At 62.5% G+C, this 52,525-nt stretch carries 47 protein-coding genes and 1 pseudogene (1 of these 48 only partly in view); 14 read left to right on the top strand and 34 right to left on the bottom strand.

Annotated elements, in window-relative coordinates:
• Positions 1-88 precede the first annotated feature (88 nt).
• Positions 89-979 (bottom strand): GIY-YIG nuclease family protein, encoded by an 891-nt coding sequence (locus tag U5O12_RS19115; protein ID WP_322580167.1) that lies wholly within the window; start codon positions 977-979, stop codon positions 89-91.
• Positions 980-1,193: 214 nt separating this feature from the next.
• On the opposite strand from U5O12_RS19115, the gene U5O12_RS19110 reads away from it, so the two are divergent.
• Positions 1,194-2,320 (top strand): IS3 family transposase gene (locus tag U5O12_RS19110; protein WP_322580166.1). Its coding sequence is split into 2 segments (ribosomal slippage): positions 1,194-1,407 and positions 1,407-2,320, totalling 1,128 coding nucleotides; the frame shifts between segments, so codons are not numbered across the junction.
• Between the two features lie 91 nt (positions 2,321-2,411).
• A complete protein-coding gene (cysK, locus tag U5O12_RS19105) occupies positions 2,412-3,329 on the top strand; it encodes a cysteine synthase A (RefSeq protein ID WP_322580165.1) in 918 nt (305 codons plus the stop codon).
• A gap of 20 nt (positions 3,330-3,349) precedes the next feature.
• Here cysK and eutC read toward each other — a convergent pair whose 3' ends face one another.
• The 3 genes from eutC to eat are packed head-to-tail and all read right to left on the bottom strand — an operon-like array spanning position 3,350 to position 7,017.
• Positions 3,350-4,183: an ethanolamine ammonia-lyase subunit EutC gene (eutC, locus tag U5O12_RS19100; RefSeq protein WP_322580164.1), complete on the bottom strand. Its 834-nt coding sequence runs from the start codon at positions 4,181-4,183 to the stop codon at positions 3,350-3,352.
• Between the two features lie 5 nt (positions 4,184-4,188).
• Entirely contained in the window at positions 4,189-5,589 is a 1,401-nt protein-coding gene (locus U5O12_RS19095; RefSeq protein ID WP_322580163.1) for an ethanolamine ammonia-lyase subunit EutB, read from the bottom strand.
• 30 nt (positions 5,590-5,619) lie between these two features.
• Entirely contained in the window at positions 5,620-7,017 is a 1,398-nt protein-coding gene (gene eat / locus U5O12_RS19090; RefSeq protein ID WP_322580162.1) for an ethanolamine permease, read from the bottom strand.
• Between the two features lie 167 nt (positions 7,018-7,184).
• Here eat and U5O12_RS19085 point away from each other — a divergent pair, with 167 nt between their 5' ends.
• Positions 7,185-8,123, top strand: a complete 939-nt coding sequence (locus U5O12_RS19085) for a helix-turn-helix domain-containing protein (RefSeq protein WP_322580161.1) — start codon at positions 7,185-7,187, stop codon at positions 8,121-8,123.
• Between the two features lie 85 nt (positions 8,124-8,208).
• Complete coding sequence (locus U5O12_RS19080; protein ID WP_322580160.1) at positions 8,209-10,017, top strand: NAD(P)/FAD-dependent oxidoreductase; 1,809 nt, start codon at positions 8,209-8,211, stop codon at positions 10,015-10,017.
• Here U5O12_RS19080 and U5O12_RS19075 read toward each other — a convergent pair.
• Both U5O12_RS19075 and htpX read right to left on the bottom strand, forming a co-directional pair.
• The gene (locus U5O12_RS19075; protein ID WP_322580176.1) at positions 10,001-10,630 is read right to left on the bottom strand and encodes a LysE family transporter; all 630 of its coding nucleotides are present in this window, start codon (positions 10,628-10,630) and stop codon (positions 10,001-10,003) included. The genes U5O12_RS19080 and U5O12_RS19075 overlap by 17 nt on opposite strands.
• Positions 10,631-10,741: 111 nt before the next feature.
• A complete protein-coding gene (gene htpX / locus U5O12_RS19070) occupies positions 10,742-11,617 on the bottom strand; it encodes a protease HtpX (protein ID WP_322580159.1) in 876 nt (291 codons plus the stop codon).
• Positions 11,618-11,824: 207 nt separating this feature from the next.
• Here htpX and U5O12_RS19065 point away from each other — a divergent pair, with 207 nt between their 5' ends.
• Positions 11,825-12,835 carry a Bug family tripartite tricarboxylate transporter substrate binding protein gene (locus U5O12_RS19065; protein WP_322580158.1) on the top strand — a complete coding sequence of 337 codons (1,011 nt, stop codon included), beginning with the start codon at positions 11,825-11,827 and terminating at the stop codon, positions 12,833-12,835.
• A gap of 183 nt (positions 12,836-13,018) precedes the next feature.
• Here U5O12_RS19065 and U5O12_RS19060 read toward each other — a convergent pair whose 3' ends face one another.
• The 4 genes from U5O12_RS19060 to U5O12_RS19045 form a co-directional block, all read right to left on the bottom strand.
• Positions 13,019-13,654, bottom strand: coding sequence for a DUF3025 domain-containing protein (locus U5O12_RS19060; protein WP_322580157.1), 636 nt, complete (start codon positions 13,652-13,654; stop codon positions 13,019-13,021).
• A gap of 193 nt (positions 13,655-13,847) precedes the next feature.
• Positions 13,848-14,888 (bottom strand): dihydroorotase, encoded by a 1,041-nt coding sequence (gene pyrC, locus U5O12_RS19055; protein ID WP_322580156.1) that lies wholly within the window; start codon positions 14,886-14,888, stop codon positions 13,848-13,850.
• Positions 14,889-14,928: 40 nt separating this feature from the next.
• Positions 14,929-15,807, bottom strand: a complete 879-nt coding sequence (locus U5O12_RS19050) for an amino acid ABC transporter substrate-binding protein (protein WP_322580175.1) — start codon at positions 15,805-15,807, stop codon at positions 14,929-14,931.
• 120 nt (positions 15,808-15,927) lie between these two features.
• Positions 15,928-16,902, bottom strand: coding sequence for a LysR substrate-binding domain-containing protein (locus U5O12_RS19045; RefSeq protein WP_322580155.1), 975 nt, complete (start codon positions 16,900-16,902; stop codon positions 15,928-15,930).
• 162 nt (positions 16,903-17,064) lie between these two features.
• Between U5O12_RS19045 and U5O12_RS19040 the strand changes: the two genes are divergently transcribed.
• Positions 17,065-18,810 carry a diguanylate cyclase gene (locus tag U5O12_RS19040; RefSeq protein ID WP_322580154.1) on the top strand — a complete coding sequence of 582 codons (1,746 nt, stop codon included), beginning with the start codon at positions 17,065-17,067 and terminating at the stop codon, positions 18,808-18,810.
• A 22-nt stretch (positions 18,811-18,832) separates the two neighbouring features.
• Here U5O12_RS19040 and U5O12_RS19035 read toward each other — a convergent pair whose 3' ends face one another.
• From U5O12_RS19035 to U5O12_RS19025, 3 genes are all read right to left on the bottom strand, one after another.
• A complete protein-coding gene (locus U5O12_RS19035) occupies positions 18,833-19,378 on the bottom strand; it encodes a hemerythrin domain-containing protein (protein ID WP_322580153.1) in 546 nt (181 codons plus the stop codon).
• Position 19,379: 1 nt separating this feature from the next.
• Complete coding sequence (locus U5O12_RS19030; protein WP_322580152.1) at positions 19,380-19,991, bottom strand: hypothetical protein; 612 nt, start codon at positions 19,989-19,991, stop codon at positions 19,380-19,382.
• A gap of 150 nt (positions 19,992-20,141) precedes the next feature.
• A complete protein-coding gene (locus U5O12_RS19025; RefSeq protein WP_322580151.1) occupies positions 20,142-22,022 on the bottom strand; it encodes an ABC transporter ATP-binding protein/permease in 1,881 nt (626 codons plus the stop codon).
• Positions 22,023-22,063: 41 nt separating this feature from the next.
• Between U5O12_RS19025 and U5O12_RS19020 the strand changes: the two genes are divergently transcribed.
• From U5O12_RS19020 to U5O12_RS18990, 7 genes and pseudogenes are all read left to right on the top strand, one after another.
• Positions 22,064-22,480, top strand: a complete 417-nt coding sequence (locus tag U5O12_RS19020) for an acyl-CoA thioesterase (RefSeq protein WP_322580150.1) — start codon at positions 22,064-22,066, stop codon at positions 22,478-22,480.
• 187 nt (positions 22,481-22,667) lie between these two features.
• Positions 22,668-23,564: a branched-chain amino acid ABC transporter permease gene (locus tag U5O12_RS19015; protein ID WP_322580149.1), complete on the top strand. Its 897-nt coding sequence runs from the start codon at positions 22,668-22,670 to the stop codon at positions 23,562-23,564.
• 121 nt (positions 23,565-23,685) lie between these two features.
• Positions 23,686-24,762, top strand: coding sequence for a branched-chain amino acid ABC transporter permease (locus tag U5O12_RS19010; protein ID WP_322580148.1), 1,077 nt, complete (start codon positions 23,686-23,688; stop codon positions 24,760-24,762).
• Between the two features lie 82 nt (positions 24,763-24,844).
• Positions 24,845-25,672: an ABC transporter ATP-binding protein gene (locus U5O12_RS19005; protein WP_322580147.1), complete on the top strand. Its 828-nt coding sequence runs from the start codon at positions 24,845-24,847 to the stop codon at positions 25,670-25,672.
• Positions 25,669-26,467, top strand: a pseudogene (locus U5O12_RS19000) (ABC transporter ATP-binding protein). The gene U5O12_RS19005 and the pseudogene U5O12_RS19000 overlap by 4 nt, the downstream one beginning before the upstream one ends.
• Positions 26,468-26,597: 130 nt before the next feature.
• Positions 26,598-28,454, top strand: a complete 1,857-nt coding sequence (locus tag U5O12_RS18995) for a long-chain fatty acid--CoA ligase (protein ID WP_322580146.1) — start codon at positions 26,598-26,600, stop codon at positions 28,452-28,454.
• Between the two features lie 49 nt (positions 28,455-28,503).
• Entirely contained in the window at positions 28,504-29,679 is a 1,176-nt protein-coding gene (locus U5O12_RS18990) for an ABC transporter substrate-binding protein (protein WP_322580145.1), read from the top strand.
• A 44-nt stretch (positions 29,680-29,723) separates the two neighbouring features.
• Here the strand turns inward: U5O12_RS18990 and U5O12_RS18985 are convergent, their stop codons facing one another.
• The 13 genes from U5O12_RS18985 to U5O12_RS18925 form a co-directional block, all read right to left on the bottom strand.
• Positions 29,724-30,677: an NAD-dependent epimerase/dehydratase family protein gene (locus U5O12_RS18985; RefSeq protein ID WP_322580144.1), complete on the bottom strand. Its 954-nt coding sequence runs from the start codon at positions 30,675-30,677 to the stop codon at positions 29,724-29,726.
• Entirely contained in the window at positions 30,674-31,660 is a 987-nt protein-coding gene (locus U5O12_RS18980; RefSeq protein ID WP_322580143.1) for a fumarylacetoacetate hydrolase family protein, read from the bottom strand. The genes U5O12_RS18985 and U5O12_RS18980 overlap by 4 nt, the downstream gene beginning before the upstream one ends.
• 73 nt (positions 31,661-31,733) lie before the next feature.
• Positions 31,734-32,312 carry a cupin domain-containing protein gene (locus U5O12_RS18975; protein WP_322580142.1) on the bottom strand — a complete coding sequence of 193 codons (579 nt, stop codon included), beginning with the start codon at positions 32,310-32,312 and terminating at the stop codon, positions 31,734-31,736.
• Between the two features lie 11 nt (positions 32,313-32,323).
• On the bottom strand, positions 32,324-33,127 hold the full coding sequence (locus tag U5O12_RS18970; protein WP_322580141.1) for a cyclase family protein: 804 nt from the start codon (positions 33,125-33,127) through the stop codon (positions 32,324-32,326).
• On the bottom strand, positions 33,124-34,284 hold the full coding sequence (locus U5O12_RS18965) for an MFS transporter (RefSeq protein WP_322580140.1): 1,161 nt from the start codon (positions 34,282-34,284) through the stop codon (positions 33,124-33,126). The genes U5O12_RS18970 and U5O12_RS18965 overlap by 4 nt, the downstream gene beginning before the upstream one ends.
• A gap of 17 nt (positions 34,285-34,301) precedes the next feature.
• Positions 34,302-35,432, bottom strand: a complete 1,131-nt coding sequence (locus U5O12_RS18960; RefSeq protein WP_322580139.1) for an FAD-dependent oxidoreductase — start codon at positions 35,430-35,432, stop codon at positions 34,302-34,304.
• Positions 35,429-35,779 carry a Rieske (2Fe-2S) protein gene (locus U5O12_RS18955; protein WP_322580138.1) on the bottom strand — a complete coding sequence of 117 codons (351 nt, stop codon included), beginning with the start codon at positions 35,777-35,779 and terminating at the stop codon, positions 35,429-35,431. The genes U5O12_RS18960 and U5O12_RS18955 overlap by 4 nt, the downstream gene beginning before the upstream one ends.
• A gap of 7 nt (positions 35,780-35,786) precedes the next feature.
• Complete coding sequence (locus tag U5O12_RS18950) at positions 35,787-36,734, bottom strand: VOC family protein (protein WP_322580137.1); 948 nt, start codon at positions 36,732-36,734, stop codon at positions 35,787-35,789.
• A 30-nt stretch (positions 36,735-36,764) separates the two neighbouring features.
• Positions 36,765-37,922: an alpha/beta hydrolase family protein gene (locus tag U5O12_RS18945; protein ID WP_322580136.1), complete on the bottom strand. Its 1,158-nt coding sequence runs from the start codon at positions 37,920-37,922 to the stop codon at positions 36,765-36,767.
• A gap of 56 nt (positions 37,923-37,978) precedes the next feature.
• Positions 37,979-40,420, bottom strand: a complete 2,442-nt coding sequence (locus U5O12_RS18940; protein ID WP_416221527.1) for an efflux RND transporter permease subunit — start codon at positions 40,418-40,420, stop codon at positions 37,979-37,981.
• Positions 40,417-41,475, bottom strand: coding sequence for a WD40/YVTN/BNR-like repeat-containing protein (locus tag U5O12_RS18935; protein ID WP_322580135.1), 1,059 nt, complete (start codon positions 41,473-41,475; stop codon positions 40,417-40,419). Before U5O12_RS18935 ends, U5O12_RS18940 begins: the two co-directional genes overlap by 4 nt.
• A gap of 11 nt (positions 41,476-41,486) precedes the next feature.
• Positions 41,487-42,836 carry a DUF1329 domain-containing protein gene (locus tag U5O12_RS18930; RefSeq protein ID WP_322580134.1) on the bottom strand — a complete coding sequence of 450 codons (1,350 nt, stop codon included), beginning with the start codon at positions 42,834-42,836 and terminating at the stop codon, positions 41,487-41,489.
• 14 nt (positions 42,837-42,850) lie between these two features.
• Positions 42,851-44,494: a DUF1302 domain-containing protein gene (locus U5O12_RS18925; RefSeq protein ID WP_322580133.1), complete on the bottom strand. Its 1,644-nt coding sequence runs from the start codon at positions 44,492-44,494 to the stop codon at positions 42,851-42,853.
• 162 nt (positions 44,495-44,656) lie between these two features.
• On the opposite strand from U5O12_RS18925, the gene U5O12_RS18920 reads away from it, so the two are divergent.
• The gene (locus tag U5O12_RS18920) at positions 44,657-45,568 is read left to right on the top strand and encodes a LysR family transcriptional regulator (RefSeq protein WP_322580132.1); all 912 of its coding nucleotides are present in this window, start codon (positions 44,657-44,659) and stop codon (positions 45,566-45,568) included.
• 15 nt (positions 45,569-45,583) lie between these two features.
• On the opposite strand, the gene fliD is transcribed toward U5O12_RS18920, so the two are convergent.
• The 8 genes from fliD to U5O12_RS18880 form a co-directional block, all read right to left on the bottom strand.
• Positions 45,584-46,267, bottom strand: coding sequence for a flagellar filament capping protein FliD (fliD, locus tag U5O12_RS18915; protein ID WP_322580131.1), 684 nt, complete (start codon positions 46,265-46,267; stop codon positions 45,584-45,586).
• A gap of 154 nt (positions 46,268-46,421) precedes the next feature.
• On the bottom strand, positions 46,422-46,922 hold the full coding sequence (locus U5O12_RS18910) for a thioesterase family protein (RefSeq protein ID WP_322580130.1): 501 nt from the start codon (positions 46,920-46,922) through the stop codon (positions 46,422-46,424).
• 9 nt (positions 46,923-46,931) lie between these two features.
• A complete protein-coding gene (locus U5O12_RS18905) occupies positions 46,932-48,122 on the bottom strand; it encodes an acyl-CoA dehydrogenase family protein (RefSeq protein ID WP_416221526.1) in 1,191 nt (396 codons plus the stop codon).
• Positions 48,119-49,003 (bottom strand): SDR family oxidoreductase, encoded by an 885-nt coding sequence (locus U5O12_RS18900; protein WP_322580128.1) that lies wholly within the window; start codon positions 49,001-49,003, stop codon positions 48,119-48,121. Before U5O12_RS18900 ends, U5O12_RS18905 begins: the two co-directional genes overlap by 4 nt.
• Positions 49,003-49,686 (bottom strand): TetR/AcrR family transcriptional regulator, encoded by a 684-nt coding sequence (locus tag U5O12_RS18895; RefSeq protein WP_322580127.1) that lies wholly within the window; start codon positions 49,684-49,686, stop codon positions 49,003-49,005. The genes U5O12_RS18900 and U5O12_RS18895 overlap by 1 nt, the downstream gene beginning before the upstream one ends.
• A gap of 72 nt (positions 49,687-49,758) precedes the next feature.
• A complete protein-coding gene (locus U5O12_RS18890; RefSeq protein WP_322580126.1) occupies positions 49,759-50,913 on the bottom strand; it encodes an MBL fold metallo-hydrolase in 1,155 nt (384 codons plus the stop codon).
• Positions 50,914-50,930: 17 nt separating this feature from the next.
• Positions 50,931-51,695, bottom strand: a complete 765-nt coding sequence (locus U5O12_RS18885; RefSeq protein WP_322580125.1) for an enoyl-CoA hydratase — start codon at positions 51,693-51,695, stop codon at positions 50,931-50,933.
• A 33-nt stretch (positions 51,696-51,728) separates the two neighbouring features.
• Positions 51,729-52,525: the 3' portion of a thioesterase family protein gene (locus U5O12_RS18880; RefSeq protein WP_322580124.1), read on the bottom strand. It continues 10 nt past the right edge of the window; 797 of the gene's 807 nt are visible here — the last part of the coding sequence; its start codon lies off the right edge, out of view; it ends in the stop codon at positions 51,729-51,731.

Here is a 52,525-nt window from a genome sequence, read left to right as displayed (position 1 = left end):
TAATCACCAGAACAAAGCAAGTTAGTAATGAATTTAGCCTCTAGCCCTTGCAGAATATGCGCAAACAGCTATCAAAACAGAAGCAAAACTACTGCTCTGCTTCCAGCTCCTGGATCTCTTTCAGAGTGCGCCCTTGCGCGTCACGCCATTTGGTCCGGCCATTGCTGCTCATGCCAAGTACAAACGTGGCGGCAATGCTGGGCGATGAGAAAACGTAGTCCTGCACAAAGCGGTAGGTCGCACCGTGTATTTCGACCACTCCGCGGGCTATCAAGTCCTCTCGTTGCACAAGGCGGGCGGGCTTATTGGTCTCCAGTGAGGGCACCACATCCACCACGGCCTGCGAACCCTTACACACCACAAAGCCCTGGGTGGACTCATATCCAGACGCCTCGATACCCTTGCCTTTGCAATAGAGCAAGGTGGGGGAGACAGATGCCGTGCCAGTAGGCAGACTAGAAGTTGATACAGCTGGCGCCTGCTCAAACGCATGCACCCCCAGCACCGGCAGCATGCCCAGCATGTGGCCCAAAAAGACTTCCATGTCGGCCCGGTCGGCCTCGCTCAGGCTGGGCTCGGCGGGCTGGTTGGCGTTGTCCAGCGGCATGCGCTTGGCGGCGCGGGCCAGGGCGATGAGGCGCGACTCCAGAAACTGCACATGCGCCTTGTTGAGCTGCCCGGCCGTGGTGGTAGTGAAGCCGATGGCGCGAGTCCAGAAATCCTTTTGCGCATAGTGGCTCTCCAGCCGGGGGCGTATGGGGTCGCCCTCGCCCACGTAGAGCATGTCGCCCTCACCGTCCGGGCGCGGCCCCAGCAGCAGGTACACGCCGGTCTGCGCCAATTCGGGTCGGGTCTTGACCTGCGGCAGCAGCGCACGCGGAAACACCAACGCCTTGCCGATCCAGTTGGACTTTTCAACGATGCGCAGACCGTCGGGGTCGCCATCGGCTACGAAGATGCGGAGGGAGAAAGGGGTCATTTGGCGGCCTGCGGAAACAACTGGTTGATCAAATCCGTCACTATTTCGAATGTTCCGAGCACCGTGGAATGCAACATGGAGCTTCCATGTGCGTAGGTATGTCCTGGTCTAATGAATTCGCACACACAGATAGGTGTAAATCACCTGGGTAATAACCGTGACGAAATCCAAACGAAGAGTCTTCGACGCGAGCTTCAAACTGCAAGTCGTTGAAATGATCCGATCCCAAGGCCTGAGCATTGGCCAGGTCTGCCGGGATATGAAACTGGGCGAGACTGCAGTAAGGCGCTGGCTGGCCCAAGTCGATGCCGAACAGCTCGGCCAGCCGGGCATCGGCAAGCCCCTGACAGCTGAGCAACAGCGCATCCGCCAACTCGAAGCCGAGAACAGGCAACTGCGAGGCGACGTTGACATCCTAAAAAAAGCGTCGGCCTTCTTTGCCCGGGAGCTGCGATGAGCTTTGCGCTTGTCGAGCAACTGCAACAGAAGGCCGTGCCGGTCAATCAGCTATGCCGCGTGTTGGAGGTAAGTCGTTCGGGCTTCTACGCGGCACGCAGGCGTGCACAAGCTCAGCCCGTGGTGTGCGAAGCCAGCGTGCAACTGAAGGCTTCGTTTGCGGCGAGCGCAGGGGCTTATGGAAGCCGCCGCTTGCGTACGGCCATGGCTGCGCGAGGCACGGTGATAGGCCGCTACCGTGTTCGGCGTCTGATGCGCGCCCACGGCCTGCGATCAACGTGGAAGCGTAAATTCGTGCACACCACCGACAGTCGGCATGCACTGCCGATCTCACCCAATGTGTTGAACCGCCAGTTCAGCCCGACGCGCCCCAACCAGGCTTGGGTAGCAGACATCACCTACATCCGAACCCGCAGTGGTTGGCTGTATCTGGCCGTGGTGCTGGACTTGTTTGCGCGCAAGGTGGTGGGCTGGGCTATGGCGCCGGACATGCAGGCCGGGCTGGTATGCAAGGCACTCCAATTGGCGCTCGTGCAACGCAAACCGGCACCCGGTCTGATCGTGCACTCGGACCGTGGGAGCCAGTACGCCAGTGCTATGCACCAAGAGCTCCTGCGCAAGCATGGTCTGGTCGGCAGTATGAGCCGCAAGGGCAACTGCTGGGACAACGCGGTGATGGAGCGCTTCTTCCTGAGTTTGAAGATGGAGCGTGTTTGGCAGAAGGATTACGCCAATCACGCAGAGGCCATGAATGACATCGCAGATTACATCGTCAACTTCTACAACAGCCAGCGACTGCACTCTAAACTGGGCAACTTGCCACCCAATGCGTTCGAGCAACAATCGGCAATTCAACTACCTATCGGGGTGTGCGAAAAAACTTGACCAGGACATATGGATATGCCCAAAGTGTCGCAAGGAATTCAGACATTGGGGCCAAAATGAGGGACTGATTCCCCCTACTCGGAGACACCCCATGGCATTCGACAACGTTCTGCAAACCATCGGCAACACCCCCGTCATTCGCATCAACAAGCTGTTTGGCAGCACCCACCAGGTGTTCGTGAAGAGCGAGCGCAGCAACCCTGGCGGCTCCATCAAGGACCGCATTGCGCTGGCCATGGTGGAAGCCGCAGAGAAAAGCGGCGCCCTGAAGCCCGGCGCCACCATCATCGAACCCACCTCGGGTAATACCGGCGTGGGCTTGGCCCTGGTGGCCGCCGTCAAGGGCTACAAGCTGATTCTGGTCATGCCCGACAGCATGTCCATCGAGCGCCGCCGCCTGATGCTGGCCTATGGCGCCACGTTCGACCTGACCCCACGCGAAAAAGGCATGAAAGGCGCCATCGCGCGCGCGCAGGAGCTGGCCGAGCAAACGCCAGGGGCGTGGATTCCCCAACAGTTTGAAAACCCCGCCAACATTGACGTGCACGTGCGCACCACGGCACAGGAAATCCTGAAAGACTTCCCGAACGGCGTCGACGTCCTCGTCACTGGCGTCGGCACGGGCGGCCACATCAGCGGTGTGGCGCAGGTGCTCAAAGCGCAGTGGCCGCAGCTGAAGGTTTTTGCGGTGGAACCCACCGCCTCCCCCGTCATCAGCGGCGGCGCCCCAGCGCCCCACCCCATTCAGGGCATTGGTGCAGGCTTCATCCCCAAAAACCTGAAGACCGAGCTGCTGGACGGCGTGATCCAGGTGGATGCGGAGCCAGCCCGCGAGTACGGCCGCCGCAGCGCACGCGAGGAGGGGCTGTTGGTGGGCATTTCCAGCGGCGCCACCTTGGCCGCCATCGCCCAAAAACTGCCCGAAATTCCTGCCGGCAGCACGGTGCTGGGCTTCAACTATGACACCGGCGAGCGCTACCTGTCGGTGGACGGCTACCTGCCCACCTGAGCCCACGCGGCCGCGGCAGCTTATTTCAGCAGAAAGTTGCCGCGCTCCGCATGCAGGACGGTAGCCGCAGGTGCGGTTTCGTCCTTCAAGTCAACCCCGGAGAGCTGCCGCTGGCGCGCTTGGGTCAGCAGGTAGTGCAGCTTGAAGGCGGCATCCGCATACGCCAAGCCTGCAGGGCGCACGTTGGAGATGCAGTTGCGGCTGGCATCACTCAGTCCCACGCGGGGCATCCAAGTCAGGTACAGGCCCATGCTATCGGGTGAGCTAAGGCCCGGGCGCTCCCCAATCAAGACCACCACCGCTTTGGCGCCCAGCGCCTGTCCAATGTCATCGCCAATCGCCACGCGTGCCTGCTGGGCAATGCACAGCGGTGCCACGCGCCAGCCCTCACCCGCCATGCGCTGGTGCAAGGCATATAAAAACGGTGCGGCATTCTGTTCGATGGCCAATGCGGACAAACCGTCCGCCACCACCAACGCCAGGTCATAGGGGCGGTCTTGCACGACGTCGTCCGCGAACGCAGGCCGGTAGAGCTGCGATAGCACCTCCAGCGACGCCACATCCAGCCGCCTGCCCAAATCGGGGCGCTGCAGGTACTGGCTGCGGTCGGCGGCGGCGCTGTGCAGCAGCAGGCAAGGCGGCGGCGCATCGGGCCAGGCGGCGGCCAATCCATCGGCCAAGCGGGCAACGTCCAAGCCGCGGTGTACCGCATCGCGGGCCTGGGCATGGGCCAACTGGAAGGCCAACTGGGGCGCCGTGGGCAGGCTCACACCAGAGCGTCCCAGCGCAATGCGCGCATCGGTGAACCGGCGCAGACCAGCCCAAGGATTGACGGTAATGGGGGTGTCGTCCATAGGCATCAGGCCAGCTGCAACAGCGCCTTTTGAAAGACAGGAGGCACGTCGGCATGCAGGGCGAAATCGGCACCCGCCTCACTGAAAATCTGCATGCGCTGCAACCACGCCTCGAACTCGGGCGCGGGCCGCAGGCCCAGCACGCGCCGGGCGTACAAGGCGTCATGGAACGACGTGGTCTGGTAGTTCAGCATGATGTCGTCCGAGCCCGGAATACCCATCACAAAACTGCAGCCGGCCGCGCCCAGCAAGGTCAACAGCACATCCATGTCGTTCTGGTCAGCCTCGGCATGGTTGGTGTAGCAGACGTCGCAACCCATGGGCAGGCCCAGCAGCTTGGCACAGAAGTGGTCTTCCAGCCCGGCGCGAATGATTTGTTTACCGTCGAACAGGTATTCGGGGCCGATGAACCCCACCACCGTGTTGACCAGCAGCGGCTTGAACGCACGCGCCACCGCATAGGCGCGCGTTTCACAGGTTTGCTGGTCCATGCCGTGGTGCGCATTGGCGGACAAAGCGCTGCCCTGCCCGGTCTCAAAGTACATCACGTTGTCGCCCACCGTGCCGCGGTTCAGCGACAAGGCGGCACTGCGCGCCTCGGCCAAGAGCGCCAAGTTCAGGCCAAAGCTGCGGTTGGTCGCCTCGGTGCCGCCGATGGATTGGAATACCAGGTCCACCGGAGCGCCGCGTTCGATCGCCTGTACCGTATTGGTTACATGCGTGAGCACACAGGACTGGGTGGGAATGGCGTAGTGGCGAATGATGTCGTCCATCATGTGCACCAGCTTGACCACCTGGGCCACGTTATCGGTGGCAGGGTTGATGCCAATCACCGCATCGCCACTGCCGTAAAGCAGACCGTCCAGCAGGCTCGCAGCGATGCCGGTGGTGTCGTCGGTCGGGTGGTTGGGCTGCAGGCGCGTGGCCATGCGACCCGCCAGGCCTATGGTGCTGCGGAAAGCGGTGACCACGCGGCACTTCTTGGCCACCAGAATCAGGTCCTGGTTGCGCATGATTTTGCTCACAGCTGCCGCCATTTCCGGCGTGATGCCTGGGGCCACCGCCGCCAGCGTCTCACTGTCTACCGCGTCGCTCAACAGCCAGTTGCGGAAGTCGCCCACAGTCAAGTGGCGAATGGGGGCAAATGCGGCAGCGTCGTGGCTGTCGAGGATGAGGCGGGTAACCTCGTCCTCCTCGTAGGGCACCAGCGCTTCGTTCAGAAAGGTGCGCAGCGGCAGCTCGGCTAGCACCATCTGCGCCACCACCCGCTCCTCCGCACTGTGCGCCGCCACGCCGGCCAGCACATCGCCCGAGCGCAGCGGCGTGGCCTTGGCCATGAGGTCTTTGAGGTCCCGGAAGCCGTAGGTCCGGCTGCCTACGGTGTGGCGATAGATGGCGTTTGGCACAGAATAGGCAGGCGGTTGGATGGTGGCCGTTTATTTGGCGATGGGGGCGCTGGCGCCCAAGGGCAGCGCGTCGGCGCGCTGTTGGCCGGTCATCTTAAAGTAGCCGTAGCCCAGCACCAGGAAGCCCACGAACAAGCCAAAAATCAGCGGGTTGTAATAAATCATGGTGCCCATGCAGACCAATGCACCAAACAAGGCAAACGCCGGAAAGAAAGGGTACAGCGGCGCACGGAAGGGGCGCACCATGGCAGGCTCGGTGCGACGCAGCTTGAACAGGCTCAGCATGCTCAGGATGTACATCAAGATGGCACCAAACACCGACATGGTGACGATGTTGGCAGTGAGCGACTGGCCGCCGATGGTGATGAAGGCATCGCTATAAATTGCGGCAATGCCAACCACACCACCGGCCAGGATGGCGCGGTGCGGGGTCTTGAAGCGGGGGTGCACCTTGGCAAAGTAAGACGGCAAAAAGGCCTCCCGCGACAGGGCGTAGATCTGGCGCGAGTAGCCCAGGATGATGCCGTGGAACGATGCCACCAGACCAAACAGGCCCAGCCACACCAGCATATGCAACCAGCCACTGTTTTCGCCCACGATGAGCTTCATGGCCTGGGGCAGTGGGTCGTTGATGTTGGAGAGCTTGGTCCAGTCGCCGGAGCCACCGGCAAACACCATCACGCCAATGGCCAGAAACACCAGCGTCAGGATGCCCGTGATGTAGGCAATCGGGATGGAGCGCTTCGGGTCTTTGGCTTCTTCGGCCGCCATGGCCACGCCTTCAATCGCCAAGAAGAACCAGATGGCAAACGGGATGGCCGCAAACATGCCGGGGATCGCGGCCCAGCTGAAGTCATCACTGCCAGACCAGCCGCCCTTGGTGAAGTTGGCCATGGAGAAGCCAGGCGACACCACGCCCATGAACACCAGCAGCTCAAAAATCGCAATCACGGTGATACACAACTCAAACGTGGCGGCAATCTGCACGCCCACGATGTTGAGTGTCATGAACACCAGGTAGGCGCCCAAGGCAGCCATCTTTGGGTCCAGGGACGGGAACTGCACGTTCAGGTAGGCGCCAATGGCCAGCGCAATGGCCGGCGGCGCAAAGACGAACTCCACCAACGTGGCCGCCCCGGCCAGATACCCCCCCGTGGGGCCAAACGCGCGCTTGCTGTACGCAAACGGGCCACCAGCATGCGGGATAGCGGTGGTCAGCTCGGTGAAGCTGAAGATGAAGGTGGTGTACATGGCCGCAATGAACAGCGCCGTTACCGTGAAGCCCAGGGTGCCAGCCGAGGCCCAGCCGAAGCTCCAGCCGAAATACTCGCCCGAGATCACCAGCCCCACGGCAATGCCCCAGAGCTGAAGGGTGCTAAGCACCGGTTTGAGCGTGTGTGCGCCCGTGGATGGTTGTGCAGATGACATGGATTTCCTCCGACAGGGATTGAGACAGGGCGCCCATGCATTGCGGCACGGGCTTTGCTTGCAGCGACTGTAGGCAGCCCCGCGCCAAGCCGGTATCGAAAATCGGCAAACCTGCAGTGCGCACCCGCGCGGTGCGCCGGCCTGGGCTTGCACCGTTGGAGGACCCCATGCACCACATACAAGCGCCCGCACTCCGCATCGTGGAGGCCATGGATGCGGATGAACACGCCAGCAACCTCACCAACTGGGAGCAGTGTTACGACCAGACTACCGCCGGCGTGTTCCACGGCCTGCTGGAAGAGCTGCAACTCCCCGCCATGCAGGTGTTCCGGGAAAGCACCAGCCAGGGCATGCGCCAGTCGTGCTGCGTATGGCCAGACGCACTCTGGTTTGGCTTGCCGTACTCGGCGCAGGCGACCCGCATCAACGGCCGCACGGTGGCACCCAACGGGGTGCTGGTACGTCCGGGCAACTGCGAGTTCGAACTCATCACCCCGGCGGACTACACCATTTTTGGCATTGTGGTGCGCCAGGACACCCTGCACGACGCGGCGCAGCGCTTGGGCTACGCGATTGACTGGGAACGCTTGCGCGGGGCCGAACTGGTGCATGCCTCCCCGGCAGCACGCCAGCAGTGTCTGCACACCCTGGGTGCCTTGTTGCAGCACCCCCATCACCCGGGCGACGCCGATGCCACCCAACACGCGGCGCTGGCAGCCCTGCTGCCCCTGATCGACACGGGGGTGGTGGAGCGTGAGGTGCGCGACAGCTTTGCCCGGCGCCAGCGCATCGTGGCCAAGGCGCGCGACTACCTGCTGGCCCACCACGACCAGGCCATCACCGTGCCTGACCTGTGCCAGCAGCTGTTTGTGAGTCGCCGCACCCTGCAATACTGCTTTGAAGATGTGCTGGGCATGGCCCCCCTGCAGTACCTGCGCATCCTGCGCCTCAATGGCGCGCGGCGCGATTTGCGGAACAAGGCCGCCAGCACCGTCAGTGATGTGGCTGCGGACTGGAGCTTCTGGCACTTCAGCCAGTTCTCCAGCGACTACCGCAAACTGTTTGGTCACAGCCCTTCGGCAGACTGCTCCAGCGGACCGCACTGACGCAGTCGCCTGCGCCTCTGAGGGGGCCCACACAACGGGTGGCGCGTAAAATCTGGGCCTTGCTTGATAACCACGAGCCCGCACCATGATCCGCCTGACCGAACTCAAACTTCCCCTGTCCGCCTTGCCCGTGGAAGAGCGCCGCGCCGCCGACGCCCCCACCGAGACCGAGGCCGACCGCGCGCCCGTGGCGCACCCGATCGATGCGCTCAAGCGCCTCTGCGCCCAGGCGCTGGGCATCGACATGGCGACCATCGCCGATCTGCGTGTCTTCAAGCGCAGCTTTGATGCGCGCAAGGCCGATTTGCTGGCGGTCTACATCGTGGACCTCACACTGACGGACCCGGCGCTGGAAGCGCCATTACTCGCCAAATTCCCGAACCACCCACACATCCTGCCCACACCGGACATGGTCTACCGCCTGGTCGCGCAAGCCCCGGCCGATCTGGCCGAGCGCCCCGTGGTGGTGGGCTTTGGGCCGTGCGGCATGTTTGCCGCACTGGTGCTGGCGCAAATGGGCTTCAAACCCATTGTGCTGGAGCGCGGCAAACCGGTGCGCGAGCGCACCAAGGACACCTGGGGCCTGTGGCGCAAGAAGAACCTGAACCCCGAGAGCAATGTGCAGTTTGGCGAGGGCGGCGCCGGCACGTTTTCAGATGGCAAGCTCTACAGCCAGATCAAGGACCCGCGCTTTCTGGGCCGCAAGGTCATGCACGAGTTTGTGCAGCACGGTGCGCCAGCCGAGATCCTGTACGAAGCGCACCCACACATCGGCACCTTCAAGCTGGTGAAGGTGGTGGAAGGCATCCGCGAGCAGATCATCGCGCTGGGTGGCGAGATTCGGTTTGAGCAGCGCGTGACGGATGTGCTATTAAATCAGGAGCTATCCGCGCAATATCTACGAGGGCTGGAGGTCGAAAACCTTCAGAATGGCGAGCGTTATGTGCTGCCCGCCCGCCATGTCGTGATGGCGCTGGGCCACAGTTCCCGCGACACCTTTGCCATGCTCTATGAGCGCGGTGTGGCCATGCAGAGCAAGCCGTTCTCGGTGGGCTTTCGCATCGAACACCCGCAAAGCGTGATCGACCGCGCACGCTGGGGCCGCCACGCAGGCCACCCACTCTTGGGCGCGGCGGACTACAAGCTGGTGCACCATGCGGCGAACGGGCGCGCGGTCTACAGCTTCTGCATGTGCCCCGGCGGCACCGTGGTGGCCGCTACCAGCGAGCCCGGCCGTGTGGTCACCAACGGCATGAGCCAGTACTCGCGCAACGAGCGCAATGCCAACGCTGGCATGGTGGTGGGCATCGACCCACCCGACTACCCGGACGACGAAGCCGCATTCGTACACGCCTTTGGCGACGAGAAAGGCCGGCGCTACGCGGCCGAGGCCGCGGCCATGAAAGCCCAAGACCCCAAGGCCGCACACCCCCTGTCCGGCATTGCGTTCCAGCGCCAGCTGGAGAGTGGCGCCTATACCCTGGGCGGCGGTACTTACGAAGCGCCCGGCCAACTGGTAGGCGACTTCATCGCCGCCAAGCACTCCACCGAGTTTGGTAGCGTGACCCCGTCGTACAAGCCGGGCGTGAAGCTGGGTGACCTGGCGCCCAGCCTGCCCGGCTACGCCATTGCCGCGCTACGCGAGGCGCTGCCGGCGTTTGGCAAAAAAATCAAAGGCTTTGACATGGCCGATGCGGTGCTGACCGGGGTGGAAACCCGCACCTCCAGCCCCATCAAGATGCCGCGCGGCGAGGACCTGCAAAGCACCAACGTGCGCGGCCTGTACCCGGCCGGCGAAGGCGCCAGCTACGCCGGCGGCATTTTGTCTGCGGGGGTGGACGGCATCAAAGTGGCCGAGGCGCTGGCGCTGGACCTGCTCACGCCGCGCGCTTGAAAAACGCCAGCAGCGTGCCTGCGGCCACAAACAAGCCACCAAATACCCGGTTCAGGGCCCGCAGGTGAGATTCCGATTTGAGGGCACGCAGCACCTTGGCTGCCAGCGCGGTGTAGCCACCCATCACCACCAGATCGGTAAAGCCCAATGTGGCCGCAATCACCAGGTACTGCGGTGCCAGCGGCTGGGCCAGGTTCAGAAACTGCGGCACCACAGCCAGCAGAAACACGGTGCCCTTGGGGTTCAGCGCATTGATAACCCAGGCCCGGAACACCATGCTGCGCACGCTGGCTTGGCCGGCCTCTTCGGTCTTGGCCGCCAGCGGCACGGCGGGCGCCCGCCACTGCTGGATGCCCAACCACACCAGATAGGCCACACCGGCCCACTTGATGACCAGAAAGGCGGTGGCGCTGGTAGCCACCACCGCGCCCAGCCCCACGCCGACCACCACGATCTGCGTCCAGATGCCCAGCACTAAGCCCAGCGTGGTGATGTAGCCGCGCCGAAAGCCGTGGTTGAGCCCCGCGCTCATGGCGGCCACCGCCCCCGCACCGGGCGAAATACTGATCGCCCAGGAGGCGGCAAAAAAGGCAAGCCAAGTCGAGAGGTCCATCTGCACATCCGTTCCATCCATCGGGCCTGCTTTGTAACACGCCCCAAAAAACAAAACCCCTTTGCACACGGGGCGCAAAGGGGTCGCAGTACGCGGCGTGCGCCGCACCCATCAATTGCCAGAGGCTTGCAGGGCAGCGATGCGCTCTTCAATCGGCGGGTGGGTCGAGAACAGCTGGCCAATGCCACCGGCAATACCCATGGCGGCCACGCTCTTGGGCAGCTCGCCGGGTGTCATGCCACCCAGGCGGGCCAGCGCATTCATCATCGGCTGCTTGCGGCCCATCAGTTGGGCAGCACCTGCGTCCGCACGGAATTCACGCTGGCGGCTGAACCAGGCCACGATGATGGCGGCCACAAAGCCCAGCACGATGTCGAGCACGATGGTGGTGACGTAGTAGCCGATGCCGGGGCCGCTGCTTTGCTCATCGTTCTTGCGCAAGAAGCTGTCCACGGCGTACCCCACCACGCGGCTGATGAACACCACAAAGGTGTTCATCACACCCTGGATCAGCGTCATGGTCACCATGTCGCCGTTGGCAATGTGGGCCACCTCGTGGCCAATCACGGCCTCAATCTCATCCCGCGTCATGCCCTGCAGCAAGCCGGTGCTCACCGCCACCAGAGCCGAGTTCTTGAACGCGCCAGTGGCAAAGGCGTTGGGTGCGCCCTCGAAGATACCCACTTCGGGCATGCCAATGCCGGCCTTGTCGGCGAACTTGCGCACCGTGTCCACAATCCAGGCTTCATCCATGTTCTGGGGCTGGTCGATCACACGCACGCCCGAGGTCCACTTGGCCATGGGCTTGCTGATCAGCAGCGAGATGATGGCGCCACCAAAACCCATGATGAGTGCAAAGCCCAGCAGCGCGCCCAGATTCAGGCCGTTGGCGGTCAAAAAGCGGTTGACGCCCAACAAATTGGCCACCACACCCAACACCAGCACCACGGCCAGGTTGGTCATTACAAACAAGACAATACGTTTCATGGTTCTTCTTTCGGAAAGCGACGGGGCTCCCGTCGTTGACACGGATGGTAGGGGCGCTCGCGCTGATTTCAAGCTTTGGCGCGGCCTTGGGCCCACGAAGTTTATGGACTTTTGCCTCCCAAACCGCGAACTTGGAGCCTGGCGTCATCAAACACCCCTAATATCCCCTCCTTTGATTCCCCCTGCGCGCGCTTGCGCATCCAAGACATGCACCACATCCAACGCCGTCGCCTCATCACTGGCCTGTCTATCGCCCTTTCCGGCGTCGCACTGCCCAGCTGGAGCCAATCCGCCAAACCCGCTGCGGTTGCCAAACCCAAGGCAGGCAACAAGCTGGCAGCCAAGCTGCGTATCGTGATTCCCGCCAACCCGGGCGGTGGCTGGGACCAAACCGGCCGCGCCTTGGGCACCGCCATGATCTCGGCCGGCGTCGTGGATGAGGTGGAGTTTGAGAACAAAGGCGGCAAAGGCGGCACGCTGGGCCTGGCCCACTATGCCGAGAAATACAACGCCGATGCCAACACCCTGATCGTGGGTGGCACCGTGATGGTGGGCGCGGTGGCCCTGCAGCGGCCGGCGGTGGACTTGAGCGCCATCCAGCCGGTGGCCCGCCTGACCAGCGACTACCTGGTGATGGTGGTGGCAGCCAACTCGCCCATCCAGAGCGTGGCCGACCTCAGCGCGAGCATGAAGGCCAACCTCAAAGGCGTCGCCATTGCGGGAGGCTCTGCAGGCGGGGTAGACCACATTTTTGCTGGTGTGTTTGCGCGTGCTGCGGGAGCGAACCCGGAAGACCTGAACTACCAGCCCTTCGCCAGCGGCGTGGACGTGGTATCCGCCCTGCTGGCTGGCAAGGCAGCGGTGGGGATCTCTGGCTACAGCGAATTCAGCGCACAACTGGCGGGTGGCCAGCTGCGTGCGATTGGTGTGTCTTCCCGCAAACCTTCGTTTGGCATCCCCGCCATCCGCGAACAGGGCGTGCAAGCCGAAATGTCCAACTGGCGCGCCGTCTTCACGGGCAAAGGCGTTTCCGCAGGCCGGCAGGCAGAGATGGTGGAAGCCGTACGCCTGGCCACGCAACACGACGCCTGGAAAGCCACCCTCAAACAAAACCATTGGGATGCGTCCTGGATGTCCGGCAAGGACCTTGTCAACCTGATCGACCTGGACCTGACTACCGCCCGCGTCATGGTGCATTTGCTCAAGCTCAAGGCCTAACAGCTTAGCCCCCGCGCTCCGCCGCTGTCGCGGGTCGCTGCCCCCCAAGGGGGTGCATTGGCCTTGGGGCGGCCCAGCGGCCAATGGTAGCCCCCACGCTCCGCCGCTGTCGCGGGTCGCTGCCCCCCGCAAGGGGGCGAATTTGCCTTGGGGCGGCCCGGCGGCAAATTGCGGCCCCCACGCTCAGGCTGCGGGCGGGCGCGGTGCGCGGAAGACGCTGGGGTCAGCGTAAAACTCCGGAACCTCGTTGTCAGGCCACCAGCCCGGCACACCCAACACCGGCAGGTGCGCGAACGGCTTGCTAGCCAAGAGTGGAGCCGATAGGGTCTGGGCCAGCCAGATATCCAGATCCGCTATGGATTTAATAGCTGCTTGTGCAATCAGTACGTGGGCTGTGATTGGTTTTCGTGGATAAACCAGCTTCTCCAACAGGGCGTGGCCAAACAGCACCAGAGAGGCCTGACCCCAGAGCGGGCGCAAGCGGCCAAACACGGCGTCCCAGTCCTTGGCTTGCAGGGCCTGCCACAGCGGCTCGGGCGCCACCAGCAAGGCGGCGTTTTCGTCAAACACCGTGAGCGCATCACGCGCCGGACCGCGCACCGGCTGGATGCCGGATTGCGCAATTTGCTCGGCCTGCAACTGGTTGAGCCTTTTTTTGGCTTGTGGAAAGTGCAACCAACACAGCCCATTGAAAAAGTCGTGCAGGCCGTCGCGCGTGGGAACGCGGGCGGTGTCAAAGATGTACTGCTCGTACGCCATGCCCACGGGCAGTTCGGCTTGCGGCACAAACTGCACCGGGGCACGCTGGGCCGCATTCAAGGCATCGGCAACGCTCAGGCCTGTGTTGACCTGCGCCGCCAGTCCCTCGCCCGCGGCACGCCAGGGTGCCAGCCAAGGGGCATCCCAGTTGATGGCGGCATACCGGGCCCCCCTACCGCCCCCCCAGCCCCCGGGCCCCCCCCGCCGCCCCGGCCCCCAGCCCCCCCCCCCCCCCCCCCCCCCCCCCCCCTCTTCAAACCATGCGCCACTGCAGTGCTTCGCCCGCGGCCAGGGGTTTGAGGGAAGTTTCGCCGAAGGCAAAACTCTCGGGAGGCGTCCAGCTTTCGCGCTTCAGGGTGATGGTGCCGGTATTACGCGACAGGCCGTAGAAGTCGGCACCAAAGAAGGACGCAAAGCCCTCCAGCTTGTCCAATTCGCCCGCGGTGTCAAAGGCCTGGGCGTAGAGCTCCATGGCCGCGTGGGCGGTGTAGCAGCCCGCGCAGCCGGTGGCATGCTCCTTCAGGTGCGTGGGGTGCGGCGCGCTGTCGGTTCCCAAAAAGAATTTGGCGCTGCCGCCAGTGGCGGCCTGTACCAGCGCCAGGCGGTGTGTTTCACGCTTGAGCACGGGCAGGCAGTAGTAGTGCGGGCGAATGCCACCGGTGAAGATGGCGTTGCGGTTGTAGAGCAGATGGTGGGCGGTGATGCTGGCCGCCGTAAACCGGTCACTGTCCGCCACGTACTGCGCAGCCTCTTTCGTGGTGATGTGCTCGAACACGATCTTGAGTTCAGGAAAGTCTTTGCGCAGCGGAATCAGCTGCGTGTCGATGAACACGGCTTCGCGGTCGAACAGGTCGATATCGCTGCTGGTCACCTCGCCGTGCACCAGCAGCAGCAAACCGGCCTTTTGCATGGCCTCCAGCGTCTTGTAGGTCTTGCGCAGGTCCGTCACACCGGCATCGCTGTTGGTGGTGGCACCTGCGGGGTAGAGCTTGGCCGCCACCACGCCAGCGTCCTTGGCCCGCGCGATTTCTTCGGCGGGCAGGTTGTCGGTGAGGTAGAGCGTCATCAGCGGCTCGAACTGCACGCCTGCGGGCACCGCGGCCTGGATGCGCGCCTTGTAGGCCAGGGCCTGCTCCGCCGTGGTGACCGGTGGCTTGAGGTTGGGCATGATGATGGCGCGCCCAAACTGGGCAGCCGTGTGCGGCACCACGGTGTGCAAGGCAGCGCCGTCGCGCACGTGCAGGTGCCAGTCGTCGGGGCGGGTGATGGTGAGGGAATTGGAGGTTGCGGTCATGGGCACTATTGTCCCAAATCGCGCCGATGCCCTCTGCCCCTCAGAAGGGCACAAAGTCGCTGGGGTACTTCCAGAAGTCCTTGAGCAGATAGCTCACAGGCAGATTCAGCGGTTTGTCGTTGGGCGGAATCGCCTTGAGGAACCACTTGTCGTAAATGGGCTGGATCTCTTTGCTCACGATCAGGCGGCGCATTTCCTCGTCGATGAGTTTTTTGAACTCCGGGTCGTTCTTGGGCAGCATGATGGCCAGCGGTTCGGTGGTCAGGAATTTGCCCACCACCTTCAGGGCCTCTGGCTTGGGGCGGTTGGCGGCCAGGCCATAAAGCAGCACGTCGTCCATCACAAAGGCGTCGGCTTCGCCACTCTCCACCATCTCTACCGCCTTGGCGTGGTCAGGTGCTTCAAGGATGGTGATGTGCAGCAAGCGCTCGCGGTTGGCTTGCTCGGCCGCCTTCAATGGTGTGGTGCCTTTGGTAGACACCAACTTTTTGCCATACAGGTCTTCAATTCGCTCAACCTTGCTCTCCGTGCGCACCAGCATGCGCGCGCCGGTAATGAAGTGGGGAATGGTGAAAGCCACCTTCTGGCGGCGTTCAGCGTTGTTGGTGGTGGAGCCACACTCCAGATCGGCCTTGCCAGTTTCCACCATGGCAATGCGGTTGGCTGGCGTCACCTGCAAAAATTCGACCGGCATGTTTTTGACACCGGTTTTCTTGCGCACGGCCTCGGCCAGCTTGAGGCACAGGTCCACGGCGTAACCCACCGCTTCTTTTTTGCCGTCCAGGTAAGAGAACGGAATCGAGGATTCGCGGTGGGCCACCACCAGCGGCCCACCAGCGGCCACGCGCTCCAACACGCCGGCGTGCACGCGACCGGTGGCCAGCATCGCCAAGCCCATTGCGCCCCACAGGCACCACATACTTTTTTGCATACAAACTCCAACGACCAAGGTTGACCGAAGCTGGCCACTCTAGCCAGCGCCTAGTCCCGCCGCCAATGCCGATTGTTTGGCGCGGCATGCAAAAACGGAATGCAACTTCTATGCCGCAGTGCCCTGGGTCAGCAGGTAGTCCCAAAGCGCTTGGGCCGAGCCCTTGGGTGTGCGGGTCTGCGCCCGTTGGGCCGCATTCAGGCCACGGGCGGCCTCGCGGCTGGAGAGGCGCTCGCGGTAAGCACGCACTTCCATGGTGATTTGCAGGCCTTTCATGGGCGCAGGCAGGGCGCTCACCAATTTTTTGGCACGCAGATCTTTTTTGACTGCGCTGTAGGGCAAAAAGGCCACGCCATGTCCCTCCAAGGCCATGGCCTTCAGACCTTCGGCCATGTCTGTCTCATACACCCGGTCGAAATGGATGGCAACGTCGGCCTGCTTGAGGATCAACTCCACCATCTGCCCCAGATAGGCGCCAGGCGCATAACCCAAGTACGGCAAAGGCTGCCCCACTTTGCCAGGCAGTGCAAACATGGGGTTTCCCTCTGCGTCGGGTTTGGAGTAAGGCGCCACCACCTCCTCCCCCAGGCTCACCATTTCGTAACGGTCGGCGTCCAGCTGGTAGGGCTGCGAAGGGTGGTGGTAGGCAATCAGCAGGTCGCAACTCCCCTCGACCAGTCGCATGACGGCATCGTGCACATTGAGCGCAATCAAGCGGCTTTTGAGCGGACCAAACTTCTCACGCAGTTCAGATACCCACGCGGGGAAAAACGTGAAGGCCAGCGTATGCGGCACGGCAAACTCCACCACGTCTTGCGCGGCGGTGGTATGCCCACGCAGCATGGCGCGTGTACTTTGCAGGGCTTGCAGCACCTCCAGCGACTGGTCGTAAAGGGTTTCACCCGCCGGTGTCAGACGCGTGGGGTAACTGCTGCGGTCCACCAGATCGGTGCCGGCCCAGGCCTCCAGCGACTGGATGCGCCGCGAAAACGCGGGCTGGGTGACGTGGCGCAACTGCGCGGAGCGGCTGAAACTGCGGGTCTCAGCCAAAGACACAAAGTCTTCAAGCCATTTGGTTTCCATGGGGCGCGATTATGCGCGGAACGCATAGATCACGTTACCTGCTGCGCAATTTCCCCACAAACCATCGCCGTACCCATGACACCGCGTGTCTCTAGAATGCCAGCACAGGCAGAAAATCGAACCTCAAAAACACATCGTTGGATGAAAACTGGAATGCATTCGATGGTTCGCTGGATCTTGGGACAGGTGCTGCGGGCCTGCGTCCTGCTGGGTGGGATAGCTGGCGCATCGGCACAAACAGCGGTCGTGCACCTGGACGACAAACTCGGTTCCGCCCCGGTCTGGCACGCGCTGCGTGTACTGGCGGACCCTGGACAAACACTGGGCTTGCAGGAGGTCATGATCCGCAACGACCAGTTTGAAGCCCCCACCACCGCGTATGGCACGTTGGGCATGGCCCATCACCATGTCTGGCTGCACATCCCCTTGAACGTGGCCCCTTCCGGGGATGGTCTGTGGGTCTTGGACATCGACTACCCGGTGCTCAACCACATTGAGATGTACCTGACCCAGGGCACGCAGGTGGTCAAGCGCATGCAGCAGGGCAACCTGGAACCCTATGAGAACCGGGTGATCCAGGGGCGCGCGCACAGTTTTGGGTTGCAGCTCAAGCCGGGCGACTCCTACGACCTGTACCTGCGCATCACCAACACGGGCACCATGATCCTGCCCATCACCCTGAGCAAGCCCAACACGTTTTATGCGCGGGCGCTGCAAGAGCAGATGCTGCAGGGGCTACTGACCGGACTGGCCCTGTGCCTGCTGGTCTACAGCCTGACCCAGTGGCTGACCCTGCGCGAGCCCCTGTACGCCAAGTACGCGCTGCTGATAACGGGCAGCCTGCTGTTCTCCTTGTTGCACTTTGGCATTGGCTCCCAGTACCTGTGGGGCGGCAACAACTGGGCCGAGATCCATATGGGGGGGCTGTCCGCACTGATTGCCGCCACCGGCTCCTTTCTGTTCAACGAGCAGGCCTTGGCCGGCCCGGACCTGAAGCCTTGGCAGCGCCGACTGATGAAAGTGGGTGCGGGCGTTACAGCGATTTCCGCCGTGCTGTACGCGTTCAACGTCATCGATGTATTTGTCGTGACCGCGATTGTCAGCACCATTGGGCTGGCGCCGCCGCTGCTGGCCGGGCCAGGCGCCATGGCCCGGGCACGTCGGGGCGACAGCGTGGGCATCTACTTTCTGGTGGCATGGGCCACCTATTTCATCAGCACCTTCATCCTGATCCAGGTGATCAAAGGCCGTGTAGACGCCAATTTCTGGACGATGCACGCCTTCCAGATCGGCGCCACGATTGACATGCTGATCTTCATGCGCGTGCTGGGGCTGCGCACCAAAGCACTGCACATCGCGGTGCAGCATGCCACGCTGGAGCGGGACAGGCTGCAGTCTTTGGTCCACACGGACCCGCTCACCGGGCTTCCCAATCGGCGCGGCCTGCATGCGGCCGTGGAGTCGGCCATCCAGTTGGCACGGGCCGAAGACATGGTCGCCGTGTACGTGCTCGACCTCGATGGGTTCAAGCAAATCAACGACCAGTACGGCCACGACGTGGGGGACGAGCTCCTCATTGCAGTGGCCCAGCGCCTGCAATCCAACGTGCGTAGCAGCGACGTCATTTCCCGCTTGGGCGGCGATGAATTTGTGGTGATGTCCTGCGGGCTGCACAGCGACCAGCAAGCAAGGGACATTGGCGAGAAACTGCTCAAGGCCTTCGATTCGCCTTTTGAACTCGCGGGGCAGCGCTGCCACATCGGCCTGACTGCCGGCTACGCCCTCGCCCCCCACGACGGGCACAACGCCATTGCCTTGATCAAATGCGCCGACGCCGCCATGTACGAAGGCAAAAACGCTGGCAAACACTGCGTGCGCCGGGGCAGCATGTCTGCAAGCCCCGCCTGAGCCCCCACGTCGACCGCAAACTTCAGGCAGGCAGGGGCCGAACCCCACGGCGTTGCATCATGTCCCGGGCCATGGCGCTCAATGCAGCAGCAGACAACACCGCCTGTGCAGCCGGATAGGCCAGCGCCTCCTCATGCACGATATGTTGCCCGTATAGCGCTGCAAAGCGTTCCAGTGACTGGGTCCGCGCATCCGCCAGCGTTGCCAATCCTTGCTGGGCCACTGCCTGCAACACGGCACGCGCATCCACCCACGCCGTCTCCATGTCGCGGTGGTCTTGCATGAGCTGGCGCACCAGGCTGCGCATCGCCGTGTCGGCCCCCAGCAGCAAAGGAGGGAACACGTGCAGTTCCTCGTCCTGGTGGTGCAAAGGAGCCGCCACATCAAAGTAGCGCAGCACATCGCACGCGGCCTGGCGCGCGTTGTCGTCGAAGCCCACCGCCTGCAGATGCTGCTGCAAGCGCGCCATCAGCGCCAGGCTGCGCGGCACCCGCTCATGGCAGGCCTGCAGCATCTCAAACGGGGCCTCAAAGCCTGCTTGGGGAGCGGGATGGGCCAGCAGCACCATGTCAGGCTTCGCGGCCGTGTACCAGAGCCTCGTAGCGCGCGCGGGTGGCGGGTGCCACCGACTCCAACACCTGCGCATACGGGGTCTTGTGCCGCGCCAACAAACGCGCTGACGCCACCGCCTTGGAGCGGCAATACCAGTGACAGCTGTGTTGCATCAAAAACAGTTCGGCCGACAAGGTGAAGGCCTTGGCCTTCTGGCTGCGTTGGACGTGGTTGTCCACCGCCTCACCGATGGCCTGGGCATGGATGGCAAAGGCCCGGCGAAGGTCAAAAGTGGCGGCGGGAAACAGGGTGGGGGCAAACGGCACGGCGACGGGCAGCTTGCTGACACGGGTTAGCGCTGCATCCTCTTTGGAAAACTCGGCTGCGAAGGCCTGGAACTGGTCGCGCAACTTGACCTCCTGCGCATCCAAAAAACTCCACACTTGGGCTTGGCGCTCTGCATCGGCTTCGCCCAGCGCGCGCAAGTAGCCTTCGGTCAAACCTTCCATGAGTTTTTCGATGTCGTAACGCGCCAGGTGGCTGCCGAGCAGCACGATGCGCTGGCGCTGGTCGCGGTTTTTGAGCACCAGCACACCAATCACGAGCGCGGCAAAAATCAGAAGGTCCATGGGGAAATAGGGATCAGAAATGCGAAGGGGAACAGCCGGCGAAGAGTGTACGCGGCCGCAGAATACCCCTGCACGAGGCGTCAAACGCTATTATTTCGATAGCTTCTCGCGCAATATCCACGGGGCCTATAGGCCCAAAACGCCCCTAAATCAATCCCCACTCTGCTGCAGCGCCCACATCTGCGCATAGCGGCCGTTGGTAGCCAGCAGCTGGGCGTGGGTGCCGCGTTCGATGATGTGGCCAGCGTCCATCACCAATATCTCGTGCGCGTCCACCACGGTGGAGAGGCGGTGGGCGATGACCAGCGTGGTCTTGTTCTGTGACACGCCCGCCAGCTCGGCCTGGATGGCGCGTTCGTTAGCACTGTCCAGGGCGCTGGTGGCTTCATCAAAAATCATCACCGGCGGGTTCTTCAACAAGGTGCGGGCAATCGCCACGCGCTGCTTCTCCCCGCCACTGAGCTTGAGGCCACGCTCGCCCACCATGGTCTCAAAGCCCTTGGGCGCCGCAGCGATGAAAGCGTGGATATGCGCGGCCTTGGCTGCAGCCTCCACCTCGGCGCGTGTGGCGCCGGGGCGGCCGTAGGCAATGTTGTATTCCACCGTGTCGTTGAACAACACGGTGTCTTGCGGCACGATGCCGATGGCCTGGCGCACACTGCTCTGCGTCACTTGTTTGATGTCCTGCCCGGCGATGGTGATGCGGCCCTGTTGCACGTCATAAAAGCGGAACAGCAGCCGTGCCAGCGTGGACTTGCCCGAGCCGCTGGGGCCGACCACGGCCACCGTCTTGCCAGCCGGAATCTCGAAACTGATGCCGTGCAAGATGGTGCGTGCCACATTGCCCGTGGCGGCGGCACTGCCCGCGGGGTCGTAGCTAAAAGTGACGTTCTCGAACCGCACGGTCGCATCGGCACCGCTGGCCGCCAGCCGCAGCGGCTGGGCACCGGGCACATCGGCAATCTCGCGCTCGCGCTCCATCAGGGTGAACATCTTTTCCAGGTCGGTCAGGCTTTGTTTGATCTCGCGGTAGATCACGCCCAAAAAGTTCAGCGGAATGTAGAGCTGGATCATGAAGGCGTTGACCATGACCAGGTCGCCCAGCGTCATGCGCCCCTCGACCACACCCTGGGTGGCGCGCCACAGCATGGTGACCAGCGCGATGGCGATGATGAGTTGCTGGCCGGTATTGAGCAACGAGAGCGTGGTCTGGCTCTTGACGGCGGCTCGGCGGTACTTTTCCAGGTTTTCGTCGTAGCGGCGGGCTTCAAACTCTTCGTTGTTGAAGTACTTGACCGTTTCATAGTTGAGGAGCGAATCGATGGCACGGCTGTGCGCCGTGCTGTCCATGTCGTTCATCTTCTTGCGAAACTGGGTGCGCCACTCGGTCACCGTGATGGTGAAGGCGATGTACACCCCCAGCGCCACGATGGTGATCCAGGCAAACCAGACGTCAAACTTGACCGCCAGCAGCGTGAGCACCAGCGCAACTTCGATCAGCGTGGGAATGATGCTGTAGAGCGAGTAGCTGATGAGCGAGTGCACGCCGCGCGTGCCGCGTTCGATGTCGCGCGTCATGCCGCCGGTTTGGCGCTCCAGGTGAAAGCGCAGGCTCATGGCGTGCAGGTGGCGGAACACCTGCAGGCTGATGCTGCGCGCCGCCCCCTCAGTGGCCTTGGCGAACACCAGTTCGCGCAGCTCGGTGAAGAGCGAGGTGGACAGGCGCAACGCGCCGTAGCCCAGCAACAGCGCAGCAGGCACCACCAGGAGCGCAGTGGGATCGCCCGGCTTCAGGGTCATGGCATCCACCAGGTTTTTCAGCAACACCGGCACACCCACGTTGGCCATCTTGGCGCCCACCATGAAGGCCAGTGCCGCGATCACGCGCCACTTGTAGGCCCACAGATAGGGGAACAGGCGGCGCAGCGTGTCCCAGTCCGACTTGGGGGGCACCGTGGCGGCCAGGCCGGTGGAGGGGGTGGAGGGGGTGGAGGCCGCAGGGGCTGCAGCGGGGAGACCAGAGGGGCGCATGGGGGACAATCCGGGATAAGTTTCAAGTCAGGATTGTGCCCATGTCTACCAATGCAAGCCCCCCCATCGTCCAATTGCCCACCGACCAGGAGCTGGTGCTCAAAGTTATCCCCATGCCCGGCGACTGCAATGCCAATGGCGACATCTTTGGCGGCTGGGTCATGGCCCAGGTCGACCTGGCCGGCTCGGTGCTGCCCGCGCGCTACACCCAGGGCCGCATGGCCACGGTAGCAGTGAACGAATTTGTCTTCAAACAACCCGTGCGCGTGGGCGACATTTTGAGTTTCTTCAGCAAGGTCAGCCGCATCGGCCGCACGTCTATTACCGTGAAGGTGGAGGTGTATGCCGAGCGTTTTCGCACCCAGGGGCAGTACATCAAAGTCACCGAGGCGTCACTGACCTATGTGGCCATTGACGACAACGGCCAGCCCAGAGAGATACCAGTTCGCGCCATTTGACGCTATAACTTATATAGCTGCTTGCGCAATATAGACGGGCCATACAGGCCCATTTCTTATAAATATCGCCACGCACAGAAAATGAATCTCGGGGCACTGCGCTAAGGGTCTACGAGATCAGTGAGAACCCTATCGGTAAAACAGGGGGCTCCCGCTATAACCGGACTGCACAACACGAGGAGGCAAGGTGCAGTTCCTTCAATTGCTGATCAGCGGCGTCGCACAAGGGTGCATATACGGCCTGATCGCACTGGGCTTCGTGCTCATTTACAAAGCGACCGAAACCGTCAGCTTCGCCCAGGGTGAGCTGATGATGCTGGGCGCCTTTGGCGGCTTGGCCGGCATGACCCTGCTGGGCTTTCCCTATTGGGTCGCGGTGCCCAGCGCCATCGTGGCCATGGCGGTGTTTGGCATGGTGCTGGAGCGCGTGGTCATCCGCCCCATCCTGGGTCAACCGGCCTTCTCCATCGTCATGCTGACCATCGGCATTGGCTATGTGGCACGTGGGCTCATCACCATGATCCCTGGCATGGGCACCGATACCAATGCCCTGCCCGTGCCCTACAAGGACGAAATCCTCAAGTTCGGTGGCAATGAGATGGGCATTGGTGCACTCGTGCTCAACGTGGAGCACTTGGTCATCATCGGCGCCACCGGCATTTTGTGTGTGCTGCTGTTTGCACTGTTCCGTTACAGCAAGCTGGGCATCGCCATGCAGGCGGCCTCGCAAAACCAGTTGGCCGCCTATTACATGGGCATTCCGGTACAGCGCCTCAATGGCCTGGCCTGGGGCCTGGCCGCAGCGGTAGCCGCCATCGCCGGCATCCTGCTGGCCCCCATCACCTTTGTGCACGCCAACATGGGGATGATCGGACTCAAAGCCTTCCCGGCCGCCGTGGTGGGCGGCTTTGGCAGCCTGCCCGGCGCGATTGTGGGCGGGCTGGTGATCGGGCTGGTGGAGTCGTTTGCCGGCTTCTACCTGCCCGACGGCTTCAAGGACACCGCAGCCTATGTGGTGGTGCTGGTCATGCTGATGGTCAAACCCAACGGCCTGTTCGGCGAAAAGCTCAGGAAAAAAGTATGAAGAGAGCCCAGATAGAGGCCTGCCAGCCAGCGCGCCAGGGCCACCGCGGAACCGGCTTTGCCGGGCCGCTGGTGGCGCCCCCTGAGGGGGAGGCGCCGCAGGCGCTTCGGGGGGGAGTCCTGTGAGATTCATTTTCAAGACGGACTACGCGCAGGACATCAACCTTGCCAAACATGGCGGTCATGTCTTCTGGTACAGCGCGCTGGGTGTTTTCTTGCTGGCCGCCCCTTGGCTGCTGACCGAATACAGCCTGGCCCAGCTCAACCTCGTGCTGATCTACGCCGTGGCGGGCCTGGGCCTGATGCTGCTGGCCGGCTTCACCGGGCAGTTTTCACTGGGGCATGCGGCCTTTCTGGGCGTTGGGGCGTACAGCCAGGCCTACCTGACGGCCGTCGGCCTGCCCTTCTTCCTGGCGCTGGGCGTCTCCGGCTTTCTGTCGGCCTTGATTGGCATCGTGGTGGGCCTGCCGGCCCTGCGGCTCAAGGGCATTTACCTGGGCATGGCCACGCTGTCGTTTGGCTTCATCATCGAAGAGGTGTTTGCGCGCTGGGAGTCGGTCACCGGCGGCAACGCGGGCAAGTCGGTGGCGGCCATCCAGCTGCTGGGCTACGACCTGGGCAGCGGCGCAGGCTTCTACTTTGTCTGCCTGCTGGTCACCGTGGTCTGCACGCTGGGCATCCTGAACCTGCTGCGCGCGCCCACGGGCCGGGCCTTTGTGGCGATCCGCGACTCCGAGATCTCGGCCCAGAGCATGGGCATTCACCTCGCGTATTACAAAACCCTGTCGTTTGCCATTTCTGCGGCATTGGCTGGGGTGGCCGGGGCCCTGTATGCCCACAACCTGCGTTTCATCTCGCCCGACCAGTTCAACCTGCTGCAGTCGATCGATCTGCTGCTGATGATCGTGATTGGCGGCCTGGGCTCCATCCACGGCGTGTTCCTGGGTGCCATCTTCCTGATCATGCTGCCGCAGGGCATTTCGGCGGTGAAAGAGTTTTTGCCAGAGATCATTGGCCAGGCACCGGGGCTCAAGAGTGTGATCTACGGCAGCATGCTGATCCTGTTTGTGCTGTTTGAGCCCATGGGCCTGTATGGCCGCTGGCTCAAGGTGCGCACCTATCTGCAGATGTTCCCGTTCTACCGCAAGGGCATGTTCAAGCGGCAGAAATCCTTCCAAAAGTCAGATCGGCTGAAATGACCCCCACGCTCGTCACTTCGTGTACTTCGCTGCCCCCCGAGGGCGCCCTCACGCCTTGGGGCGGCCCTGCAGCGTTCAATCTATGAACCCCGAGACCCTCCTTTCTGCCAACAACCTCAGCGTGCGCTTTGGTGGCGTGCTGGCGGTCAACAATGTGAGCTTCGAGGTCAAGCAGGGTGAGGTGTTCACCCTGATTGGCCCCAACGGCGCCGGCAAAACCACGGTGTTCAACCTGATCAGCCGCATCTACACCCCGACCACAGGTGATATTGACTACCTGGGTCCGCAGGGCCTGCTCAAGCTCACGGCGCAGCCGCCGCAAGACGTGGCCTCGCTGGGCATTGCGCGCACCTTCCAGAACATCGAGCTGTTTGAACATGCCAGCGTGCTGCACAACCTGCTGATTGGCCGCCACACCCACCGCAAGACCGGGCTGTGGCAAGACCTGCTTTTCACCGCCGCAGCCCGGGAGGCCGAACTCAAGGCCCGCGAGAAGGCCGAAGAAGTCATCGAATTTCTGGACCTGCAGCACTACCGCGACTCGCTGGTGGCGGGCTTGCCCTACGGCGTGCGCAAGGTGGTGGAAATGGCCCGCGCCCTGTGCACCGAACCCAAGCTGCTGTTGCTGGACGAGCCGTCCAGCGGTCTGAACGTGGAAGAAACCGACGACATGGCCTTCTGGATCCAGGACATCAAAACCGAGCTGGGCATCACCGTGCTGATGGTGGAGCACGACATGAGCCTGGTGTCCAAGGTCAGCGACCGTGTGCTGGCCATGAACCAGGGCGAAGTGCTGGCCATGGGCACACCGCGCGAGGTGCAGACGGATCCGGGCGTGGTCGAAGCCTACCTGGGCTCCATCGACGACGTGTCGTCCCTGCGCCGGCAAAACACCGTGGAGGCCGCATGAGTACCCAGCCCCCACCCATCAGCGACCAACCGGTGCTCAAGCTGCTCAATGTGGAGAGCGCGTATGGCCCGATCAAAGCCATCCGTGGCGTGAGCCTGCAAGTGCGCCGCGGCGAGATCGCCACCGTGCTGGGCTCCAACGGGGCAGGCAAGACCACCATCCTCAAAACCATCTCCGGCATCATCGACCCGCGCAAGGGCTCGGTGGAGTTCAAGGGCGAGGACATCACCGCCAAAGACCCGGCCTACATCGTGCAAGAAGGGCCTGAGCCATGTGCCCGAGGGGCGCGAGGTGTTCCCGCTGCTCAGCGTGCGCGACAACCTGCTCATGGGCGCCTACACGCGCTCCGACCGCGACGGCGTGGCCAAGGACATCGAGACGGTGTATGGCTACTTCCCCATCCTCAAAGAGCGGGCCACGCAGGATGCCGGCCTGCTCTCGGGCGGGCAACAGCAGATGCTGGCCATCAGCCGCGCGCTCATGGCCAACCCCGACCTGATTCTGCTGGACGAGCCCAGCCTGGGCCTGTCTCCCAAACTGACCAAGGAGATCTTCGAGATCGTGGTGCGCATCAACCGCGAGCGCGGCACCACCATCCTGCTGGTGGAGCAGAACGCCAACATGGCGCTCAACGCCTCCGACTACGGCTATGTGCTGGAAAACGGCCGCATCGTGATGGAAGACACCTGCGCCCACCTGCGCGAGAAGGACGACATCAAAGAGTTCTACCTGGGCATGAAGGAAGACGGCGTGCGCGGAGAGCGGCGCTGGAAGAAAAAGAAGACATGGCGATGAACATGATCCCCACGCTCCACCGCTGCGCGGGTCGCTGCCCCCCGAGGGGGCTCATTTGCCTTGGGGCGGCCCGGCGACAAATCGCCGGCGCTGCCGAACAACTGTATTGGCTAACCGTCAGGACATCTGTATGAGCGGGCTCTGGGACACGTCACACATTCAGCCGCGCAATGACATCGTCATGGCGGGCGAGACCATTCCGGCCATGTTCTGGAATGCGGTACAAAGCCGCGGCCCAAATATCTGGCTGCGCCAAAAGCATCTGGGTTTGTGGCGCAGCTGGACCTGGAACCAGACCGCCGATGCGGTGCGCGAGATTTCCGGCGGCTTGATGAGCCTGGGATTTCACCAGGGGGACACGGCATCCATCCTGGCCAACACCGTGGTGGAGTGGGTCTGGGCAGATTTGGCGGTGTTGTCCGCCGGTGGCGTGTCCAACGGCATTTACCCCACCGATGCGGCCAGCCAGGTGCACTACTTGTGTGAGGACTCCTCCACGAGCATCCTGTTCGTGGAGGACGACGAACAACTCGACAAGGCCTTGGAAGTACGCGACCAGTGTCCCAAGCTGCGCAAGATTGTGGTGTTTGACATGGAAGGCCTGCGCGGATTGGACGACCCTGGTGTGATCAGCCTGGATGCATTGCGCGCATTGGGTCGCGCCTACAACGCCACGCACCCGCAAGCCGTGCAACAGCGCGTGGACGCCTGCAAGCCGGAAGACCTCGCGATTCTGGTCTACACCTCGGGCACCACCGGCAAGCCCAAGGGCGCCATGCACTTGCACCAGGGCCTGGTCTACACCGTGCGTGGCTTCAACACCCTGATTGCCCAAAGCGACCAGGACGAACGCATGTGTTTCCTGCCGCTGTGCCACATTGCCGAGCGCATGGGCGGCGAGTATTTTGGTCTGTATACCGGGGCCAAACTCAATTTTGTGGAAAACCCCGAGACCATCCCCGAGAACGTGCGGGAGATTGCCCCCACCGTGTTCACCGCCGTGCCGCGGGTGTGGGAGAAGTTTTATTCCGGCGTGATGATTGGTCTGAAGGAGGCTGGCTTTATCCAGCAGGCCGCCTATGGCTGGGCGATTGGCGTGGGCACCCGGATTGCCGAACGGGTGCTGGCCGGACAGCCTGTGGACGGCTGGCTGAAGTTCCAGTTCCGCGTGGCGCAGGTGCTGGCACTCAACAATGTGCGCAAGCTCATTGGCATTCACCGCGCGCGCTTTTTGGTCACCGGTGCGGCACCCATTTCCCCCGAACTGGTGCGCTGGTACCTGGCGCTGGGCGTGCCCATGCTGGAGGTCTGGGGCATGACCGAGACCTGCGGTGCCTCTACCGGCGTGCCGGCTGACAAGATCAAACCCGGCTCCATCGGCCCGGCGGCAGGCTTTAACGAAGTCAGGCTGGATCCGGCGAGCGGTGAAATTCTGGTGCGGGGCAAAAACGTCTTTGCAGGCTACCTGAACCTGCCCGAGAAAACCGCCGAGACCATCACCGCTGATGGCTGGCTGCACACAGGCGACGTGGGCGTGCAGGACGAGGACGGCTTCTTCCGTATCACCGACCGCATGAAGGACATCATCATCACTGCGGGCGGCAAAAACATCACGCCCAGCGAGCTGGAGAACGACCTGAAGTTCTCGCCCTACATCACCGATGCGGTGGTGATTGGCGACAAGCGCGCCTACCTGACCGTGATTGTGATGATCGACCAGGAGAACGTGGAGAAGTTCGCCCAGGACGCCGATGTGCCCTTCAGCAACTACACATCGCTGACCCGCGCCCCCGAGGTGCAGGCCCTGATCCAGGCCGAGCTGGACCGGGTGAACAAGAAGTTTGCACGCGTGGAGCAGATCAAAAAATTCTTCCTGCTGGAAAACCAGCTCACGGCAGAAGATGAGGAACTCACCCCCACCATGAAGCTCAAACGCAAGCTGGTGGAGAAGAAATACGAAGCCCAGATAGAGGCGATGTACCGCTGACGGCCTGCCCGGCTTTCAGCACCCCTTTCAACAACGAGGAGACAAAACCATGAAACTGCGTACCGCTATCGCACTGGGCACCCTGGCCCTGACTGCGACCCTTGCCAGCGCCCAGCAAGGCGTCGGCAAAGACGAAATTCTGCTCGGGTCCATCCAGGACCTGTCCGGCCCGCTGGCCGGTTTTGGCAAACAGGCCCGTGCCGGCATGTTGCTGGCCGTGGACGAAATCAACGAGCAAGGCGGCATCAATGGCCGCAAGGTCAAGCTGCTGGTGGAGGACTCTGGCTACGACCCCAAAAAAGCCGTGCTGGCCGCGCAAAAACTGGTCAACCAGGACAAGATTTTCATGATGGTGGGGCACATCGGCACCGCCCAGAACATGGCGGCCATGCCGGTGCAGTTTGAGAAGAATGTGGCGAACTTCTTCCCCATCACCGCAGCACGCGAAATGTACGAGCCCTTCCACAAGCTCAAGTACTCGTTTGCCGCCCCCTATTACGACCAGATGCGCCTGGCCGTGCCCAAACTGGTGAAGGAAAAGGGTGCCAAGAAGGTCTGCACGCTGTACCAGGATGACGACTTCGGCCTGGAAGTGCTCAAGGGTGGCGAAGACGGCCTGAAGACCATCGGCATGGAGTTCGCCGAGAAAACGTCTTACAAACGCGGCGCCACCGACTTCTCCTCGCAGGTGTCCAAAATGCAGGCCAGCGGTTGCGACTTTGTCGTGCTGGGCACCATCATTCGTGAAACCATTGGCGCCATCGGCACGGCCCGCAAGCTGGGTTACAACCCCACCTTCATCGGCTCGAGTGCTGCCTATACCGACCTGATCCACAAGATCGGCGGCAAGGCCATGGACGGCCTCTACGCCACCATGACCGTGCAAAACCCCTACACGGATGAGCAGACACCCGGCATCCGCTTTTGGGCCAACAAGTACAAAACCAAGTTCAACGAAGACCCCACCGTGTTTTCGGTCTACGGCTACCTGATCATCAACACCTTTGCCACCGCAGCCAACAAAGCTGGCAAGAACTTGACCACCGACAGCTTCATCAAGGTGATGGACAACACGACCATCCAGCCCGACATGTTTGGCTCACCGCTGCAAACCTTCACTGCCACCAAACGCTTGGGCAGCGGTGCAGCGCGCCTGTCGCAGATCACCGATGGCAAGTGGAAGGTGGTGTCGGACTACGTGGGTGACATGCCCGCCAAGAAGTAAACCCGCCAAGGTCTCTGCGAAAAGCCACCCCCGGGTGGCTTTTTTTATTTTCGGAAACCCAGCAACGCTGCACGCACGAGACTGTGAACATCTCCGTCGTGGCGCAGGCCCAGGGTAAGCGCATCGGGCGTGTGGAGCGGCGGGTAACTGGCAAACAAGCGATGGATGTGCTCGTCCGGCACATAGCGCACCAAAGACCGGCGCTCGGATCCAAACTGCTGCAGCAACGCATCGACCACCTTCTCCACGGACAAGTACAGGGCAGGCATCTGGTACGTCCTGTCTGGGCGATAGGTGTCCGGATCACACGCCGCAGCGCGCAAGAGGTTATCCACACACGCGGAGACTGATAGCCACCATGCCGTCCCCTCAGGACGAACGGGCAAAGTGACGGGACGCCCTTCCGCCAGAGCCCAAAACACCTCACTCATGAATGCAGACATCAACCCCGTGGCAACTCCAGGGCGTGCCACGATACCCGGTAAGCGAAGCGAACATCCCGTCACCCAGCCCCGACGCGAAGCATCGGACACCAGTAATTCACAGACACGCTTGTGCACACCATAGCTCAATGCAGGGGCGGCTGGGGTGTGTTCATCCACCTGTGTGGGAAGCTTGTCCCCATACACCGCAATCGAGCTGGCATATACAAAACGCGGACAGGTACCCAACGCTCCGAATGCCTGCAGCCAATCAGCAGTGGCATCGAGATTGACCTGCCGTCCCAGGGCGTAGTCACGCTCGGCGGCCCCACCGGGAACACTGGCCAGGTGAAACACCAGGTCCGGCCGGAAGGCACAGACCTGATCCAATACCGCTGGATCTGACACGCTGCCCTCCAGCCAGCGCAGTCGGATATCCACATCATGGTGTGCAGACTGCAAATCCACCGCCAGCACGGCGTCCACCGTCCCGACCTGCGAGAGGCCGCCCAGGAGTTTCCGGACCAGTGCCGCGCCTATAAAGCCGTAGGCACCCGTAACTACCACGCGGGTCACGGGTGGTACTCCACAACCCGCTGATCAATCACGCCGAAAGGACCGGGAACGCCGTCCGCACTACAGGCTTGCATGCGAACGGAGTCACCAAATTGCATGAATCCTGTATGGGTTTTCCCGCTGTCTATGATTTCGATGACACGTTGCTCCGCAATACATGCGGACCCTGCGGAGCGCGCCACATTGGATACGGTCCCTGAGCCAACGATGCAGCCCGCCGTGAGCCGACGAGACCGTGCCGCATGGGCGATCAATTGCCCAAAATGAAAGTTCATTTCTCCACCATGGGGCTCGCCAAAGCGCTGCCCATTCCAGTGCACATGCAGGCGCATCTGCACCCGGCCGTCGCGCCAGGCATCCCCAAGCTCATCGGGTGTCACCGCCACAGGCGCAAAAGCTGTCGAAGGCTTGGCCTGCAAAAAACCGAAGCCTGTTTTCATCTCATGTGGGCCAAGTGCACGCAAGCTCCAGTCATTGATCTGCACCAGCAAGCGCACACACGCCAGGGCAGACACTGCGTCGACCCCCATGGGCACCGGTCCGGTGATGACACCGAACTCGCCCTCGAAATCAATACCGTCTTCCACCCGGGGCAAAGCCACCTCGTTATGGGGACCCAAGAAGTCGTCACTCGCGCCCTGGTACATCATGGGCACAGTCTCCACCAGTGGAGGGGCCGGCTTGTTGAACGCCTTGTCCATCAGGTTGCTGTGGTTGAGAAAGGCTGAACCATCCAGCCACTGCGGACTTCGCGGAAGTGGAGCCACACACTGGGCGGGGTCGAAGGCAAAACTGCCTTCAGCACCCCCGGCATTCAGGGATTCATAGACCGCTTGCAGCGGCGGCTGCACGTCGTCCCAGCGCTCGAGAGCATCAATCAGGTGAGGCGCAATGTCACCAACCTCCACCGCGTAAGCAGCGTCGCGCGAGACCAGGACCAAACGACCGTCTTTATGCTTGCTTTTAAGACTTGCGAATTTCATGTATCGGGACTCCCCAAAAAGTAAAGCGGGGCGCCATGCCCCGTGAAAAGGGTTCAGCAGGGTCAGGGCCAGCTCACTGCGTAGCAATAGCTTGAGCCAGGCCGTCTTCATACTGACCATCGATCAGCACAAACAGCATGCGGCAGGGTTTGCAGGACCGGTTGGCCCAAGCGTGGTTGGTACCTCGCTGCACCACCACACTGCCCGGCTTGAGCAGCACCTCGCCGGTGTCGAGCACCAGGGTCATCTCGCCCTCGATCACGACCCCGTAGTCCACCGATTCCGTCCGGTGCATCAGGGGGTGGGGGGAATGTGCCTTCACGGTAGATGCGTCCACATCGCCGATCTGACTAAAGGCTTCTTGCATACGTGCGCTGCCCTGGGCCAAAAACTCGGCCGTATCCGGCGGGATATCCACAAAACGCAAGCGCGTGCCTTGTGTGGGCGGTGGCAACACCACGGGGCCTACTGTGGGGTCCACGCCGTTGTCGACACGGGCCGGACTGCCTCGGGTGCTCCAGACTTCATGGAACACGGTTCCGGGGATGGCCGAGATGTGTGCCACGGTGGGCAAAGGGCCGTCGGACACAACGACCGCCGCGCCCTGGGCGTTGTGGCCTGTCACCACGCGATGGATGGGGGGAAATGACATGGGTTTGCTCCTTACGGTTCAAAAATGGCGACCGCCCGCGTCCACCCCGCCGATGCGCCGCGGATCTTGTGGGGGAAGCAGCTGATGGTGAAACCGGTGGACGGCAAGGCTTCCAGGTTGTGCAGCTTCTCCAGGTGGCAGTAGCCAATGTCGCGCCCGGCTTTGTGGCCTTCCCAGATCAAAGCCTTGTTGCCGGTCTCGGCCACTTTCTTGGCGGTGTAGCTGAAGGGGGCGTCCCAGCTCCAGGCGTCGGTCCCGGTCAGGCGCACACCGCGCTCCAGCAGGTACATGGTGGCCTCGTAGCCCATGCCACAGCCGGCCCTAAGGTAGTCCGGGTGCCCATAGCGGGACCCGGCGCGGGTGTTGACCACCACAATGTCCAGCGCCTGCAGGGTGTGGCCGATACGGGCCAGCTCGGCCTCCACGTCGGCAGCCTTGGCCACATAGCCATCGGAAAAATGGCGAAAGTCCAGCTTCACCCCGCTCTGAAAGCACCACTCCAGGGGCACCTCGTCAATGGTGATGGAGGGACGGGAGCCGCCGTTCCTGGCATCCTGCGTGGAATGGAAGTGCCAGGGTGCATCCAGGTGCGTGCCGTTGTGGGTGGTCAGCGTAACCCACTCGGCGGCGGCGGCCTCGCCATCGGGATAGTCCTCGGGCTTCGTGCCCGGAATCATCGCCATGAACTCGGGCAGCGTATCCGCATGCTTTTGGTAGGTGATCTTGGGCGCCAGGGGCGGCGGGTCCGACAGGACATCGTTTTCCAGGTAGATGGATAAATCGACAAAGCGGCGTTGAGGTTTGGCTGCAGTCATGCGGCCTCCTGCACCGTGGTGCTGACACGGCGGGTGCGGTGGATCCGGGCGAACGCCAGGATGGCCAACCCGTCAATCACCACAGCGGCCATACCCAGGCTGCCGTAGCCCAGCCCCTTGACCAGCGTGCCGCCCAAGATGGGACCAATGGCCGCACCGAACATCAGCATCGCAGGGGTGGCCGCCATGGCCCGTCCACTGGGGTCCAAACGTGCCAGTACGCCAAAGGCGAAGGTGTGGGTGAAGATCATCACCGCGGCGAACACTGCCGCGGAAGCGGCATAGGGACCAAACACGGTGGAGTTCATGATGAGTACCACCAGCACTGCCTGTAGCGCCGGCCCTGCAAACAACACGCTGCGGGCGGATACGCGTTTTTCCAAAACGGCGGCCAATACCGCAGGGAACAGATTCACCACGCCCAGGGCAATCAGCACACCCGTCACGGCCTCCAAGCCGAAGCCCCGGTCTCTGCCGACACGCTCCAAAAAGCTGAAGGTCATGGACTGCACCAATCCCATGGCGGCTATGCCGAGCACCCCCCACCACACAGCCGTTGGCAAAGGGGCGGCCAGTGCGCGCGCACCGGGAGCGTCCCCCGGCGTGTCTGCCACCGGGAATGCCAGTGCCGCAGCAACAGCGCCCACTGCCATGACGCCCGCAAAGACCTGGAAGAGCACCGGTCCACCCAGGCTTGCAACCAGCACCGGCGTGCCGCCCAAAAACACGATGGCAAAAACACCCAGCGCCATGCCCACCATGGCAAACAACCGGTGCGGGTTGCGGCTGCGCGCGATGGTGCCATGCGTCACGCTGAGAGCAGCGCCTGCCGCCACCCCAGCCGCTCCATGCAGCACCGCCAGTTGGGCAAACTGGGCGGTGGTGGACGCTAGGGCAAAGCCTACGGCAGATGCGCCAAAGCCCAGCGTGGCGACCATGCGACCCGGCAAAGCCTGAAAAATTGGTGCAAGCACCAGGCTGGCCAACACCGCGCCCGCCAAGAACAGGGTTGCCAGCAACCCTGCTTGCTGAGGATCGAAGCGGTACACCGAGATCAGGGTTCCCACCCATACTGGCAAGGCCACGAGGTCCACCATGCCGGCACAATGCGCCACCATGAGGGCGATGCGCCCGCGGACAGATTCAGTTCGGATCATGTGTCTCTCCTGGTATATCAAATGGGTTCGGCGAGTGCCATGTGGGAGGCACGCATGATTTGCGCATGCTCTGCCTTGTCGCCACCGGCGATCTCGATCTCGCCCAAACGGGCGGAGTTCTCCACCACCATGCGGCAGCGTTCCCAGCGGCGCGTCTCAAAGGCGGCGATGCCTTGCGGAATGTCTGTGGTGCGGCCCAGCTCCTCGGCCAGCACCAGTGCGTCTTCGATGCCAATACACGCGCCCGATGCCAGATGGGGCGTGGTGGCGTGCACGGTGTCACCAATTAACACCACACGGCCCTGCGACCATGGACGGGGCATGAGCATGCCTTCCAGGGGCCGGTACACGATCTGGGAGTCCGGGCCCAGCTGGGCTCGAATCTGTTGCAACACAGGCGCCGAAAAACCATCCAGCAAGGCCTTCATGCGATCCACAAAAGTAGCAGGGTCCACATGGTCGTTGACCGGCTTGGGCTCGGTGACGAAGAGGTACATCTCGGTCTTGGAGACGGGGTTCACACCGGGCTTGACCCGGGGTCCCATCCACATGGTGATAGTCTCAATGTCGGGATGCCGCGGCAGCACGGCACGCCATACGGCCTGGCCACTGTATTGGGGAACAGGAGCCCCTGGAAACAAGGCCTTGCGAACCTTTGAGTACAAACCGTCAGCACCAATTACCAAGTCATAACGCTCGGTACGTCCATCGGTGAAACTCACGTCAACACCTTCAGCATCCTGGGTGATCCCGCTGAACGAGCAACCCAAAAACACCCGCGTTCCGCAAGCACGGGTGGCTTCTGCCAGGATTTTGGCCAACACGGGGCGCAGGATGGCGCCGCCTCCGGGCACATCGGACTTCGCCAACCGGGGTGTGGGAAGCTCCGCCACCTTGGGACCGTGAGGAGCGCACAAATGCACTCCGTCGGATGCGTGCCCTTGCTCCAGGAATGCATCGAGCACATTGAGCTGGCGGAGTGCGCGCAGGGTGGCCGGCCCCAGGCTGATGCCAGCACCGTAGCTGCGCCAGCCGGGATCAATCTCCACCAGATCGACGTCAGCGCCCCGCTTGCGCAACTCGATGGCGGCGGACATGCCGGAGAAGCCCCCGCCAATGATGAGAATGCGTTGGGGTGTGGATGTCATGGATGTATCTCCTTTGTTGTTGTGTCTTGGATGTGCACGTCGCCCGAAGCTTCGAGCCGCACAGGAACGTGGGTCAGCGATTGGCCCAGGCACGGCCCCAAAGTGCACAGGCCTGTGTCAATCTCAAATTGCGCGCCGTGGGCGGCGCACACAATGCGGTCGCCCGCGGCATTCAGGTAGGCGTTCTTGCGCCATGCCATCGGGGTGTCGTGGTGCGGGCAGGCATCGCGCCACGCATGCACATACATGCCTTGGCGCACGAGCAGCACACTGTCCTGGCCCCGCCCCTGCGGATCAAACCCACGGGAGCCGCCCTCTGGCACGTCATCGATATGGCACAAACGCATGGCGGACTCAGGCTGCTGGTTTGCCCGCACCGGGGGGCGGTCCGGATGGGGCCCACTTCTCGCGGTGCTGAAACAGGAAAAGCTGGGACGCGTCGGCGCTCATGGGCACTTCGCGCGCGGCCCACTGGTCGTCGTGCAGGTCCATGTCGGCGTCGTACTCGACATGGCAGCCCAGAGGGCTGTTGAAGTACCAGAACCAGTTGCTGCCGAACTTGTGGCGCCCTGGGCCCCAAAAGCTCTGGTAGCCCTTTTCAACGAATCGGGTGCCAGCCAGCATGACCTCAGTCGGTCCCCCCATGTGGAAGGTGAAGTGCTCACAACCCTTCATGAACGGAGGGGTCTGGATCATGAAGAGGGTGTGGTGGTCCTGCGTACCACCCGGCCGCAAGAAGGGCCCCACACCGGTGAAGCGGTCGGTCGCCACAAAGCCCAGGCGCGCATAAAAGGCTTCTGCGCGCGCCGCATCGGGCACGAAATACACCACGTGCGACAAAGAGCGGGGGCGCGCCGCCATGTCCGGGCTCAGGCCCAGGGCGTTGGGGCCGCGCTGGGGCGCCGCGCCGGGTGCATTCACGGTCTCGGCCGGCAGCGACAGGGGGCGGCGCACGGTGACCTGAAAGGCCAGGGCAAAGCCCATGTCGTCGACGGTGCGCAGCACACCGCCCTCGCGCTGCACGGCACGGTCGCGGCGCAGTTCGGCTTCGATCGCATCCAGCGTGGCGGTGTCCGCCACGCCATAGACGGTTTCACGCAGCATGCTGGCCGTGCCCAGGCCGGGCGGCAGGCTGGCGTCGTCCTTGGCGCGCAGCACCACTGCGGTGCCATCCAGGGCTTCAAAGCGCCCCCCCTGTGCCGTCTGGTCCACAGGAGTCAGGCCGTAGTCCGTCAGGTATTGGCTGCAGGCAGCGAGGTCGTCCACGCCAAAAACCAGGGCGTCGGGTCCAATGATGTTCATGTCAGTTCCTTGGGATGAATAAGGGGGGGGTCAGGCGGTGCGCCCGCCCAGGGTTTCGGCCACCCAGTCGGCGATGTAGTGGCCGGCGTTGATGCTGTTATCGAAGCTGCTGTGCTGCACACCACCTTCGCGCTCGGTAAAAATCTTCAGTTCGCGCTTGGGGCTGTTGACCAGCTGCTCGTAGGTGCGGTGGGCCCACTTGAGCGGAATTTGGGAATCCTTCTCGCCGTGGGTCACCAGGAAGGGCACGCGGATCTTCTCGACAACGCCATCCAGATGCACGTTCTCGGCGATTTGCATGAACTCCTCCAGATTCGCCGCACCCCATACCCATTGCACATGCGACCAGTAGTGCGGCACGGGGAAGCTGCCTTCTTTCTCCAACCGGCGCTTTTGCACATCGCGCCAGTCATGGTTGGCGCCCCAAACCACGCCGCACGCAAAGCGCGGCTCAAACGCCACGGCGCGCGGGCAGTAGTAGCCGCCCAGGGACACGCCTTCCATGCCGATGCGTTTCGGGTCCACCTCCGCCCGGGTCTCCAGCCAGTCCACCACGCGGCTGGCCCAGTGCTCACTGTCATAGCGGGCGGTGAGGCCGTGCAGGCGCAAGGCCTCGCCGGTGCCGGGCTGGTCCACGATCAAGGACGAGACGCCGCGCTTGGCCAACCAACTGGGCAGGCCCACGCGGTACTTCATCTCTTTGGTGGAGTCCAGCCCATTGACTTGCACCAGTAGTGGTGCCGGCCCGCTCACGCCCTCGGCGTGGACATACAGGGCGGACAGCACTTTGCCCTCGTAGGGAATCTCTACCCGCTCGCAGTTTTCATGGGAGAGCCGCAGGCCATTGGCAAAGGCATCCAGAAAGGCCTGGTAAAGCGCCATGCGGCCCGGCGCACCGTGGGCCTGTAAGCGCTCACCTGTCAGGAAGTAGGTGGCCGCGCGGCTGTATTTTTCACCCGCAGACAGCAGGCGGCCGGCGGCTTCGTCTTCGCGGGCCAGGCCGCACAGTTTCTCGGCCATCTTGGACCAGATAGTGCGAAACGCCTGCGAACCGGTTGCGTCATTGGCCTTGGCGGCCTCTTGCAAAGGCGCACACATCTCCTCGATTTCGCCCATGCGGGCGCCCATTTCAATGGCGAGGTTGACGGAGAGGTTCCAAACGTAGTTGGTGGGAAAGTACTTGAACATAGGTAAGCAATCGCTAGAGGGGAAAAGAAAGTCAGCGTCGAGAGTCGTAGCGCCGCTCAGGGGGTGATGGCTGCTCCCGGTGATGGCGGCTGGGTCAGCGCTGTGGTGGAGTCCGCTGCCGGAACGCGGGCCGGGGGCAACAGGAAATGGGCCAGTGCCGGAACCAGCACCAGGGCGCCTAACATGTTCCAGATGAACATGAACGCCAGCAGCAGCCCCATGTCGGCCTGAAACTTGATGGGACTGGCCAGCCAGGTGATGACGCCCACCGCCAGGGTGACGCCGGTGAGCATGACCACCTTGCCGGTGAACAAGAGGGCGCGGTAGTAGGCGTCCGACAGGCTCTTGCCCTCCCGCAACTGGGACAGCGTGACCGAGAGGATGTAGAGTGCATAGTCCACGCCAATACCCACGCCCAAGGCAATCACCGGTAGGGTGGCTACTTTGACGCCCATGCCCAGCACGACCATGAGTGCCTCGGCCAACAAGGAGGTGAGCACCAGCGGCAGCACCGCCACCACCACCGCGCGCCAGGAGCGAAAGGTGACAAAGCACAGCACCACCACCGCGCCATAGACCATCAGCAACATGGTGTGCCAGGCTTCACGCACGACCATGTTGGTGGCGGCCTCGATACCGGCCGACCCTGCGGCCAGCAGGAAGCGGGTGTCGTCGGTGTTGTTGTGCTGCGCGAAGGCTTCGATGTGCGCCACCACGCGCGCCAGCGTGTCGGCCTTGTGGTCTCGCAAGGACACGTAGACCGTGAGCAGGTTGCAGCTGTCGTTGTAGAGACCGCGCGGCGCACCTGCCGTGACCGTGTTGAGCATGTCCTGGTTGGGCACGAAGGCGTACCAGCGCGGATTGCCTTCGTTCAAGCCGGACAGCACACGCCGGTTGAGTAGCGCCAGGGTGTTGGTGCCTTCCACGCCGTCGATCTGGCGCAACTCCCACTCCAGGGTGTCGATCTTGTTCAGCGTCTCGTACTGCGAGCACTGGCCGTCGGCCGTCTTGACCATGACGGCCAGCATGTCACTGCCGGCACCATAGGCGCGGTTCATGAAAGCGACGTCCCGGTTGTAGCTGCTCTCGGCGCGCAATTCGGGCGCTCCCGGGTCCAGGTCACCAATCTTCAGCTGTGTGCTCATGGCGAAGCCGCCAGCACCCAGCACAGCCGCCACACCCAGGGCCAAGGTCGCCCAGCGGCGCTGGGTAAAGCGGTCCAGAAAAGCCCATAAGGCCTGCTTGCTTCTGCCCGCTTGGTCCGCCGCCTCGGCACGCAGACTGCGCTGGGCCGCATGCTGGCTCACGCCGGTGTAGGACAGCAACACCGGCAGCAGAATGAGGTTGGTAAAAATCAGCACGCCCACACCGATGGAGGCGGCAATTGCAAGCTCACGGATGACCTGGATGTCGATCACCAGCAGGACGGCAAAGCCCACCGCATCCGCGATCAAGGCCGTCAGGCCGGCCAGGAACAGGCGGCGGAAGGTGAAGCGCGCCGCCACCAGCTTGTGCATGCCGCGGCCCACGTCTTGCATGATGCCGTTCATCTTCTGGGCACCGTGGCTCATGCCGATGGCAAACACCAAAAATGGCACCAAGATGGAGTACGGGTCCAGCGCAAAACCCAGCATGGGCAAGAGGCCCAACTGCCAGACCACCGCCACCAGAGAAGCCAGTACCACCAGCGCGGTGGAACGGAGGCAGCGCGTGTACCAAAACACCATGCCACTTGCGATCGCCACCGCCAGCGCAAAGAACACCAGCACCGCGCGCACGCCATCGATCAGGTCGCCCATGATCTTCGCAAAGCCGGTGATGTGGAGCGTCACGCCCTCGCCTTCGTACTTGCTGCGCAGGGCTTCCAGCCGCGCCGAGAGCGCGGCATAGTCCAGCGCCTGGCCTTGGGCGTCCTGCGCCAACAACGGAACGAAGATCACCGAAGAGCGGGTATCGCGGGCCACCAACTGGCCCAGCTCGCCGGAGCGCGCCACGTTAGCGGCCAGTTGCTGCAAGCTGCGGGCCGAGCCGTCGTAGCCATCGGGGATCACCGGTCCGCCTTCCAGCCCGTCCTCGGTCACGCCCACCCAGCGGGTGGTGGGTGTCCACAAGGATTTCATGCGGGCGCGGTCCACGCCGGGCAAGAGAAAGACTTCCTCGCTCAGGCGTCTCAAAGTGTCCAGATAGGCCGCCTCGTAGATCGTTCCCTGGGGTTGGGCCACTGCGATGCGCACGGCATTGCCCAGCCCGCTGAGTTCATCCCGGTACTTCAGGAAGTTCTGGATGTACGGGTGGGTGGCCGGAATGGTCTTCTCGAAACTGGCATGGAGTTGCAGCTTGGTCGACTGCCAACCCAGCACAGCCGTCACCAGCATGCACAGCAGGATGACCCAGCGACGGTGGTTGAACAGCAGGCGCTCAACCCAGGAGCCGGAATGCGTGTCGAAAGAGGCCAGGTCCCCGCTGGCGTGCCATGTGGATGGTGTTGCAGACATCATGGACGCCCCTCCTGGGCCACCGCAGGCGACGGCACTGGCACCACGCCGGCCACCCCCACAGTGAGTACTTGGCCTTGGGCCAATGGCAACAGCGCCGCAGGCGAAGGCAAGGGCACGGTGTTCAGGGGCGTGACCTGCACACCTTGCAGGCGCAGAATATGGCCGGCCTGGGTGGCCAGCAGCAAATCCCCCTCTGGGGTTTGCGCACTGGCCATGATGGATGCCGGACCGGGCATGGGCACGGCGGCCCAGCGCTTGCCGGCGTCTTGCGATTGCCACAGGTTGCCGCGCATGCCTGCCAGCGTGAGTTGGCCGCCGGGCTGCATGTCGCCCGAGAACCAGCTGCCACGGTAAGGGGACTCCAGCGCTTGGAAGGTCTTACCCGCGTCGTCTGAGCGGGCCAACACGCCTTGCTCGCCGGCCAGCAACACGCTGTCACCGGACCGGCGGGCCACATACCAGTGCATGCCACGCGGGTTGGGCAGACGCGCCATCCAGGGCTGCCAGCTCACGCCCCCGTCCGCGCTGTAAAAGGCCAGGCCGTATGCGCCCACGGCCAGCATGCGACGGGTATCCCACAGCACCACGTCCAGAAAAGGCTTGTCGGGGCCGTCGGCCATCAGGCGCTCGGCATCAGCGCGCTGGAAATCGTCCGACGCCTCCCGCAACGCAACAGCCGCCAGCTGCTTGCCATCAAGGCGCAGCTGCCAGTTGCGTCCGCCGTCCTGCGTGGTCAGTACCGTGCCGCCATGGCCCACTGCCACGCCGTGGAGTGCATCCGCGAAGCGGACCATTGTCAGAGTCACGCTGACGGGACTGGGAACCTGTTTCCAAGTCTTGCCCAAATCCTCGCTGCGTACGATCACACCGCGCTCCCCCACGGCCACTAACGGCTCACCGGCCTGGGCCACAGCCAACAGAACCGAGCGCTCCGGCTGGCGAACTTGCAGGGCGGGGCGCTGCAACGCATCTCCCACCGGGGCGGCTAAGCCGCCCGATGCGCCAACTACAGCGGTAGCGGCGACCAGCACCCGCAGCCAACCCTTCACACGCATGACGGAATCCTTCACCGAACCCCCTGCCCTGCCATGGCGTCTGGCGTGAAAAAGCTATCGGCACGGCGCGGTAGGATTTTGTAGTGCTGCTCGCGTTCGTTAACCACGCCGCTGGCGTACCACGCGCCGGACAGCAGGTCGTTGAAGCCCCACTGTTGTTGCGGTGTAGTGGCAGGAAGGTCGGGCATCACGACAGGGTGCGACCAGATGGTTTTCCAGAGCTGGCCATTGCCGTCCCAACGGTCCCCCAAGACAGCAACCCAAGTGTCTTCGTCCACGTAGTAGCGGCTCTTGGGAGCCTGGTGGCGCTGACCGCTCCTGAGCGTCGACTCAATGACCCACACCCGGTGCAACTCCCAACGCACATGATCGGGGTTCAGGTGGTTGGCCATCAGCACATCGCTGTCTTTGGTGGGCGTGTGCAGTCCGTTGGAGTTATACGGAATCAGCACTTCTTTTTTGCCCACGATCTTCCAGTCGAAGCGGTCACCGCGGCCGGCGAACACATCTACCTCGTCAAAGCTGGCCACCCCACTGGTGGCCGGTGTCGGCGTGTCACAGCAGGCATTGGGCAATTTGCGCACCCGGCGTTGACCGGTAAGGTACACCCAGGTGCCTGCTTTGTCTGGGTCCAGGGTCTGGCGCCCGGTGATGGCCTCGCCCGCCCGCACCGGTGGGCCGCTGTTGACCACGCGGACCAGCCAGTGCTCGCCCGTGAATTTATCTGCCTGGCCGTTGGCGTAATACGGCATCTGGAAGTCGCCAATGCCTTGCACTGACATCACCATCTGTCCGCTACTGGTACCCATGTAGCCGCGGAAGTCGTTCTGCCAGGCCTCACCGCGCCAGTGCAGCTCGTGGTTCATCATGACTTCGCGGCCGGTCTTGGGAACCGGAAAAGGAATACCGCCAAATGCACCTTTGACTAGCTCGCCGTCCATGCTCGCATTGGTTGCATTCTTAAACGTGTTGTCGTACACCCATTGCGGCGCGGCCGCTGTGCGGTGGGTCTTGTACACATCCACGCGGTAACTTTTGGGGTACTTCTTGAGCAGGGCTTGGGTGCCGTCGGTGAGCTTGTCCGCGTACTGGGCCATGTTGGCTGCCGTGATGCTGTAGAGCGGCTTTTCGGCGGCAAACGGATCGCTGCGGCGACCACCGTTCTTGAAGCCTGCCAGCGGTGTGGTGTAACCGCCGGTCCAGGCGGGGATAGAGCCGTCCTTGTTGCCTGCGCGCTCGGCACCGAAGGGGGTTAGCTCGGTTTTTAGGCGTGCGGCCTCCTCTGCCGTGACGCCTGCCACCGCGTGGCCTGTTGTGCCCAGCAGCAACATGCAGGCGATCACGAATCCGTGTTGTTTCATTCTTTGCTCCTGAATCAAAAAGTGGTGCGCACCGAGAAGGTGAGGTAGTTGCGGTCTTTCAGGGCCTGCAAGTACTGCGCGTTGTTGTTGGTGTCCAGCGTGGTGCCCGAGGCACCCGTGAACTGGACGTAGTTCATTGCGAACGTCCAATTGCCAAGGTAAGTTCCGGAGAGGCCCAAGGTCACGTCGCCACCCTTGTCTACACCGAAGGCTGGCCCCACAGCGGATGAACGGCCTTGGGTGTAGCCCACGCCAATTGAGGGAGTCAGGTCCAATCCGGGGCTGACTTGGCGATAGGTTGGCGCGTAAATCATCCGCACAGCCCAAGCTGATTCGTCCGAATTCGGATTGAGCATCGACGCATTTTTTGTCACGCTCAGACGGCGGTTCCAGGCGATTTCGCCGACCAATGAAGCTTCGCGGGAAATGAAGGACGGCCCCAAAGAAGCAATCCACGAAACCTGTGCGTGCCCGGTTTGACCCACTGCATAGCCGGGGTTGTCGCTGTTGTTGAGTCCCACGTTGGAGCCGGTTACGGTGTTAATCGTCTGACCAGAACTGGCCAGTGGTGCGTTGTCGCGAACCGAGACTTCACCCGCCCACCCCCATTCGCCGACCGACTTGGAGAAGCTCGCACCGTAGGCCAGCACACCCTCGTGGTAGACCCACCGATACGAGCTCGGGGTCGGGGAGTTGGTGTTGTAGATGTTGCTGGGCGTATTGGCGTGGTACCGGGTGGCGTAGAAGCCAAAGTCTGTATCGATGGAAGGTGCACGGACACGCAACTGGATGCCGCCTTGCCCGTCACTGCTAGGCTCTAGATCTGCCTTCTTCAAGAATGAAAAAGACCCCGCAGCAATTCGTTCAGCACCGGGCCCTAGGGCATCACTGGTGGACAGGTAGGCGCCGACCGGAATAAGTCGCGTCTTTTCCCATTCATACCCCACATAGGCACCCACTGACACGTCCGAAGACAGCTGCACTTGGCCCGAGAGCTTGCCCGTGGGGCGCGCAACTTCCTTGAATGTGGAGTTAGGCACCGACAAGAGCTTGATCAGGTCCAGAGGTGCTTGTCCGCCGGCAATGCCGTTGGCACCAAAAAAGAGACTTTCCCCCCACAGCAAAGTGTGACGACCAAGGCGAGCGGAGGCAGGCTTGTCGCCCAATTCGAAGCTGCTGTAAACGAACGCGTCCAAGACCTCGACATCGCCGCCCATCAAGCGCTTCGTCTCCGAGGGAAACTGACCCGCAGGACTATGGTTCGATGTGCCACTGGTATTGCCGGTGCCGCCGGCATAGGCCGCGTCATGCCATGCCGCAGCGCTCACACGAGCGCCATAGCTGGGCCCCGCTAAATCGATCTCGCTGAGCAGATCCAACCGGTTGGACACGATCCCGCGACCAAAGTTGTTGTTGCCGTCGTTTTGGTTAAGGGTTCCTGTTCCACTTGAGAGCTCTGGAGTAGCCGCATCCAGACGATTCATCACGCTGTATTTGATGGTGTTGTCCCAGCGCAGTTTCCAGTCGGGATTGCCGGTTTCTATCTCCAACGCAGATGCACAGTGGGCTGCCAACAAGGTCAACGCTGCGAGCGCGATGGAATGGCGACGCCCGAGCACATGTGCAGGTCTTGCGCCTGCACGCATTTCATTTCTCATGGTTTGTCTCCGTTGTATTTTTTGGATTCATCCGCGAAGATGCATGGCTCCTCATCGGACAGGCGCGACTTTAGAGACGGCACTTGCATTCGGGAAATGGATTCTTTGAATGCATGGCATCGCTCCGACCAATATCAGGGATTACCCCAAGCACTCCAACACATGCGTTTCAACAAACTCGACCTCAATTTGCTCGTTGCGCTAGATGCGCTTCTGACCGAACGCAACATAAGCCGTGCCGGGCAACGAATCCACCTCAGCCAACCCGCTACGAGCAATGCGCTTGCGAGGTTGCGCGATTACTTCCAAGACGAGTTGCTGATCCCGCATGGTCGGCAATTGCTGCTGTCTTCCCGAGCTCAGGAATTGATCGCACCCGTACGCGAGATCCTGATGCGCATTGACAGCACGATCGCCACGCAGCCGCAATTCGACCCCACCGACACGATGCGGAAGTTTGTTTTGCTCATGTCGGATTTCAGCGCAGCAGTTTTTGTGCCCGCGCTCATTGAACGCCTCTACAACGAGGCGCCAGGCATCTGCTTGGACTTGCGCTTGCTCAATGAAAGACCATTGGAGCAACTTGAAGAGAACGAAGTCGATCTTCTGATCATTCCGTCCCAGTACGTGTCAGAGCATCACCCATCTACGCCGCTGTTCCAAGAGGTCTATATGTGCGTAACCTGGGAAAGCAATACACGAATACAAAACGAACTGAGTTTTGATGACTATGTAGAGTCAGGGCACGTAGCGGGAAGCTACTCGGTCAACAACACGAAGGCCCCTGCTTTTGACAGTTGGTTCTTGGAACGTTTTGGCGTCAAACGCCGCGTGGAAGTGTCTGCACCCACTTTGTCTGCATTGCCACAGATGGTGATTGGAACCAATCGAATTGCTACTGTGCACCGGCGGATTGCTTTGCAAGCCGCAAAGACACTCCCCGTGCGTTTGTGGACGCCGCCAATAGATATCCCGACCATGATTCAAACATTGCAGTGGCATAAGCACCGAGACACCGATCCAGCCCTGCAATGGCTCCGACAACAAGCATTGAAGGTTGGTGGCGCGATTTAAAGCGCTCGCCCAAGGCTAGTTGTTGCCGCCCGTTGCAAAGCTGGCGTACTGCTGTGCCGCCTTCTGCAGCGCATTCTGCTGCATCTGCAGCACCGTAGCCTTGCTGGACAGGGCATTGACCGTGTTGCCAATGCTGCCCCCGCTGGCCAGCTCTTTGGTGGCCACTTTGTCCACCAGCTTGCCCAGTTTGGACAAGGTCCCCAACACCCCCGAGGGCGAGGCCTTGAAGGCAGCCTCCAATTTCGCGGTGTCCAGCTTCAGTGTTCCGTCGCTGGATTTGGTGAAACCCATTTGGCGCAAAGCATCCACCCGGGAAAAGTCTGCCGTCATGGCACGGGTCATGCCCCGGCTGATGCGCTCGACCCCGCTGCTGGCAGCCGCGGCCGACTGGGTGGAGGCCACCATGGTGTTGAAGGTGCTGACGAAGCTGTTCAGGGCTTTTTTCACGTCCTCGTTGGTGGCACTGTCCTTCAGAGCGCTCAAGCCTGCAGCCGCTGTCTGACTGGCAGCCACAGCCGCCTTGAATTTGCCCAAGGTGGAAAGACTGGCGGTAGCCGTATTCAGCAGGGTTTGCAGTTTGCTGTTGGACTTTTGCAGGCCCGCGGTGATGGGGTCGGCCTTTTCCGCGGCCTGTGCGGCAGTTTGGCTGCTGGCGTTGGCAGTGCTGGCGCGCGCACTGCCCAGAGTGGTGATGGTCATGGTGGCTCCCTGTGCTAGGCGGAATCTTGTCCAATTCCGGCATCAAGGCAAAACGCGGATGTGACACCAGAAGGCGGCGCATTTCACAGAAAATCATCAAATCAGGCCCTAAGAGCCGTGGATACTGCGCGAGTAGCTCCTAACTTGATAGCACTCAGGAGACGATATAGGCCGCAGACCCGGTGGACAACAGCTTGCCGTCCGCCCCCAGAAACTCCATGCGTGTGGAAGCCACCCGCGAACCCAGGCGCATCACCTCGGCATGCAGGTCAAAGTGTTCACCAATGCCGGGGCGCAGGTAGTCCACGCGCAGGTCAATGGTGCCCAGCTTGGCAAAGCGGTGCAGGCGCTGTTCAGGGGCTTCGTCCATATGGCGCGCGCCAATGGCCGCCATCACCGCCAGGCCGCCCATGGCATCCAGCCCCGCGCTGATGACGCCGCCGTGGATGCGGTTGTAGCTGTAGTGCCCGACCAGCTCGTGGCGCATCGCGATGCGCGCCGTGACCTTGGCCGGTGTGATGCCAGTGATCTTGAGACCCAGCACCTGGTTGAAGACAATGCTTTCTTCAAAAATGCGGGTCAGCCCGGCGATGAACGCGGGTTCGAACTGCAGCGCCGCGTCCGGCACCACATCAACAGAGGGGGTTTTGGCCATGGGGCATTCTCACAGGCCGAGCTGACGGCTGGCCAACTCTTTCATGATTTCCTCGGCCCCGCCGCCAATCATCATGACCTTGACCTCGCGGTAGATGCGCTCGCAAGCAGTGCCGCGCATAAAGCCCATGCCACCCAAAATCTGCACGCCCTGGTCGGCGCAGAACTGCATGGTTTGGGTGGCATGGTTCTTTAGCAGGCACACCTGCGCCACCCACTCCGCCCCCTTGGCAGACTTGTCGCCGCGGTCACCGGCGTCGGCCCGGGCCGACACGGCATGCAGCCACGCACGTGTGGACTCGATGCGCATCTTCATGTCCATGAACTTGTGGCGAATCACCTGGTGGTCGATGAGCGCCGAGCCAAAGGTCTTGCGCTGCTGCGCCCAGGCCAGGGCCTCGTCATAGCAGCACTCGGCAAAGCCCAACGCCATGGCCGCCATGGAGAGGCGCTCGCCGTTGAAGTTGGTCAGGATGATCTTGAAGCCTGCGCCCTCTTCGCCCACCAGATTGCTGACCGGCACCCGCACGCCGTCAAAACGCAGGTGTGCCGTGTCAGAGCACAACCAGCCCATTTTTTGGAGCGGACTGCGCGACAGACCCACCGCATCGCCCGGCACCATGAGCATGGAGATGCCCATGGGCCCTTTGTTCTGCAAGTCGGTCCGCACCGCCACCGTGATCCAGTCCGCACGCATGCCGGAGGTGATGAAGACCTTTTCACCATCCACCACGTAGTCATCGCCTTCGCGGCGCGCAGTGGTTTTGAGGGCCGATACATCGGTACCGCCGCCGGGCTCGGTGATGGCCAAGGCGGCAACTTTTTTACCTGCCAACACATCGGGAATCACGCGCTGCTGCAGCGCCGGGGAGCCATGGCGCAGCACCGGCGGCAAGCCAATGTTGTGGCTGAACAGGCTGGCCATCAGGCCACCACTGCCGCCCGTGCGGGCCAGCGCAATCGTCATGGCATTGCGCAAAGCCCAAGGGGCCGGCGTGCCGCCAAAGGCCTCCGGGTACCCCAGCGCCAGCCACCCCAAATCGGCCGCGCGCTGGTAGAGCTCCCTTGGAAATTCGCCGGCCTCTTCCCATGCGTTCAGGTGCGGGGCCACCTCGGTGCGGATGAAGCGGCGCGCCGCATCCTCCACTGCCGCGATGTCTTCGGGGCCGATGTCTTGCAATGTGTCCATCGTCGCGCTCATACGTTGAACACCTTGGGCAGCTTGGCGCGGTGGAAACCATTGAAGGGCTTGATGCCGTCACGCGCTTGTGACTTCTCATCGGCCACCCGCATCGGGTAGCCCAAGCGGGCCTGCGGCCGCGCACCGTCGATGCGCAGCGTGCTGCCACTGATGAAGGAGGCTGCAGGGCTCAACAAAAACACAATGCCGGCGGCGGTTTCGGCCTCGGTGCCAAAGCGGCCCAGGGGCACGGTCTTGGCCATCTCACGCACCATGGGTGCCATCTCGGCCGGGTAATGGTCCATGCCGCTGGAGGCGATGTAGCCCGGCGCGACTGCGTTCACACGCACACCCCGGTTGGCCCACTCCACGGCTGCAGTCTCAGTAAAGCTCACCATGCCGGCACGCGCTGCGCCACTGTGGCCCATGCCCGGCATGGAGCCCCACATATCGGCCACGATGTTGACGATGGCACCGCCATGCTTGGCCATGGTCTGGGTGTAACACTCGCGCGACATCAAGAACCCGCCCGTAAGGTTGGAATGGACAACCGCCTCCCAGCCTTTGGCAGTGATGGCCTCCAGCGGTGTCATGTACTGGCCGCCCGCGTTGTTGACCAAGCCATCAATACGCCCATGCTGGGCCAGAATGTCGGCCACGGTCTGTTTGACCGTGTCTTCCTGTCGGATGTCACAACTGTGGATGCTGGCACTGCCGCCATCTTCTGCAATCTCGGCCTGCACGGCCTGCAGCTTCTCCAGCTTGCGGCCTACCAGTGCAAGCGTCGCGCCCAAGGCCGACAGCTCATGCGCCACACAGCGCCCGATACCAGACCCCCCGCCGGTGACCACCACTACCTTGCCCGCAAACAAGCCGGGCGCAAAAACCGAAGCGTAAGACATCAGGACTCCTTCAAAAACAGGGATACGGCAGCATTGCCAAGTTCTTCGATGGACGCACCTTTGCGTGCATCAAACCATTGCACCGACCAGTTGAGCGCGCCCAGCATCAACAGGCGCGCCAGCCCCACTGGCGCCTTGAGCTGTCCGGTGGCATGCAAGGCTGTGAGTACGGGCATCCACAGGGCCTCGTAGTCGGCAATCAGTTTGGCCAGCACCTTGCGCTGGCGCAGATTGAGCGAGCGCCATTCGTAGAGCATCACCGGTACAAAGTCGTTGCCCGGCCCCAGCAGCACCGCAAAGTGCGCATGCACCAGCGCGCGCAGTTGCTCGGCGGGAGGCAGCGCGGCATAACCCGGCACACCAAATGCAGCCTGCTGATTGGCCAGCGCCGTGTGCATGCCTTGCTCCATCACGGCGAACAGCAGCGCGTCCTTGCTCTTGAAATGGTAGAAGGGCGAGCCACTTTGCATGCCAGCTGCGGCAGCAATATCGCGTGTGGTGGTGGCCGCAAAGCCCTTGCGGCGGAACAGCTGGGCCGCAGCGCTTAAAAGCGCATGGCGGCGGTTGCCATCGTCACGCTCGTCCACCGTTTTGCGGGGCCGGCCACGCGGGCGTTTGGGCATGTCGGGGGCGAGGGGGGCTGCGCTCTCGGGCGTGGCAAACAGGCTGTCGGGTGGCGTCATGCCCGCACCATACCAAAGCCATTTATTTTTAGCAAGCGTTTGCTTGGTAAAAATAGCTCCTCTTAAGGGGAGCTAACGCGGGCGGGCTGGAAGGGTACGGGTTTCGCCAATCGCCAACAGGAAAAAATGTGCGTCATCCACCTGTCGTGCGCGCTTGGCGTCCGCCAGGTCTTGCGGAGGCTGGTCCAGCGGCTCATCGGTCAACTGAAACGTCCCCCAGTGCATGCCCACGCTGCGCCGGGCACCCAAGTCCAGGTGGGCTTGCACGGCTTCTTCAGGATTCATATGTTGTTCGCGCATGAACCAGCGCGGCGCATAGGCGCCCACGGGCAAGAGCGCGATGTCAAAGCCGCCGCCCAAGGCTTCCGTCTGGCGCGTGGCCAAGCGCAGGCGGGTGTCCAGAAAGTCTTTGCTATAGCCAGCGTCACCCCCAAAGTACCAATGCAGGTCTTGGCCCAATACTGCCCAGCCACCCCAGAGGGTGGTGCTGCGATCAGCCACGCCACGGGCCGACCAGTGCTGCACGGGCGTCAGCACGAAGTCCACCCCCCGCACGGCGTGCTGTTGCCACCAATCCAGCTCCACCACGCTGTCGATGCCAAGCGCAGTGAACCACGGCTTCTGGCCAAGTGGTACCAAAAACACGGTACTGCTGCCTGCAGCCAAGGCCCGCTGGTGCAGCGCGACCACACTGCTGCGGTCCAGGTGGTCGTAGTGGTTGTGGGAGATCAGCACCACATCGATGGGGGGCAGATCGTCCAAGGCCACGCCGGGTGGCACGGCCCGCTTGGGACCGAACAGCTGTACGGGAGAAGCGCGCTCGCTGAAGATGGGGTCGGTCAGCACATTCAAGCCACCGGCCTGCACCAGCAAGCTGGCGTGTCCCACCCAGGTGATGGCGGGCGGCGAGGCAGACTGCCCCGCCGTGCTGCCAGGCGCCGTGCGCTGGTAACTCTGGAGGCGCGGCAGATCGGGGGCCACTTGGGGTGTAGGGGTCTGGGCAGGCTTGGGCAAGCCTTCCCGCCACGACTCCCATTGCCAACGCACCAGCTCCGAGAAGGGCTTCTGGACGGCGCCACTGTAATTGTTGCGAAAACCTTCCGGCGTGTGGTGAGGCTTGCCCGGGTCGTAATAAGGGTTGGCAAGCGCCAAGGACGCAGCGCAAAATGCTACAAAAACAATAGCTGCTCGCGCAATATCCATGGGCAACAAGGGCTTAATTTGCATAAAAACAGCGGCAGGATTCACACCTTGCTGAAGTCGGGTTTGCGCTTCTCCATAAACGCCGTGAACGCTTCTTTGGCAGCGGGCTCACCCAACATGCGGCCAAAGCTCACCGCCTCTTCGTCAATACGCGCCAGCACGTCGGCCAGTTGGCCTTTCTTGAGCAGGCGCTTGGTTTCGATCAGCGAGGCGATGGGCTTGGCGGCCAGCTTGCGGGCCTGGGCCTGGGCCACGGCATTCGCTTCGGTGGGTGGCACCACGCGGTTAGCCAGACCCACTTCCAGAGCGGCTTCAGCCATGAAGGGCTCGCCCATGAGCAAGGCCTCGGCGGCGCGGTGGTAACCCATCATCTGGGGCACCAGCAGGCTGGACGCCGCTTCCGGGCACAGGCCCAGATTCACGAAGGGCATGGAGAAGGCTGCGTTGTCACCGGCGTAGACCAGATCGCAATGGAACAGCATGGTGGTGCCAATGCCTACTGCCGGGCCGCAGACCGCCGCAACGATGGGCTTGGGGAAGGCCGCCAGAGCCCGCAAAAAGCGGAACACCGGTGCGTCCTGCGCCTTGGGCGGTGCGCCCAGAAAGTCGCCGATGTCGTTGCCGGCGCTGAACACGGTGGCATCGCCCTGGAACACCACCACGCGCACGGCAGCATCGTCACGCGCAGTGTCCAGCGCATCAGCGCAGGCTGCGTACATGGCCTGGGTAAAAGAGTTCTTTTTTTCGACGCGGTTCAGGGTGATGGTGGTGATGCCGGCGTCGGTGTGGATCAGGATGTCTTGCATGGTCGCTCGCTCAAAAAGGGATGGGTGATTGGATCACTGTTTGTAATAGACGATCTGGTGCGTGGTCACCAGCAGCACACCGGCTTCGTTCCAGAGCTGGCTGCTCTGATCAAAAAAGCCGTTGCGGAAGGCCTGCGCCTGCGCTTGCCCCAGCAGATAGCCGGTACCGGTGGCAGCCAACTGCTCGGCGCTTGCATGAAAGTACACCGTCAGCGACACCGTACCCACAGGCACATGGGTAGCCCGGCGGATAAACACACGGGGAAAAAAGATGTCTGATATGCAGGCCAGCGACGCAAAGTCCAGGGGACGCGGCGGATTGTCACGCACCCAGATTTGGCTCAGGCTGCTGTGGCCGCTGCCATCCCACACCGTGGGCAACTGGCCGGTCACCGGCAGCTGCTCATAGCGCTTTACAAACTCCATGGGCGCCATGACTTGCGGCGGCGGTACTTCGGCGGGTGGCGGGCACAGGGGCATGGGTTCTTCGTCCACACCCCAGGTCTCACGGCGCACGGCGGTCACCGCTGTGCCGGTCATGACAATCGCATCCCCCTGCTGGATCTCGATGGTCCAGTGCTGGGTCGACCGGTTGGTGCGCGCCGCACGCGCCATGACGGTGAAGGGGCCGTCAGCCAGCGCCGCGCAAAAATTCACCGTCAGAGACACCGGGTCGCCCAATCGGTCCGGGTGCTGCAGCACCCCGTTGAGGGCCTGAGCGGTGGTGATGCCACCAAAGGGCCCCACCATGTTGGCGTAGGCTGGGTGGGTGTGCCCGGTCCAGCTACCATCGGGCTGCGCCTGCAAGGCAATGGCTTCATCAAAAACGT

The organism is Rhodoferax sp., from assembly GCF_034519335.1.
Taxonomy (GTDB): domain Bacteria; phylum Pseudomonadota; class Gammaproteobacteria; order Burkholderiales; family Burkholderiaceae_C; genus Allorhodoferax.
Note: the sequence above shows the minus strand (reverse complement) of the source record. Positions and strands in the feature narration are given on the sequence as shown.

Excerpts from the sequence above, each read along its gene's own strand:
- U5O12_RS19115 (WP_322580167.1), bottom strand. The coding sequence starts at position 979 with ATGACCCCTTTCTCCCTCCGCATCTTCGTAGCCGATGGCGACCCCGAC.
- cysK (WP_322580165.1), top strand. The coding sequence starts at position 2,412 with ATGGCATTCGACAACGTTCTGCAAACCATCGGCAACACCCCCGTCATT.
- eutC (WP_322580164.1), bottom strand. The coding sequence starts at position 4,183 with ATGGACGACACCCCCATTACCGTCAATCCTTGGGCTGGTCTGCGCCGG.
- eat (WP_322580162.1), bottom strand. The coding sequence starts at position 7,017 with ATGTCATCTGCACAACCATCCACGGGCGCACACACGCTCAAACCGGTG.
- U5O12_RS19085 (WP_322580161.1), top strand. The coding sequence starts at position 7,185 with ATGCACCACATACAAGCGCCCGCACTCCGCATCGTGGAGGCCATGGAT.
- U5O12_RS19080 (WP_322580160.1), top strand. The coding sequence starts at position 8,209 with ATGATCCGCCTGACCGAACTCAAACTTCCCCTGTCCGCCTTGCCCGTG.
- U5O12_RS19075 (WP_322580176.1), bottom strand. The coding sequence starts at position 10,630 with ATGGACCTCTCGACTTGGCTTGCCTTTTTTGCCGCCTCCTGGGCGATC.
- htpX (WP_322580159.1), bottom strand. The coding sequence starts at position 11,617 with ATGAAACGTATTGTCTTGTTTGTAATGACCAACCTGGCCGTGGTGCTG.
- U5O12_RS19065 (WP_322580158.1), top strand. The coding sequence starts at position 11,825 with ATGCACCACATCCAACGCCGTCGCCTCATCACTGGCCTGTCTATCGCC.
- pyrC (WP_322580156.1), bottom strand. The coding sequence starts at position 14,888 with ATGACCGCAACCTCCAATTCCCTCACCATCACCCGCCCCGACGACTGG.
- U5O12_RS19050 (WP_322580175.1), bottom strand. The coding sequence starts at position 15,807 with ATGTGGTGCCTGTGGGGCGCAATGGGCTTGGCGATGCTGGCCACCGGT.
- U5O12_RS19045 (WP_322580155.1), bottom strand. The coding sequence starts at position 16,902 with ATGGAAACCAAATGGCTTGAAGACTTTGTGTCTTTGGCTGAGACCCGC.
- U5O12_RS19040 (WP_322580154.1), top strand. The coding sequence starts at position 17,065 with ATGGTTCGCTGGATCTTGGGACAGGTGCTGCGGGCCTGCGTCCTGCTG.
- U5O12_RS19035 (WP_322580153.1), bottom strand. The coding sequence starts at position 19,378 with ATGGTGCTGCTGGCCCATCCCGCTCCCCAAGCAGGCTTTGAGGCCCCG.
- U5O12_RS19030 (WP_322580152.1), bottom strand. The coding sequence starts at position 19,991 with ATGGACCTTCTGATTTTTGCCGCGCTCGTGATTGGTGTGCTGGTGCTC.
- U5O12_RS19025 (WP_322580151.1), bottom strand. The coding sequence starts at position 22,022 with ATGCGCCCCTCTGGTCTCCCCGCTGCAGCCCCTGCGGCCTCCACCCCC.
- U5O12_RS19020 (WP_322580150.1), top strand. The coding sequence starts at position 22,064 with ATGTCTACCAATGCAAGCCCCCCCATCGTCCAATTGCCCACCGACCAG.
- U5O12_RS19005 (WP_322580147.1), top strand. The coding sequence starts at position 24,845 with ATGAACCCCGAGACCCTCCTTTCTGCCAACAACCTCAGCGTGCGCTTT.
- U5O12_RS18995 (WP_322580146.1), top strand. The coding sequence starts at position 26,598 with ATGAGCGGGCTCTGGGACACGTCACACATTCAGCCGCGCAATGACATC.
- U5O12_RS18990 (WP_322580145.1), top strand. The coding sequence starts at position 28,504 with ATGAAACTGCGTACCGCTATCGCACTGGGCACCCTGGCCCTGACTGCG.
- U5O12_RS18980 (WP_322580143.1), bottom strand. The coding sequence starts at position 31,660 with ATGAAATTCGCAAGTCTTAAAAGCAAGCATAAAGACGGTCGTTTGGTC.
- U5O12_RS18975 (WP_322580142.1), bottom strand. The coding sequence starts at position 32,312 with ATGTCATTTCCCCCCATCCATCGCGTGGTGACAGGCCACAACGCCCAG.
- U5O12_RS18970 (WP_322580141.1), bottom strand. The coding sequence starts at position 33,127 with ATGACTGCAGCCAAACCTCAACGCCGCTTTGTCGATTTATCCATCTAC.
- U5O12_RS18965 (WP_322580140.1), bottom strand. The coding sequence starts at position 34,284 with ATGATCCGAACTGAATCTGTCCGCGGGCGCATCGCCCTCATGGTGGCG.
- U5O12_RS18960 (WP_322580139.1), bottom strand. The coding sequence starts at position 35,432 with ATGACATCCACACCCCAACGCATTCTCATCATTGGCGGGGGCTTCTCC.
- U5O12_RS18955 (WP_322580138.1), bottom strand. The coding sequence starts at position 35,779 with ATGCGTTTGTGCCATATCGATGACGTGCCAGAGGGCGGCTCCCGTGGG.
- U5O12_RS18950 (WP_322580137.1), bottom strand. The coding sequence starts at position 36,734 with ATGAACATCATTGGACCCGACGCCCTGGTTTTTGGCGTGGACGACCTC.
- U5O12_RS18945 (WP_322580136.1), bottom strand. The coding sequence starts at position 37,922 with ATGTTCAAGTACTTTCCCACCAACTACGTTTGGAACCTCTCCGTCAAC.
- U5O12_RS18940 (WP_416221527.1), bottom strand. The coding sequence starts at position 40,420 with ATGATGTCTGCAACACCATCCACATGGCACGCCAGCGGGGACCTGGCC.
- U5O12_RS18935 (WP_322580135.1), bottom strand. The coding sequence starts at position 41,475 with ATGCGTGTGAAGGGTTGGCTGCGGGTGCTGGTCGCCGCTACCGCTGTA.
- U5O12_RS18930 (WP_322580134.1), bottom strand. The coding sequence starts at position 42,836 with ATGAAACAACACGGATTCGTGATCGCCTGCATGTTGCTGCTGGGCACA.
- U5O12_RS18925 (WP_322580133.1), bottom strand. The coding sequence starts at position 44,494 with ATGAGAAATGAAATGCGTGCAGGCGCAAGACCTGCACATGTGCTCGGG.
- U5O12_RS18920 (WP_322580132.1), top strand. The coding sequence starts at position 44,657 with ATGCGTTTCAACAAACTCGACCTCAATTTGCTCGTTGCGCTAGATGCG.
- fliD (WP_322580131.1), bottom strand. The coding sequence starts at position 46,267 with ATGACCATCACCACTCTGGGCAGTGCGCGCGCCAGCACTGCCAACGCC.
- U5O12_RS18910 (WP_322580130.1), bottom strand. The coding sequence starts at position 46,922 with ATGGCCAAAACCCCCTCTGTTGATGTGGTGCCGGACGCGGCGCTGCAG.
- U5O12_RS18905 (WP_416221526.1), bottom strand. The coding sequence starts at position 48,122 with ATGAGCGCGACGATGGACACATTGCAAGACATCGGCCCCGAAGACATC.
- U5O12_RS18900 (WP_322580128.1), bottom strand. The coding sequence starts at position 49,003 with ATGTCTTACGCTTCGGTTTTTGCGCCCGGCTTGTTTGCGGGCAAGGTA.
- U5O12_RS18895 (WP_322580127.1), bottom strand. The coding sequence starts at position 49,686 with ATGACGCCACCCGACAGCCTGTTTGCCACGCCCGAGAGCGCAGCCCCC.
- U5O12_RS18890 (WP_322580126.1), bottom strand. The coding sequence starts at position 50,913 with ATGCAAATTAAGCCCTTGTTGCCCATGGATATTGCGCGAGCAGCTATT.
- U5O12_RS18885 (WP_322580125.1), bottom strand. The coding sequence starts at position 51,695 with ATGCAAGACATCCTGATCCACACCGACGCCGGCATCACCACCATCACC.